Raw genomic sequence first — 55,549 nt, forward strand, 5'->3', positions numbered from 1 at the left:
TTGGGCGAGCTTCATCTCCGGAATGACCGTGCTTTCCCCCTCCTTCTGGAGGTCCACGCCATCGGAGATGAAGACCAGCCCCGCCTGCGGCTCGGCGGCCACGTGGCGGGCGGCGAGGGCGAAGGCGTCCTTGCGGTCCGTCAGGTACGGCACCGGCGCCAGGGAACGCAGCTTCTCGCGCGCCTGGGCGGGGAGGAGGAGGGAGATGTCCTTGGGCACCTCGGCGGTGGGAATGAGCGCAACGCCCCGCCCTTCAGCCTCGGCCTGGTCGATGAGGCCGGACGCGGCGGCCATGCGCTGCTCCCAGCTGGGGGCGGAGGGCCACCCCTGGTCGAGCACGAGGATCATGGGGCCCGAGGCGCGCGGGGTGGCGGCGGGCGGATTCCAGACGGGACCTGCCGCCGCGAGGATGACGAGAGCCGCCAGCAGCAGGCGCAAGGCGGTGAGCCACCACGGCGTGCGGGCCGGTGTCTCTTCCTTGGGCTTGATCTCCAGCAAGAGGCGGGTGGGCGGAAAGACGAGATCGCGCGGTTTCGGCGGCACCACGCGCAAGAGGAACCACAGCAAGGGCAGGGCCACGAAGGCCGCCAGGACGAGGGGCGCCGAGAAGGCGAGCGGCAATCCCATCATGCGGGCGCATCCTCCTGCGGCCTCTCGTGACCGTCAGGCCCGGCGGCGCCCGGCCCATTTGAGCCTGCGCCCATCCGGGCGTGCAGGGCGAGCAGCAGTTCGCTGGCGGGCCGATCCGTGCGGTGAACCACAAAGCCCCAGCCAAGCCGCAGGCAGGTGTCGCGCAGCGCCGCCCGATGGGCCGCGAGGCGCGCCTCATAGTCCGGTCGCCAGGCTTCAGCCCGGCCCACCGTGAGGCTCTCCCCGCCTTCGGACGCATGAAAGGCGATGCGGCCGGAAAAGGGGAAGGTCTCTTCCGACGGATCGACGATCTGCACCACATGGCCGTGGGCGCCGGAGGCGGCCAGTTGCTCGATCCGGGCGCAAACGCGGTCGGTCGGGCTCCAGAAGTCACCCAGTATCACCAGTTCCGCCAAAGGCGAGGGGCCGAAGGAGGGGGGCAATGCAGGGCTCGTGCCGGCATGCAGCACCGCCTCGGCCATGCGCTCGACGATGCGGCGGCTGGCGGAGGGGCGCAGGAGCTCCGGCACGCCCACCCGCTCGCCCCCCTTCACCAGGAGGTCGGCGAGGGCGAAGGCAATCACCAGCGCGCGGTCGCGCTTGGGGGCGAGGCGGGCCGAGGCATAGACCATGGAGGGGGACAGGCTGGGCCAGATCCACACCGTGTGGGCCGCCTCCCATTCCCGCTCGCGCACATACAGATGGTCGTCCCGCGCCGATCGCCGCCAGTCCACCCGCGCGGCGGGTTCGCCATCCAGAAAACGGCGATATTGCCAGAAATTCTCGCCCGTGCCCGGCCGCCGCCGGCCATGCAGGCCATGCTGCACGGAGGAAGCGATGCGGCGGGCTTCCAGCACGAGGCGTGGCATGGAAGCCGAGAGGGCCGAGGAGGCTTCCTTGGCCTGGTCGACGGACGTCTGGATCTCGGCCGCCACGGAGCGATCCCTCACCCGAGGCGCTCGGTCAGCCGGCGGACGATGCCGGTGACGCTCTGCCCATCGGCGCGGGCGGCGAAGGTCAAGGCCATGCGGTGCTTCAGGACAGGCTCGGCGAGGGCCGCCACGTCATCCACGGACGGCGCGAAGCGCCCGTCGAGGAGGGCGCGGGCGCGCACCGCGAGCATGAGGGCCTGGCTGGCGCGCGGGCCCGGACCCCAGGCGATGTACTTGGCCTCCGCACCCTCGGCACCGGGACGGGCAGAGCGCACCAGCGTCAGGATGGCTTCCACCACCGATTCGCCCACTGGCAGGCGGCGCACCAGACGCTGCGCCGCCAGAAGATCTTCCACTGCCATGGCGGCGCGCGGCTTGGTGTCCTCCGCGCCGGTGGTATCGAACAGGATGCGCCGCTCGGCATCGCGGTCGGGATAGTCGACGTCGATTTCCATAAGGAAGCGGTCGAGCTGGGCTTCGGGCAGGGGATAGGTGCCCTCCTGCTCCAGGGGGTTCTGGGTGGCCAGCACGTGGAAGGGCTTGGGCAGGTCATGGCGCTCACCGGCCACGGTGACATGATATTCCTGCATGGCCTGCAGCAGCGCGGACTGGGTGCGCGGGCTGGCGCGGTTGATCTCGTCCGCCATCAGCAACTGGGCGAAGATGGGACCCCGAATGAAACGAAAGGCGCGCTTGCCGCCCATGCCTTCTTCCAGCACCTCGGCACCGAGAATGTCGGAGGGCATGAGGTCGGGCGTGAACTGCACACGCCGGGCATCGAGCCCGAGCACCGTGCCCATGGTTTCCACCAGCTTGGTCTTGGCAAGGCCAGGCACGCCCACCAGCAAGGCATGGCCGCCGGCCAGGATGGTGATGAGCGCCCGGTCAATGACCGCTTCCTGGCCGAAGATCACCGAGGCGATGGCAGCGCGGGCGGCGCGCACGCTGGCCGCGGCGGTCTCCGCATTGCGGACGATCATCTGGTCCAGGTCGAAGCTCTCGCTCGGTGCCGACATGCCATCACTCCCATTCGACGGCCATCCTCTCGCCGAAAGGCGGCGAGAGAAAGCCCGATCCACTCCCGGCGAAATGATCGGATCGCGGGAGGGCAGAAGGGGGAGCTTACGATAAGTTGGAGCCACGTCGACACGCTGCATCGCACGATCCTCGGATGCAGCCCTCAACTCCTTGAGAGGTGTCCCATGGGAGAACCTGCCGGCGGCCCGCCGCCGCCTGCCTCCGCAAGCTCGCGCCTCGATGGCCTGATCGCCGCCGCCTCCGCCGCGGGCGGTCGCGGGCCGGCGCCGGTCGAGCTGTGGAACCCGCCCGATTGCGGCGACATGGACATGCGAATCGCCGCCGACGGCACTTGGTTCTATGCCGGCACGCCCATCGGCCGGCCCGCTCTGGTGCGCCTGTTCGCCTCCGTGCTGACGCGGGAGGGAGAGCGCTTCGTCCTGAAGACGCCAGCCGAGAAGATCGGCATCCGGGTGGAGGATGCCCCTTTCCTGGCTGTGGACGTGGCACGCGAGGAGAGCGCGGAGGGGCCGGTGCTGGTCTTCCGCACCAATCTCGACGATATCGTGCGCTGCGGGGCGGGACATGATCTGCGCTTCGTGCCCGGCACGGAGGATGGGGAGGTTCGCCCTTACGTGCATGTGAGGCGGGGACTGGAGGCGCGCCTGACGCGGGCAGTCTTCATTGAGTTGGTGGACATGGGAGAGGTGCGCGAAGTGGAAGGTGTGGCCATGTTCGGCGTCGCTTCGGGCGGGCGCTTCTATCCCATGATGGCGGCGGCCGATCTGGACCGGGCGTCGGCATGACCGAGGCCACGCTCGATCCGCTGGCGGATTTTCTCGCCCGCGCCCGCCATCGGCTGCTGCCCGCCCCGCCTCCGCCCATGGTCGAGGGGGCGCTGGTGAACGGCGACCATTCGCTCTCCGAGGACCCCTCCCTCCATCTGCCGCAACGGGCGCCCCGCCATGCGGCGGTGCTGGTGCCGGTAGTGGCGCGACCGGAGCCCACCGTGCTCCTGACCTTGCGGTCGGAAAAGCTCTCCCATCATCCCGGCCAGATTGCCTTTCCCGGCGGTCGCATCGATCCCGGCGACCGGGACGAGGTGGCGGCGGCGCTGCGGGAGGCGTGGGAGGAGGTGGGCCTGGAGGCCGGCTTCATCACCCCGCTCGGCTTTCTGGACGGCTATCTCTCCAGCACCGGTTTCTGGATCGTGCCGGTGGTGGCGCGGGTGGCGCCGGACTATCATCTGAAGATCAACCCCGCAGAGGTGCAGGACGCCTTCGAGGTGCCGCTCGCCTTTCTCATGGCGCCCTCCAACCACCAGCGCCAGTCTGGGCTGCGGAACGGCGTGCTGCGTCATTTCTATGCCATGCCCTACCAAGATCATTTCATCTGGGGTGCCACGGCCGGGATGCTCAGAAACCTCTATGAACGGGTCTATGCCTGATGTTGCGCGCGCTGCTGATTGAAGGAAGCCTGTTCCTCCTGCCCTTCGCCGCCTATGCGGTCTTCATGTACGTCTCCCATCGGACCGTGCTCCTGGCACACTGGACGCCGAAGGCGATCATGCTCCTGTCCCTGGCCGCACTGGTGCTGGTGGCGGCGGGGCTCTTCATCTTCGAGCAGGAGCGCGGAGCCCGGCCCGGGGCCCACTACACGCCGGCAGAGGTGGACAACGGCGTCTTCAAGCCGGGCCAGTTGAAGTGACCAAGCCCTCTCTGGCCGGCTCTCCCTGGCTGGACAGCACGCCGCTTCGCCAAGTGCTGGCGGCGCTGGACGGGAAAGGCGAGGAGGTGCGGCTGGTGGGCGGGGCCGTGCGCGATGCGCTGCTGGGTCGTCCGCAGGGCGAGGTGGACCTTGCCACGACGGCCGTGCCACCGGAGGTGATCCGGCGTGCGGAGGAGGCGGGGCTGAAAGCCGTGCCCACCGGGATCGACCACGGCACGGTGACGGTGGTGGCGGACGGAACCGGCTTCGAGGTCACCACCCTGAGGGAGGACGTGGAGACGGACGGGCGACATGCGGTGGTCCGGTTCGGCCGCGACTGGCAGGCGGACGCATTGCGGCGCGACTTCACCATGAACGCCCTTTATGCCCGCCCGGACGGGCAGGTGATCGACCTCGTGGGTGGTCTTGAGGACCTGATGGCGGGGCGGGTGCGCTTCATCGGCGACGCCGAGGCCCGCATCCGCGAGGATCACCTGCGCATCCTCCGGCTGTTCCGCTTCCATGCCGGATATGGCCGGGGGCCCCTCGACCCCTCCGCGCTGCGGGCCGCATTGCACCAAAGGGAGGGCATCGCCCGCCTCTCCCGCGAGCGGATCGGGCGAGAGGTCTTGAAGCTGCTGAAAACAGCGGGCGCGCCTGAGACGATCATCGTGATGAGCGACACCGGCTTCTTGGCTCGGGTGCTGGGCGGCGTGGGTCATCTCGGTGCGCTGGAGCGGATGGCGCGGCTCGAAGGGCTGCTCGACCTGCCGCCCTGCGCCCTGCGCCGGCTCGGTGCCCTCGGGATGCGCATTTGCGAGGATGGGGATCGCCTGCGGGAGCGATTGCGCCTCTCCAACGCCGAATATCGCCGCCTCCTGGCCATGGCTGACGCAGGGCCGGTGCCATCAACGCCCGCCGAGGCGCGTCGCCTGACCTATGATCGGGGGAGGAGCGGCGCCGAGGACTGCATCTTGCATGCGGCGGCGCGGGACGCGGCGGAGATTGGGGAGGCGGAGATTGGGCCGGTGGACGCGGCACTCACCGTGGCGCGCACCTGGGTCATTCCGCCGTTACCCATCAAGGCTGCCGACCTTCAAGCCCGCGGACTGGGGCCTGGACCACGACTCGGCGCGGCGCTCCGAAAGGCCGAGCATCTCTGGCGCGAGGCGGACTTTCCAAACCAAGGAGAAACGGTGGAGGACATTCTCTCCACCGCTGTCGCGCACGTGGGGGACTGACCTTGCGAGATGGGCGGGCGAGGGCCCGGCCCCCCTCAGTCGTTGTCAGAATCCTCGTCTTCGTCCTCTTCTTCCTCGTCGAGCTCGAACTCCTCGACTTCCAGCTCGTCCAGGGCGACGAGGGGGAGCGTCTGGGACCGGAACTCGCCGGTCTCTTCCGCGAACCACACCACTTCGACCTTATCCCCGTCGACCGCAACGACGGTCAGGGCCGGGCTGCCGGACTTCAACTGGACGATTTCACCGGGGGCGATGGCCATGGAAGCAACTCCGCTAAGATAACGATGGGATAGCGGTGTTCCATGACAGTGCGATCACATGCGCCGCGCGTCGCATCGGGCCGCAGGCCGGCGCCTTCCAAGGCCCGGAGCCGGTGTTATGGCCATTTCACCACCGGAGGCATGGACGAGAGGATGGAGGCGATGTTGCCGCCCGTCTTGAGGCCGAAGATGGTGCCCCGATCGTACAGCAGGTTGAATTCCACATAGCGCCCGCGCCGCACCAGCTGCTCCTCCCGGTCCGCCGGCGTCCAGGGGGTGGCAAAGTTGGCGCGCACCAAGGCAGGATAAATGTGCAGAAAGGCGCGGCCCACGTCCTGCGTGAAGGCGAAGTCGGCATCGAACGAGCCGCTGTCGAGCCAGTCATAGAAGATGCCGCCAATGCCACGCGGCTCGTTGCGGTGCTTCAGGAAGAAATACTCGTCGCACCATGCCTTCAGGCGCGCGTAATCGGCCACCTCATGGCCAGCGCACGCGCCCTCCATGGCCGCATGGAAGGCGCGCGTGTCGGGGTCGTCCTGGGTGCGGCGCCGGTCGAGCACGGGTGTCAGGTCAGCGCCGCCGCCGAACCAGCATTTCGTGGTCGCCACGAATCGCGTGTTCATGTGCACGGCCGGCACATGAGGATTGGTCATGTGGGCGATCAGCGAAATGCCCGAGGCCCAGAAGCGGGGATCTTCGGCGGCGCCGGGAATCTGGGACCGGAACTCCGGCGCGAACTCCCCGTACACCGTGGAAGTGTGCACGCCCACCTTCTCGAACAGGCGTCCGTGCATCATGGCCATGGTCCCGCCGCCACCCGGGGCGCCGGTGTGATCGGTGCGCGTCCAGGGGGTCCGCGCAAAGGTGCTGGGCGCCTCGGGATAGAGCGCTGCGGGGGCCTCGTGCTCCAACGTCTCGAAGGCGGCGATGATCTCGCCCTGCAAGGCCTCGAACCAGGCGCGGGCGCGGGCTTTGCGGTCTTCGATATCGGGCGGCAGCATGGGCATCCTGTGGTTGAGACGGGCGGGCCGGCGGAGGGCCGGCTCAACTGCCCGTCATGTGTGGCGGCATTCGGCCGCCCCGGCAATGACCTTTCGGGACCGGCCTTGGCTTCACGGACGGTCCGCGAGAACCGGCAATCCGTCCGTCTGGCGCAGCGCTTCCGCGAGGGCGATGCCGGCGGACACAGCCACGTTCAGGGAGCGGAGGCCCGGGAGAAGGGGAATCACCAGGCGCGCATCGGCGCAGGCGTGAACATCATCCGGCACGCCGGCCGATTCGCGACCGAACAGCAGCACGTCGTCGGGCCGGAAGGCGAAGCGCGCATAAGAAGAGGCGCCACGGGTCGTGAAAAGGATGAGCCGCCGCCCTTCGCTTCGCCGCCACTCCTCGAAGGAGGCAAAGGAGGCGTGCCGCACCCAGTCCACCGCGTCGACATAATCCATGCCGGCGCGCCGGAAGGCGGCATTGCCCACTGGGAAGCCTGCCGGCTCGATGATGTGGACGGGCACCCCCAGGCAGGCCCCGGTGCGCAGGCACGTGCCGGCATTCTGCGCAATATCGGGGCAATAAAGGGCGAGGATCACGGCCGGGTCTCCGCCGGCAAGGCCGGCGCACGGGACGTGCGTCCAAAGCTCAGGGGTTTGATCGAGACGATATAAAAACGCGCCATGGCGGATCACACGCCAGCACGCGGGGAAAAATCAAGCCGACCGGTGCTGCTGGAGGCCGGCGGGGCGGGCCTGGCCCGCCCCAGGGCTTTCAGTCGAACGCGTTCTTGACCGCCTGGGCGATGCCGCCAATGGCTGCTCCGCCCGCGCCACCGGCCACGCCACCGGCGACGCTCCCCAGGATCGCCGTGCCCACCACCTCAAAGGCCGCCCCGGCGAGCGCAAGGCCCACACCGCCGGTGACGGCCCCCAGCACCAGACCGGCGCCGAGGCCTACCAGCGCCCAGCTGACGCCTCCGTCCACCGTCTCCAGCTCGGCATCGTTCAAGGTCCGGTCGCCGCCGCCCGCCTGGCGCGCCAGGGTTTCGGCCTCGCGCAAGGCGCCGAACAGGGTGGTGGCCTGGTCCTGGGTCAACGGCAGACCCTTCTCCCCACAATAGACAGCCAGATCTTCCGGCGTCTTCACAGAGCCGGCGAACCGCTGGGCTTCGGTTGGGTCGTTGGCAAGGCTCGCCAGGATGCCTTGGAACATGAGGAGCTTGGGGTTTGCTTTAGAGTCAACCTGTGTGGACATGGGTCACCTCTTGGCTTCGATCCCATTTAACTGACGCCGTGAGGTAGGCCTGCGATAAAGTGACGTCAATTTCTATAATATTGCGAAAGACTTCTCGTCTTTCGGTGCGCATTTGCAGGGCCGGCAACTCGTTGGGCCCGGCGGTCGGGAAATGCCGTGCAGCCCGCACTCCCCCCGGGGTCTGGCCTGCCGAAATGGGAAGCGCTGAACCCGTGAGGGGAGAGGACCCTTCAGGCTCTCCCTCCGACGGCGGCGAACGGAGCGGGAGGGCTGCGACGATCGCGCACAGGCGGCGGGTCGGTTGGAGGTAAAAAAGGCCTCCGCGCCGAGGCCGCGAACCGGGAGGATTGCGTCACGGAATGCCCCTGCGGGGATGTGTGCGCCGCACCATTGTCGCCCCTGCGTCAAAGCCGCGCATTTGCTGGCGTCGGACGGGACGGCGTGCCGCACAGTCCTGATCTGGACAAGGAAAAAAGAGGGTGCAATTAGAGACTCTCGAAGGTGGCGCTGGGCGTCATGCGGAGCTGTTGCATTCGGCCTCGCGCCGCGCGCTGACCTGGGACAATCGGCGCAAGCCGGCCCCCACAATTCGCTGCGCGGCAGAGTCCGAGGGTCGGACAGGGAGGACAAGCACCGTGGCACATACGGAGACGACGGGAACCAACCGCCGGGACTTCCTCTACATCGCGACCGGCGCCGTGGGCGCCGTCGGTGTAGCGGGAATGGCCTGGCCCTTCATCGCCCAGCTCCAGCCCGACCGGTCGGTCCTCGCGCTCTCCACCACGGAAGTCGACCTCTCCCCCATTTCCGAAGGCCAGATCGTGACCGTGCAATGGCGCGGCAAGCCGATCTTCATCTTCAATCGCGCCCCCAAGGACGTGGAGCTGGCGCGCTCGGTGCCGCTGAGCCAGCTCATCGATCCCCAGACCGACCAGGACCGGGTGAAGTCGGGCCACGACAATTGGCTCGTGGTGATCGGCATCTGCACGCACCTGGGCTGCGTGCCGCTCGGCCATCAGGGCAATTACGACGGCTGGTTCTGCCCCTGCCATGGCTCCCAGTACGACTCGTCCGGTCGCGTGCGCGTCGGGCCGGCGCCGCTCAACCTTGCGGTCCCGCCCTATCAGTTCCTCTCCGACACCAAGATCGTGATCGGCTGACGCCGCGTCGCCCCCAACAGAGGTTGGCTCCCCATGGAAGGACATTCCACCTACCAGCCCAAGGGCAAGGTGGCGCGCTGGTTTGAAAGCCGCCTGCCGCTCATCGGGCTCGCCCACTCGTCCGCCGTCTCCTATCCGACCCCGAAGAATCTGAACTACATGTGGACGTTCGGAGCGATCCTGACGTTCATGCTGATCTGCCAGATCGTGTCCGGCGTGGTGCTTGCCATGCACTACACGGCCTATGCGCCGATCTCGTTCGCCCGGGTCGAGCACATCATGCGCGACGTGGATTTCGGATGGCTCATCCGCTACATCCACGCCAACGGCGCCTCCATGTTCTTCGTGGCGGTCTATATCCACATCTTCCGCGGCCTCTATTACGGCTCCTACAAGGCGCCCCGCGAAGTGCTGTGGATCCTCGGCGTCATCATCTACCTTCTGATGATGGCCACCGCCTTCATGGGCTACGTGCTGCCCTGGGGCCAGATGTCCTACTGGGGCGCCACCGTCATCACCAACCTGTTCTCGGCCATTCCCTGGATCGGCGAGACCATCGTGCAGTGGCTGTGGGGCGGCTATTCGGTCGGCGATCCCACCCTCAACCGCTTCTTCGCGCTGCACTATTTGCTGCCCTTCATGATCGCCGGCGTGGTCGGCCTGCACATCTGGGCGCTGCACCATGTGGGTCAGAACAACCCGGCGGGTGTGGATGTGAAGAGCGTTGCCAAGGATACGGTGCCCTTCACCCCCTACGCGACGGTCAAGGACATCTTCGCCATGGTGGTGTTCCTGATCTTCTTCTCCTGGTTCATCTTCTACATCCCGAACTATCTCGGCCACTCCGACAACTACATCCCGGCCAACCCGCTTTCGACGCCTGCGCACATCGTGCCCGAATGGTACTTCCTGCCGTTCTACGCGATCCTGCGCTCGGTGCCGGACAAGCTCGGCGGCGTGCTGGCCATGTTCGGCGCCATCGCGGTGCTGGCCTTCCTGCCCTGGCTTGACACCTCCAAGGTGCGCTCCGCCCGTTATCGTCCGCTCTACCGCCAGTTCTTCTGGATCTTCGCGGTGGTGGCGGTGGGCCTGGGCTACCTGGGCTCACAGCCGGCCGAAGGCGGTTACGTGATCGCCTCGCGCATCCTCACCGTCTACTACTTCGTCCACTTCCTCGTGATCCTGCCGCTGCTCGGCCTGTTCGAGAAGCCGAAGCCGCTGCCGGCGTCCATCGCCGACGCGGTTCTCGCCAAGGGTGGGGCGACCGTCGTGGCTGGGGCCTCCGCCCCCCACACCAAGGGCTGATCGGGAGCGCACAGAGCAATGATCAAGCGCAGCATTCTCTTCGGCGCGGTCGCGGCGGCCCTCGTGTTCGGCGCGCCCGCCCGGGCCGCCGAAGGGGGCCATGATGATCGCCCCCATCGCGAATCCTGGTCGTTCGCCGGGCCCTTCGGGCTCTACGACACCGCCCAGCTCCAGCGTGGCTTCAAGGTCTTCCGCGAAGTGTGCGCGGCCTGCCATGCGGCGAATTTTCTCTATTTCCGCAACCTCGCCCAGCCCGGCGGCCCCGCTTTCTCGGAAGCGCAGGCCAAGGCCGTGGCGGCGGAATACCAGATCACGGATGGTCCCAACGACCAGGGCGACATGTTCCAGCGCCCCGGCCGCCTGTCCGACCACTGGCCGTCGCCCTTCCCCAATGACCAGGCCGCTCGTGCCGCCAATGGCGGTGCCCTGCCGCCAGATTTCTCGGTGCTTGCCAAGGCCCGCTCCTACCATGTGGGCTTCCCCGGCTTCGTGACCGACGCCTTCATCCAGTATCAGGAGCATGGCGTGGACTATATCCACGCACTGCTGAACGGTTATGTGGACCCGCCGGAAGGCACGACCGTGCAGCCCGGCCTCCATTACAACAAATATTTCCCCGGCCATCAGATCGCCATGCCCAAGCCCTTGAGCGACGGCCAGGTGGAATATACGGACGGCACGCCGCAGACCGTGGATCAGTATTCCCGCGACGTGTCCGCCTTCATGATGTGGATGGCCGAGCCGCATCTCGATGCGCGCAAGCGCATGGGTTTCCAGGTCATGATCTTCCTGGTGGTACTGGCCGGGCTGCTCTATTTCACAAAGAAGAAGATTTGGAAGGACGCGGCGCACTGATCGCACGTATCGACCCGCCATAATGAACAGGCCCCGCTCGGGGCCTGTTTTCGTTTGGAGCGGTCACACCCGGGTGGCAAGCGTGACGAACCAATCCGGCAGCATTTGCACCACCGCGCCTTCAATCACCTTGTCGCCACCCGTGAGGATGAGTACGGCGACGAGGGAGAGGGCGCCCCCAAACAGGCGGCGGGAAGTTGAAGTCACCCCGGCCATGCGCGATCTGCCGGCGCCAGTCAGGCGCCGCATGCCATAGCCGGCCGCCAGAAGGGACAGACCGGCTCCCACGCCGAAGACCCCCATGGAGACCGCCGCCGCGAGCCGCGTCCCCTCCGCCGCTGCGAGCACGAAGGCGGCACCGAGGGTCGGGCCGATGCAAGGCGCCCAGGCGAGGCCGAGCAGGGCGCCGGTGCAGAACTGCCCGATCAGGCCCGGCGGCAGCCGGCCGGATAGGTGTCCCGCCAGCCCCGCCGCCGGCTCAGCGAAGGCTGTCAGGCGGGCGCCGAGGGCGGGAATGAGGAGGGCGAGGCCCGCTGCCAGCAGCAGCAGCGCCGCGGCGGCGCGCAACGGCCACCATTCCCCGAACTCGATGCCGACGCTGGCGAGCGCCGTCCCGCTCACGCCGAAGCTGAGCGCCAACCCCAGCGCCAAGGCGGCCGGCCCGAGCCGGCTTGAGGCCGCCGCGCCCGCGACGATCACGGGCACCAGGGGCAGGACGCAGGGATTAAGGATGGTGAGCAGCCCCGCCAGGAAGCTTAGCGCGATGAACATTGGCCGGCCTCAGGCGGCGCTGTCCAGGACCTTGACCACCGCATCCTGCGTCACGCCCCAGGACATGCGGCCGGTCTCACGCCCGCCTTTATAGGCAATGAGCGTCGAGCGGGGCACGTCGAGCTTCGCCACCACATCCTTCTGCTGGTCGTAGGAGACGCGGAAGAAGGTTGCCGATGCATAGCGGGGCTCTGCCATCAGGCGATCGAGAATGCCCTCCTGCGCCCGGCATTGCAGGCACCAGGGTGCATAGACGTGAACGAACACCGGACCGCCGGCCTTAGTGGCGGCGGCGAAGGCCGCGGCCGTATAGGGTTGGAAAGCAGCGGCGGCCCGGGCGGGTGCGGCCAATGCCGCGGGCGCGGCGAGGGCGGCGAGGGCGAAGGCGCGGCGGGTGAGGGGCATGGCAGTCTCCGGTCTTGCGGGGCAGGCGGGTCGAGGCGCGCTCCGACCCCTCCAATACGCCCGGCGGCGAATCGCGGATCAGGCGGCCGCCCGTCTGGTCCCGGAGCCCGGGCCTGCCCAGGGGGAGAGAGGGGGAGAGGGCGCTTCCGTCACGAATGCGCGCCCCGCATTGAACGGGACGGGAGAGGCCGCGCATATTGGGCCGCTCCCGCGATTCCCAAACCGCGCGGAACCGGCGCTCGGCCCGATGGGGAGCATCCTGCGCCAAGACCATGAGACGGGGCCCATGAGCGATTTCAAGACCTACGATCTTTCCGCCGCCATCCGCACCATCCCGGACTATCCCAAGCCCGGCATCCTGTTCCGGGACATCACCACTCTGCTGGGCGATGCCCGTGCCTTCCGGCGGGCCATCGACGAACTGGTCCAGCCCTGGGCGGGCGCCAAGATCGACAAGGTGGCGGGCATCGAGGCGCGCGGCTTCATCATCGGCGGGGCGGTGGCCCATCAATTGTCCGCGGGCTTTGTCCCCATCCGCAAGAAAGGCAAGCTCCCCCACGAGACCGTGCGCATGGCCTATGCCCTGGAATATGGCCAGGACGAGATGGAGATGCATGTGGACGCGGTGGCGCCCGGCGAGCGGGTGATCCTGGTGGACGATCTCATCGCCACCGGGGGCACGGCTGAAGGGGCGGTGAAACTGCTGCGCTCCATCGGCGCGAAGGTGGAGGCCGCCTGCTTCATGGTGGACCTGCCCGATCTCGGCGGGGCGGACCGGCTGCGCGCCATGGGGGTGCCGGTGCGCGCGCTGCTGGCATTTCCGGGGCACTGAGCGGTCGGTCCAAAAGAAAATGGCCGGGGAAAACCCGGCCACTCACACGCGTCAGGGGTGAGGCGCGACCTCACATATTGGGATAGTTCGGCCCGCCGCCGCCTTCGGGCGCGGTCCAGACGATGTTCTGGTTGGGGTCCTTGATGTCGCACGTCTTGCAGTGCACGCAATTCTGCGCGTTGATCTGGAAGCGGGGGCCGGAGGGCTCCTCCACCCATTCATAGACGCCTGCGGGGCAGTAGCGGTTGGACGGGCCGGCGAACACGTCGTGCTCGGAAGCCTTCTGCAGCGCCATGTCCTTCACCTTGAGATGGACCGGCTGGTCCTCCTCATGATTGGTGTTGGAGATGAAGACCGACGACAGCTTGTCGAATGTGAGCACGCCGTCGGGCTTGGGATAGGCGATGGGCTTGCATTCCGAGGCCGGCTTCAACGAGGCCGCATCCGTCTTGCCGTGGCCGAGCGTGCCGAACAGCGAGAAGCCCAGGGTATTGGTCCACATGTCCACCGCACCAAGGCCGATGCCGATGAAGGTGCCGTACTTAGACCAGAGCGGCTTCACATTGCGCACCTTGCGCAGGTCCTCGCCGATGGCCGAATGGCGCCAGGCGCCTTCATAGCTTGCCACCTCATCATGGCCGCGCCCTTCGGCGAGCGCGGTGACCAGGTGCTCGGCGGCGAGCGCGCCGGAGAGCACCGCATTGTGGCTGCCCTTGATGCGCGGCACGTTGACGAAGCCGGCGGCGCAGCCCACCAGCACGCCGCCGGGGAAGGAGAGCTTCGGCACGCTCTGGTAGCCGCCCTCGGTGATGGCGCGGGCGCCATAGGAGATGCGCTTGGCACCCTCGAAGGTGTCGGCGAAGAAGGGGTGGGTCTTGAAGCGCTGGAACTCGTCGAAGGGCGAGAGGTAAGGGTTCTGGTAGTTCAGGTGGACCACGAAGCCCACCATCACTTGCTCATCCTCCATGTGGTAGAGGAAGGCGCCGCCGCCGGTCTTGTGGTCCAGCGGCCAGCCGAAAGCGTGCTGCACCAGGCCGGGATGGTGCTTTTCCTTCTTCACCTTCCACAGCTCTTTCAGGCCGATGCCGAACTTGCCCGGCTCGCGACCGGCATCCAGGCTGTACTTGGCAATGAGCTGTTTGGTGAGATGGCCGCGCGCACCTTCGGCGAACACCGTGTAGCGACCGCGCAATTCCATGCCGCGGGTGAACTCGGGCTTGGGCTGGCCTTCGCGGCCGACGCCCATGTCGCCGGTGGCGATGCCGGCGACCGCCCCCTTGTCGTCATAGAGGATCTCGGAGGCGGCAAAGCCGGGATAGATCTCCACCCCCAGCGCCTCGGCCTTCTGGGCGAGCCAGCGGCACACATTGCCCAGCGAGCCGATGAAGTTGCCGTGGTTGTTCATCAGCGGCGGCATGAGGAAATTGGGCAGGCGAACGCCGCCGCCGGCGCCCAGCAGGTAGAATCGGTCGTCCTCCACCTGCGTGACGAGGGGCGCATCGCTCTGGCTGCGCCAGTCGGGGAACAGCAGGTTGAGCCCTGAGGGGTCGATCACGGCGCCGGACAGGATGTGGGCGCCCACCTCAGAGCCCTTCTCCACCACCACCACCGAGACATCCTCGCCCCGTTCGCCCGCGAGCTGCTTCAGGCGGATGGCTGTGGCAAGGCCAGCGGGACCCGCGCCAACCACCACCACGTCATAATCCATGCCTTCGCGTTCTGGCAGCTCAGCTTCGCTCATCACCGCTTCCCTGGACCCGTGTTCTTGATCCTTGGAGTTTTTCCACGCTTGGCTCAGGATGACAATTCGATTGACGCACTGCGATCGAATTTGCCGCCGCGCAACGCGGTCGCGGGGGCGCGCCGGATGGGCTATCCTGGCGCTCCATCTCGCAGCGGCGCCATGACAGACTTCTCCCCCGACGAGCTTGCCGACCTTCTCGCCTTCCATCTGGAAGCCGGCGTGGACGTGGCCATTGGGGACGAGCCGGTGGATCGCTTTGCCGAGAGCGCGGCGGCAGCGCGGGCGCGGGCCGCCGCCTTCGTCGCTGGCGGCGAGCGCAATAGCACCGCCCCCGCAGGCGCACGCCCGGCGCCGGCGCCGGCCCCGCGCCCGGCACCCCGCGCCGCACCATCGATGGCGCCCGGCGGCATGATGGCCGCGCAGCCGCCCGACGTGGCGGAGATGGCCGCGCGCGAGGCGGCGCGCTCCGCTGAGAGCCTGGATGCCCTCCGGGCCATACTGGAAGGCTTCGACGGCTGCCCCTTGAAGCGCACGGCCACCCGGCTCGTCTTCGCCGATGGCAATCCTGAAGCGCGCATCATGTTCGTGGGCGAGGCGCCGGGCCGTGACGAGGATGTGCAGGGCCTGCCCTTCGTGGGCCGGTCCGGGCGGCTCTTGGACCTGATGATGGCGGCCATCGGCCTCGATCGGACCAGCGCCTATATCGCCAATGTCATTCCCTGGCGCCCGCCGGGCAACCGCACGCCCACCCCGCAGGAAACCGCCATCTGCCTCCCCTTCATCCGCCGTCAGATCGAGTTGGCGGACCCGGACATCCTGGTGTGCCTGGGCGGCCCCTCCGCACAGACGCTGCTGGGCACCAAGGAGGGCATCACCAAGATGCGCGGGCAGGTGGTGACCTATGATACCGGCCAGCGCACCATTGAGGCCCTGGCCACCTTCCATCCCGCCTATCTGCTGCGCACCCCCCTGGGCAAGCGGCTGGTGTGGCGGGATCTTCTGGCCATCGAGGCGATGCTCGCCAAAGGCGGGGCGCGCAGGTGAATGAGGCTGGAGCGCGTCCGTGCCTCAGCGCCGCACGGGTGGCCTTCCTAGTCTGGGTGTCAGACTGCCGTTCGCGTGTCTGCGGCGTGTCCTGTCGCGGGGCCGCGATCTAGTCCGACGGCTTGCAGCCACAGCCGCCGGTTTTCGCCGGGCCTTCGTCGCCGCTCATGGGCGCGCTGACGAGGGAGGAATTGCGGTAGCGGGGATCGTCGGTGACCTCTTCGCCCACCCACGGCGGCAGGGGCACCTGTTCTTCCGCATGGTCCAGCTCCACCTCGGCGACGACCAGCCCCTGATTGGCGGCAGCGAACACGTCCACCGTCCAGGTCTTGCCCTCGAAGTCGAGGGTGAACCGCTCCTTCTCGATCAAAGGCTTGGCGCAATGATCGCGCAGCATGGCCTCGGCGTCGGGGGCGGGGATTTCATACTCAAACTCGGCCCGGGACATGCCCTCGGTGGACCCCTTCACCGTGATGTAGCCGACCCGCCCCGCAAGGCGGATGCGCACCGTGGCGTCCGCGGAGATGCACAGATAGCCCTGGCTGTAGCGCTCACCAGTCGCGCGCTCTCGCCAACGATCATCGGTGACCAGGAACTTGCGCTCGATCTCGACGGCCATGGTGCCTTCCCGATGGATGCACCGCATCATCTTACAAACCGGCGGTGGGCGCCACCTCCCCAGGGAGGTGGGATGGCGCCCGCGCCACCACGGGATGGGCATCTCCCCGCGGCGGCATGTCGCGGGGAGGGGCGCGCCGCCCGCCTCAGGCGTCGTGCTTGCTGGGCGGGTCCGTGTCGCCGATGGTGGTGACACGCAGAATATTGGTGGTGCCTGGCTGGGCGAAAGGCACGCCGGCCGTGATGGTGAGCCGGTCGCCCGGCTTGCCCAGCGTCTCGCGGACGGCGATGCGTACCGCCGTGTCCACCATCTCGCCGAAGGAGTGGATGTCGCCTGGTGCATGTACGGCGTGCACGGCATAGGACAAGGCAAGGCGGCGGGCGGTGTCGATCCGGCTGGTGATGCCCAGGATAGGCTGGGCCGGACGCTCGCGCGCGGCACGCAGGCCCGTGGTGCCGGAAAGGGTGTAGGCGACGATGGCCTTGGCACCTACGGCCGTGGCGGTCTGGGTGGCGGCGCGGATCACCGCATCGCCGATGCCGTCGCCGCCGGGGGCAGGCATGGCATCCAGCACGCGGCGATAGCCGGGATCACCCTCCACATGACGGATGATGTCATCCATGAAGGCCACTGCCTCGCGGGGATATTGCCCCGCCGCGCTCTCGGCGGAGAGCATCACCGCGTCCGCGCCCTCATAGACGGCGGTCGCCACGTCCGAGACCTCCGCGCGGGTGGGCACGGGGGCGGTAATCATGCTTTCCAGCATCTGGGTGGCAACGATCACCGGGCGGCCGAAGCGGCGGGATTCGGCGATCATGCGCTTCTGGATGGCCGGCACTTCCGGCAGCGACAGCTCGACGCCCAGATCCCCGCGCGCCACCATGATGGCATCCGACAGCCGCACCAACTCGGTGAGGTGCTCCACCGCCGAGGGCTTTTCCATCTTCAGCATGATGGCGGCCTTGTCGCCCACCAGGGCGCGGGCCTCGTGAATGTCCTCGGGCCGCTGCACGAAGGACAGGGCGATCCATTCCACGCCCTTGGACAGGGCAAAGGCGAGGTCGGAGCGGTCCTTTTCCGTGAGCGGCGAAAGCGGCAGCACCACGTCGGGGATGTTGAAGCCCTTGTTGTTGGACAGGCGGGTGCCGCTGATGACCTGCGCATCCAGCCAGCCGGGGCCCTTGCCCACCACTTTCAGGCGCACTTTGCCGTCGTCGCACAACACGGTGGCGCCGACGGTGAGGGCTTCGATGATGTCGGGATGTGGGATCGGGACGCGGTTCTCGTCGCCCAGCGTCTCCACGTCCGCATCGAAGCGCAGGATCTTGCCGGGGGCGAAGGTGATGGCATTGTCCGTGAAGCGGCCGAGGCGGAGCTTGGGGCCCTGCAAGTCGGCGATCACGCCGATGGGGCGCCCGGCGTCGGCCTCGAGGGCGCGAATGCGGGCGAGGACCGCGCCATGGTCTTCCTGCGTGCCATGGCTGAAGTTCAGCCGGAACACGTCCACGCCCGCATCGAACAGGGCTTTCAGCATCTCCGGGCTGTTGGAGGCGGGTCCCACCGTCGCGACGATCTTGGTGGAGCGGGTGCGTCTCGTGGCCATGGCGTCTTCCCCCTGATGTCATTGGCCCAGCTGGTGCGGGCGGGTGTGTCCTGCGTTCCAAGCGGCGCTCAGGCCCGATCCGGCCGTTGGCGCGGGCCGGATCGGGCTTCATGCATAGAGCATGAGATGGGATGTCACGCCACGTCGTGGCCGGCCATCAGTTCCAGCGCCTTCACCAGGGCGGAATGGTCCAGCTTGGCGCCGCCGTGGGCGGAGACCGCATTGAAGAGCTCCTGCGCCGTGGCGGTGTTGGGCAGGGACACGCCCAGCGCGCGGGCCGAGGAGAGGGCCAGGTTCAGGTCCTTCTGGTGCAGCTCGATGCGGAAGCCCGGATCGAAGGTGCGCTTGATCATACGCTCGCCATGCACTTCGAGGATACGCGAGGTGGCAAGGCCGCCCATGAGCGCCTGGCGCACCTTGGCCGGGTCGGCGCCCGCCTTGGCGGCGAAGACGAGGCCTTCTGCCACCGCTTCGATGGTGAGCGCGACGATGATCTGGTTGGCCACCTTCGCGGTCTGCCCGGCGCCGACGCCACCCACCAAAGTGATGTTCTTGCCCATCTTCTCGAACAGCGGCTTCACCGTCTCGAAGGCGGCATCGCTGCCGCCCACCATGATGGTCAGCGATGCCGCCTTGGCGCCCACCTCGCCGCCCGAGACCGGCGCATCCAGATAATCGGCGCCCAGCGCCGCCACCTTGGCGGCGAACTCCTTGGTGGCGACGGGCGAGATGGAGCTCATGTCCACCACGATCTTGCCGGCGGACAGACCCTCGGCCACGCCGTCCTTGCCAAACAGCACCTTCTCCACATCCGGGGTGTCCGGCACCATGGTGATGATGACGTCCGCCTTGCGGGCGACCTCGGCCGGGGAGCCGGCCTCCACCGCCCCCTTGTCCAGCAGGTCCTGGGCGGGCTTGGAGCGGTTATGGACGAAGAGGGTGTGGCCGGCATCGATGAGATGTCCCGCCATGGGCCGGCCCATGATGCCGAGGCCGATGAAACCGACGTTCATGTGAAATCACTCCCTGAAATCTATGGGCGCGCCGCGCCCTGCGCGTCGCGGCTTTGATTGGCGATGCAGAAACGGGGGCCATCGCCCCCGTCGGTCTCAATAGGCCTTGAGCCAGCCGAGCCCTTCGTCGGTGGTGGTCTTGGGCTTGTATTCGCAGCCCACCCAGCCGGTATAGCCGGCCTCGTCCAACGCCTTCAGCACGAAGGGATAATTGATCTCGCCCGTGCCCGGCTCGTGGCGGCCGGGATTATCCGCCAGCTGCACATGCTTGATGCGCGGAAGCTGGGCGCGGATGGTGGTGACCAGATCCCCTTCCATGATCTGCATGTGATAGATGTCGTACTGGAAGAAGATGTCGTCCGCGCCCACCTCGTCGAACAGGGCCATGGCCTGCTTGGTATTGGTGAGGTGGAAGCCGGGCATGTCGCGGGTGTTGATGGCCTCAGCGACGAAGGGAATGCCGGCCTTCTTCAGTTCCGCCGCGGCGAACTTCAGGTTGGCCACCAGCGTCTCGTGGACCTTCTCCGGCGCCACATCCTTGGGGGTGAGGCCGCAGAGCACGTTGAGCGTCTTGGTGCCCAGCACCTTGGCATAGGCGATGGCGGTGCCCACGCTGTCCTGGAACTCGCCCACGCGGTCCGGCAGCACGGCGATGCCCCGCTCGCCCTTGGCCCAGTCGCCGGCCGGCAGATTGTGCAGGGCCTGGGTGAGGCCGAACTTGTGGAGGCGCTCGGCCACCTGCTCCGCCGGATAGGCATAGGGGAAGAGATATTCCACGCCCTTGAAGCCGGCTTGCGCGGCCTTCTCGAAACGGTCGAGGAAGTCGATCTCGTTCCAGAGCATGGTCAGATTGGCTGCGAACTGGGGCATTCACCTCTCCGCTGGCTGAGCCTTTGATATTGCTTGGTTTCGGCCCGCCCCGACGGCGCGGCCGCAAAGAGCCCTCCGGCGCAACGCGCGCCGGAGGGTCAAGTCTACCCAAAGTCCGGAGGGGAGGTCACTCCGCCGGTTCGGGCTGACGGACCTTCTCGACAGGAAGATCGAGAATGTCCTCGAACTCCGTCACCTTGTCGATCTCGACGCCCATGGCGATGTTGGTCACCCGCTCCAGGATGAATTCCACCACCACCGGCACCTGGTGCTCCTGCATCAGGGCCTCGGCGCGGGCGAAGGCGTCCTTGAACTCGTTGGGCGTGCGCACCCGGATGGCCTTGCAGCCGAGGCCCTCGGCCACCGCCACATGATCCACGCCGTATGCGCCGGCCTCCTCCGAATTGATGTTGTCGAAGGACAGTGACACCTCGAAGTCCATCTCGAAGCCGCGCTGCGCCTGGCGGATCAGGCCGAGATAGGAATTGTTCACCACCACATGGAGATAAGGCAGCTTGTGCTGGGCACCCACCGCCAGTTCCTCGATCAGGAACTGGAAGTCATAGTCGCCCGAAAGCGCCACGATCTTGGCATCGGGACGCGCCGCCCGCACGCCGAGCGCCGCCGGCAAGGTCCAGCCCAAGGGGCCGGCTTGGCCGCAATTGATCCAGTGGCGCGGCTCATAGACGTGCAGGAACTGGGCACCGGCGATCTGGGAGAGGCCGATGGTGGTGACATAGGTCACGTCGCGGCCGAACGCCTCCACCATCTCCTCGTAGACCCGCTGGGGCTTCAGCGGCACGTTGTCGAAGTGCGACTTGCGCAGCATGGTCCGCTTGCGGCCAAGGCAGTCCTGCGCCCAGGCGGAATAGTCCGGCAGAAGGCCCTTCGCCTTCCATTCGCGCGCCACCTCAAGGAACAGGTCGAGGGCCGCGCCCGCATCGGAGACGATGCCAAAGTCCGGTCCGAAGACGCGGCCGATCTGGGTCGGCTCGATGTCCACATGCACGAACTTGCGGCCCTTGGTGTAGACCTCCACCGAGCCGGTGTGCCGGTTCGCCCAGCGATTGCCGATGCCGAGCACGAAGTCGGACGCCAGCATGTTGGCATTGCCGTAGCGGTGCGAGGTCTGGAGCCCGCACATGCCGGCCATCAGCGGATGGTCGTCGGGAATGGTGCCCCAGCCCATGAGGGTCGGGATGACCGGCACGCCCGTCAGCTCGGCGAACTCCACCAATTGGGCGGAGGCATCCGCATTGATGATGCCGCCGCCGGCGACGATCAGCGGGCGCTCGCTGTTGAGCAGGAAAGACAGGGCCTTCTCCGCCTGGGCGCGGGTGGCCTTGGGCTTGTAGACGGGCAGCGGAGCGTAGGTTTCCTCGTCGAACTCGATCTCGGCGAGCTGCACGTCCAGGGGCAGGTCGATGAGCACCGGGCCCGGGCGGCCGGAGCGCATGACGTGGAAGGCCTGCTGGAACACCATCGGCACGAGCGCCGGCTCGCGCACGGTGACCGCCCATTTGGTGACCGGCTTGGCGATGGATTCAATGTCCACCGCCTGGAAGTCTTCCTTATAGAGGCGGGCGCGCGGCGCCTGGCCGGTGATGCATAGGATCGGAATGGAATCCGCCGAGGCCGAGTAGAGCCCGGTAATCATGTCGGTGCCCGCGGGGCCGGACGTGCCGATGCACAGGCCGATATTGCCGGCCACCGCGCGGGTATAGCCCTCGGCCATATGGGAGGCGCCCTCCACATGGCGCGCCAGCACATGGCGGATGGAGCCGCGGGCCTTCAGGGCGGAATAGAACGGATTGATCGCCGCGCCCGGAACGCCGAAGGCGCAGGAAATGCCTTCCTTTTCCAGAACACGGACAGCGGCGTCGACGGCACGCATGCGAGCCATGGCGTTTCCCCTTCTTTGACTTTCGTCGAGGATGCCGTGCCCGGTGCTTCGCTTCTATGGGAAGAAAAGGCATCACATTGATGCCCTGGCGGCAATAATCTTGCCGCGCCTCTGCCGCCCCTGACGCCGCTTATCGCCTTTGGAGAAAGCTCAGGACACCTCGACCCGGTTCCGGCCGAGATCCTTGGCCCGGTAGAGCGCCGCGTCCGCCTTGGAGATGGACTGGTCGCCGAAGGCGGCCTCATGCACCGGGTCGAAAATGTGGATGCCTGCGCTGATGGTCAGGTGAGCGAGAAGCCCCGTAGCGGCCTCGGTGCGGGCGCGGATGCGTTCGGCAATGGCGCGGGCCACGGTCTCTCCCGTGGCGGGCAGCAGCACCAGGAATTCCTCGCCGCCGAAGCGCCCGATGGTGTCCGAGGCGCGGGTGCCGTCCCGTAGGATGTCGGCGATGGCCTTGAGGGCGTGATCGCCTTCCAGGTGGCCGAAGCGGTCATTATAGGCCTTGAAGTGGTCCACATCGAACATGATGAAGGCGAGCGGCGCCTTGGAGGCGACGGCCGTGGCCAGCTCCTGGTCGATGTGCTGGCGTAGGGCGCGGCGGTTCAGGATGCCGGTGAGCGGGTCGACGGTGGCGAGCTCGGTGAGCTTGCGATTGGCTTCCTGCAATTCCTGCCCGCGCTGATGGAGCTGCTCAAGCAGGTCGGTCTGCGGGCCGATGTCCTGGATCTGGGCCACGCAGCAGCGGGGCGTGCCGTCCTCGTTGCGCACCAACGTGACGTCCAGCTGCGCCAGCAGCACGCCTCCATTCCCGCGCATGTAATGCTTCGTCAGCCGGTAGCCCTTGATTTCGCCGGCCACGAGGCGCCTGAGGTCATGGAGGTCCGCCTCCAGGTCTTCGGGGGCCGTGATGGCCTGGAAGGTGAGGCCGCGCAGCTCTTCTTCTGTATAGCCAAAGAGGGTGCAGGCGGCTTCGTTCACATCCAGGAAGCGCCCTTTCAGGTCCACCAGGGCCATGCCGATGGGCGCATTGTCGAAGGCCGCGGTGAACAGCCGCATGGCGTCCTGGCGCTCCACCTCCGCCGCCCGCCGGCGCACGTCCAGATGGTGACGCTCGATGGCGCGGCCGAGCATGTTGGCCAAAAGCTCAAGGAAGGCCTGTTCCTCAAGGGTGAAGGGCACGGTGCGGGGCGTGCTGCCGAGGAGGCTGAAGGTGCCGATGATGGTATCGCCGATTCGGATGGGGGCACCCACATAGGTCTCGAAGCCGGAGTCCTGGTGCAGCGGGTGGCGCTTCAGCTGCTCGTCCGTGGACAATTGCCAGATCAACCGGGTCTGACCGGTGTGCACCACCTCAGATGCGAAGGTGGCGTCCAGCGGCCAGCGATCCCCCGCCCGGAAGGAGACCGGCCGTTCCGACTGCACGCACAGGAAGGCAAAGATCCCGTCCTTGACGCTGCTGATGACGCCCGCATCCATGTTGAACAGGCTGCGTGCCTTGCTCAGATAGGCCTCGTAGAGGACGGCCAGATCATCGTCCCCCATATTCTGCAACAGCTGAAGGGCCCGGAGGGCTGCGACGGAACGGCGGGGCTTGCGCGACGGCTTGTCCACGCCCGAGGGGCCTGCACCCTGGGCCTGGCCTTCGGTCGCGGGGGCGTGACACGGCGGTATGGGATCGGGAAACATCAAGCGGCGCCTCGTCGCCGGGCAGGGGGCGTCCTCGGGAATCTTACGTATCTTTACGTAGGCCGAAGCGCCACCGAATTTCAAAAGGTTGACGTCGCAGCATCACCGGTTGTGGAGGGGTCGAAGGGAGCAACCAGGTCGTGGCCGTCGTGTGGAATTTCACCAATTGCATAATCGAACCATGGGGCTTGGCCCAGCCTGACCCGCCGGTGCTATAAGTCCAAAGACCAATCACAAGCGCGCTGGCCGCGGGGGGAAGCCATGACGGACATAGCGACGCGCGTCTATAACCACACCTGGAAGATCGATCCCATCGTTCGCTCGGTGCTGGATACGGACTTCTACAAGCTCCTGATGGGGCAGACCATCTTCCGCCGGCACCCGGCGGTGCGCGTCACCTTCGGCATCCACAACCGCTCCACCCATGTGCGGCTCGCGGACATCATCGACATTGGCGAACTGCGCGAGCAGCTGGACCATGTGCGCTCGCTTTCGCTCACGCGCGGCGAATCCACCTGGCTGCGCGGCAATATGTTCTACGGCAAGCGGCAGATGTTCTCGCCGGACTATGTGGCCTGGCTGGAACGCTTCCGCTTTCCCGCCTACCACCTGGAAAAGCGGGACGGGCAGTATGAGCTGACCTTCGAGGGGCCGTGGGTCGAGACCACCATGTGGGAGATCCCGGCGCTCGCCATCATCAACGAGTTGCGCTCCCGGGCGGTGCTGCGCAGCCTCGGCAAGTTCGAGCTGCAGATCCTCTATGCCCGCGCCATGACGCGGGTGTGGGAGAAGATCGAGTTCCTGAAATCGCTCGGCCGGGTCAACCTCGCCGATTTCGGCACGCGCCGTCGGCATGGCTTCCTGTGGCAGGACTGGTGCGTGCAGGCGCTCATCGAGGGCATGGGGGACACCTTCCTCGGGACCTCCAACTGCCTCATTGCCATGCGGCGCGAGGTGGAAGCGGCGGGCACCAATGCCCACGAACTGCCCATGGTCTATGGCGCGCTCGCCCGCAACGATGCGGAACTGGCCTGGGCGCCCTATCAGGTGCTGGCGGACTGGCAGGAGGATTACGAGGGCAATCTGCGGATCATGCTGCCGGACACCTATGGCACCTCCGGCTTCCTCACCCATGCCCCCGACTGGCTGGCAGGCTGGACCGGCATCCGCATCGACAGCAAGGAGCCCATCGCCGGCGGCGAGGAGGCCATCGCCTGGTGGCGCGCCCGCGGGCAGGACCCAACGGAGAAGCTGGCCATCTTCTCGGATGGCCTCGACATCGGCGAGATCGAGCGCATCTACAAGGTGTTCAACGGGCGCATGCGGCTCGGCTTCGGCTGGGGCACGCTGCTCACCAACGACTTCCGCGGGCTGGCGCCCGGCGGGGTGCTCGATCCCATCTCCATCGTGTGCAAGGTCATCTCGGCCAATGGCCATGGGGCGGTGAAGCTCTCCGACAACCCCACCAAGGCCATGGGATCGTCGGAAGAGATCGAACGCTACAAGCGCGTCTTCAACGTGGGCCCCCAGCAGGCGCGGCGCACCGTGGTCTGAAGGTGCCACCTTCAAGAATGGAAAGGGCCGGGACGCCTGCGCGCCCCGGCCCTTTTTATGTCTCGCCCGCTGCCGGCGATGGATCAGCCGAACAGCTTGGCGGCGGTCTTGGCGATCAGCTCGCCCTGGTGGCGGGCGCCGGCCAGTTCGATCTCGGAGGGCTGGCGCGAGCCGTCGCCGGCGGCGATGGTGGTGGCGCCATAGGGCGCGCCGCCGACCACTTCGGAGACCGTCATCTGGCCCTGGTGGCTGTAGGGCAGGCCCACGATCACCATGCCGAAGTGCAGCAGGTTGGTGATGATGGAGAAGAGGGTGGTCTCCTGGCCGCCATGCTGCGTGGCGGTGGACACGAAGGCGCCGCCAACCTTGCCGTTCAGCGCGCCGCGCGCCCACAGACCGCCGGCCTGGTCGAGAAAGGCGGCAAGCTGGGACGACATGCGGCCGAAGCGCGTGCCGGTGCCGACGATGATGGCGTCATAATGCTCAAGGTCGGCCACGGTGGCGACGGGCGCCTTCTGGTCGAGCTTGAAATGGGCACCCTTGGCGATCTCCTCGGGCACGGTCTCGGGGATGCGCTTGATGTCCACCTGGGCGCCGGTGCTGCGGGCGCCTTCCGCCACGGCTTCCGCCATGGTCTCCACGTGGCCGTAGGACGAATAATAAAGCACCAGGACCTTCGCCATTTTCATCTCCTATCCAGGACGTTCAGAAGCGCTCAGCGCTTGCACACGGATATGCCCCGAGCTCCTGTTGCGGCGCAAGATGTGCATCATTGCAATGGCAGCGAAGTCCGTTTGGGACTTTGCAAGGAGGCGGGGCTGGCGCACACTCACCCTACGTGCAGGGCGCTTCAGCCTTGCGCGGGAGGCCTGCGGGCCGTGCGTGCGGCGCTGCCTGGATCGGTGGGGGCCGACGGGCGGGCAATTCCTGATCGATGCTTGCCTGAGCGGACCGCGCGGCGCGATGTCGGCGGCCGTCCGCGCCTGGAGGACGCCATGACCTACCTTTCGGTGATCACTGCGGTACATACCTTCATCAGCCTCGCGGCCATCGTGGCCGGCGTCTTCGCGGTGGCCGACCTGTTCCGGCCGACCGCGGGCGGCGCGGCCATGCGGCTGTTCCTCTGGACGGCCTTCCTGACCAGCGCCACCGGCTTCCTGTTCCCCGGCCTCACCCTGACGCCGGCTGTGATTGTCGGCATCCTCGCCCTGCTGGTGCTGGCGGCTGTGGCCTGGGCGGGCCGGCGTCTCCATCGGGTGGGGCCGTATCGGGCCGTGTTCGGGGCAGGGGTGGTGGCGAGCCTCTATCTGCTCGTCTTCGTCGGCATTGCGCAGGCCTTCCAGAAGGTGCCGGTCCTGCATGCTTTTGCGCCCACGGGCGCGGAACCGCCGTTTGCGGTGACACAGGGGATCACGCTGCTGGGCTTTATCGTCCTGGGTGTCGCAGCCGCGCGCCGGGGGCGTGTGTCCAATGTTCGCCCCGCCTGAAGGATGATCGCTCAGGAGGCGGGGTGGCGGGCCCGGCTCACCAGGGGTTGTGCCGCCACGGAGAGCAGCGAGCGGTAGCGGCGGCGGGCGTCGGTGGAGGTGCCGCTGTCGCTGATGGCCGCTTCCTGGAGTTCTGCCAGGGCATAGGGGCTGGGTTCGGAGGGCAGGGCCACCACTTCAGGGACGGCGTCCAGCAGGTCCAGCACGTCCCGGGCGGTGAGCGCGGCCAGGGCATGGGCGATAAGGCGGCACTGATAGGCGCGCCGCTCCGGCGTCAGGCGATCCCACGGCTCCAGCAGCGGATAGCGCTCGCGGGCGGCCGCGTGGGCTTCCTTGGCCATCCGTTCCAGCAGGTCAACCGATACCATCACGTCCTCTGAACCGTGCGCCCCGATGGAGCCATGGGCGGATGCGCGAACCCGCGTCGGCCGGGAACCCCCCTCGACGCGCCCCCGCGCACTTGCCAGCATGGCGGCAGCCTGTTTCCGAAGCCTTTCCACTGCGGCCAGAGGTCAAGAACGTGCCATCTTGGTTAACACCGAATTACCGTTTCCCCCTCCAGGCCCCGATTGGCGGTGTTTTCCTCATCGCCTTGGCGGGGCTGGCTCAGGGCGGCCCGGCGGCGGCCCAGCAGGCGCCGCGTCCCCTGCCGGTGCTGCGCCAGGAGATCGACCGCATCGACGGTGAAATTCTCAAGCTTCTGGGCGAGCGCACGGCGGTCGTGGCGGAAGTGGGGGCGACCAAGACCGTGGCGGGAGGGCCGGTGTTCCGGCCCGGACGGCAGGCCTCGCTCATTCGCGTGCTCATCGGTCGCAGCGGGGGCGCCCCCCCGCCCCAGGCCATTGCCGCCATCTGGACCAACATCATCGCCGCCTCGATTCGCACCCAGAAGCCGGATTTCACCGTTCTGGTCGCGGACGGGGCGGGTGTCGCGGGCTATGGGGTCGCCAAGGACTTCTTCGGCGCCCAGATCCCGGTCCAGCCCGCGCCCGACCCGGAGGCCGCCGTCGCGGCCTTGGTGCAGGGCCGGGCGGATGCGGTGGCCTTGCCGGTGACGGGGGCGTGGTGGCGGCACTTGCCGGAGGGAGTGAACGTGGTGGCCAGCGCGCCCCTGGTGCGGGCATCGCTCCCGCCGGACCTCCTTGTTCTCGCCCGCCAGGCGCCCGATCCCTCCGATGCCGATCTCACCCTGGCAGTCCTGCCCGAGGGCGACACCGCCGGCCTGGTGCTGGCACGGGAGGGCGGCGAGATTCTCGTGGCCTTCGGTCCCGACCTTTCGCCGCCCGCCGGGGCGCGGCTGGTCGGGCGGGCCGCGCGGCCGGTTCCGCCGGCAGGCTAGCGCCGCAAAAACACTGGAAAGGAAAGCGATCCGGCGTCATATGGGCGTCGAAGGTACGCCCGTTTCATTCGCGCGCCGCAATCGCGCGGCACATAAGAGAGGCGGCGCCGGCCGCGGCAAGGGAAGGACGAAGACATGTCCGTGACGCTCGATGCGTTGAAGGTGAAGCTGTTCACCGATGGGGCCGACAAGGCCCAGATCGTCGACATGGCGCGTCACGCGCACATTGCGGGCTTCACCACCAATCCGTCCTTGCTGCGCAAGGCGGGCGTCTCGGACTATGAGGCCTATGCCCGCGATCTCGTGGCGGCGGTGCCGGACCGGCACATTTCCTTCGAGGTCTTCTCCGACGACATCCCGGAAATGCGCGCCCAGGCCCGGGTCATCGCCACCTGGGGCGAGAATGTGCACGTGAAGCTGCCCGTCTCCACCACCGGTGGCGAGACGCTCTACGAGCTGGTGCGCGACCTCACCCAGGACGGCGTGAAGGTGAACCTCACCGCCATCTTCGCCACCGAGCAGGTGGAAGCGGGCGTCGCGGCGCTGGCCGGTGGCGCGCCCTCCTGCATCTCCGTGTTCGCCGGGCGCCTGGCCGATCTGGGCATCGACTATGTGCCGGCGGTGGCTAAGGCGGTGGAACTCTCCCGCCAGACCGCCAACGTGGAAGTCATTTGGGCGTCCACCCGCGAGGTGTGGAATGTGATCGAGGCGGACCGCATGGGCTGCCACATCATCACCGCGCCGGCCGACGTGCTGAAGAAGCTGCCGGCCCTGGGCTCCAAGACCGCCATGGAGCTGTCCCTCGACGCGGTGAAGGCGTTCCGGGTGGACGCCCTTGCAGCAGGGCTCACGCTGGACCTTTCGGGACGCGCCGCCGCCGAATAGGCCCGGCGCTCCCCGCCCGTCCGCTCCCATCCCGCATTTTCGGCCGAACCGGCGTCTGTCTGGCGCCGGTTCGATTGCGCTTGGCATCCGCGCTGCTTACATTTCTTTCAACGTGATGGCTAAGCAGCCGGGGAAGCCTGCCTCAGAGTGGGCATCCGAACGGCGCAAGGGGACGAAAATGAGGGACGAGACGCACGGGCCCGCAGAGGGTTCGGCGCTGTCTGTCCAGGAACGCAATGGCGCTCCCTGGGACGCACGCGGCGTGGCTGGCTACGGGCCGGGCGCGCGGGGAGAGCGCGTCTATGCCGCCCTTGATCTGGGAACCAACAATTGCCGGCTTCTGATTGCGCGGCCGACGCCGCGCAACTTTCGCGTGGTGGATGCCTTCTCGCGCATCGTGCGCCTGGGGGAGGGGGTCGCGAGCACCGGGCGCCTGTGCGATGCGGCCATGGACCGGGCGGTCGCCGCCCTTGAAGTGTGCGCCGCCAAGATCGAGGCGCGGGGCGTCACGCGGGCGCGGATCATCGCCACCGAAGCCTGCCGCGCCGCCGCCAACGGCCCCGATTTCTGCGCCCGGGTGACCGAGCGCACCGGGCTCATTCTCGATGTGGTGGACCGCCGCACGGAAGCAGGGCTTGCCGCCGCCGGCTGCGCGCCGCTGGTGGACCCCACCTGCGAGGGGGCGATTCTGTTCGACATTGGCGGCGGCTCCACCGAGGTGGTGTGGCTCGGGCGCCGCGCCTCGGGCGATGATGGCCCGCCGCGGGCGCGAATCCGCTCCTGGGTGTCGCTGCCGGTGGGCGTCGTTTCGCTGGCCGAGCGCCATGGCGGCGTGAAAGTCTCCCGTGAATTGTTCGAGGCCATGGTGGGCGAGGTGGCCGCCATGCTGGACGGTGTGCGCCAGAGCTGGGGCGTGCGCCCGCCGGGCCGCATGCACCTGCTGGGCACCTCCGGAACTGTCACCACAGTGGCAGGCATTCACCTGGGACTGGCCCGCTATGACCGCACACGGGTTGACGGCGCCTGGCTCCATGCGCAGGACATCAACTGCGTGGTGGATCGGCTCATGGGCATGTCGTTCGAGGAGCGCGTCTCCAATCCCTGCATCGGCGCCCAGCGCGCCGATCTGGTGCTGGCGGGATGCGCGATCATGGAAGCGATACGCGAGACCTTCCCCACCGATCGGCTGCGCGTGGCCGATCGCGGTCTCAGGGAGGGTATGCTGGTGCAATTGATGCGGGCGGATGGCGCGTGGCGCCGTCACAGGGCCGACTGCGCGCGGGAGCCCCAGGCGTGACATCTTCTCCCAAGGGGCCGGACGGGCGCCCGTTGAAGGTGCGCGTGAAAACCGCGCGCGGCCGCACCACCTCCTCCCAGAAATGGCTGCAGCGCCAGCTGAACGATCCCTATGTGGCCCGTGCCAAGCGGGAGGGATGGCGCTCGCGCGCCGCCTATAAGCTCATTGAGATGGACGAGAAGGTCCATTTCCTGAAGCGCGGCATGCGGGTGGTGGATCTCGGCGCGGCACCGGGCGGCTGGAGTCAGGTGGCGGCGCGCAAGATCGGACTTGCCGAGGGGCAGGGCAAGGTGGTGGCCATCGACCTGCTGGAGATGGAATCCATCCCCGGCGTTCAGTTCGCCCAGCTCGACTTCCTCACCCCCGAGGCGCCGGAGCGCCTGCTGGAGATGCTGGGCGGTCCGGCGGATCTCGTCATGTCCGACATGGCGGCCAATGCCACCGGGCACAAGCAGACCGACCATCTGAAGATTGTCGGCCTTGTGGAGTTGGCAGCGGACTTCGCCCGCCAGGTGCTGGCGCCCGGCGGGGTGTTCGTGGCCAAGGTTCTGCAAGGGGGCACGGAAGGCGCGCTGCTATCGGACCTGAAGCGCGACTTCACCCAGGTGCGCCACATCAAGCCGCCGGCCAGCCGCGCCGATTCGGCCGAGCTTTATGTTCTGGCCACCGGCTATCGCGGCAAGGGGATGTCTGCGGGCGACACCGACGAGGGCAACACGGACCAGGGCGACGCCTGAAGGTCACGCCCTGTTCACGGGGCGCCCGTCCCCCCGGCGGCAGGGCCGGGCCGCGATCAGCGGGTGAGGACGATCTGCTGATTGTTGTCGAGAATGGTGCCCACATAGCGGTTGGGCCCATCCGGCTGCAGGCGGGCGGTCACCTTGCCCACGTGATTCTGCAGGACAAGGTCCGCCCCCATCACGTCCCAGCCCTTGGTCATGAAAATCTCGCTCGGGCAGGAAATGTCCGCCTGGGCCGCCAGGCCGCTGGCCCCACGGGACGTGGACAAGGTCAGCGGGCAAGTGCGCCGCCCCTCGTCCCAGGCGAAGGTCCAGGCGCCGGACAATTGCTCCTGGGTGTTGCTGGCCGCATAGGCCACTCCGCCCTGGGTGGTGGGCGGGGGCGTCAGGGGCACGTTGGAGGCGGTGGTGGCAGGCGTGACGGCCGCACCCGCCGTGGCAGCGGCCGCGCCGGTGGAAGGACGGGCAATGGAGGCCGTGGCATTGGGGGCGGGCATGGGCGCCGTTTCCACCGAGGCGGTGGGCGCAGAAAGCACCTGAGGCGAATCCATCGCAGTGGGTTTGGTGCCGAAGCCGCCCAACTCCGTGCTGCATCCGGCAAGCGCCAGTGCCGATACCATCACCGCTGCCGCGGGAACTGCCTTCATCCAACTGTCTCCGGACGTGCCGCTTAGTGCGCGGCACCCATTTCCAAGCCTAACCCGATCCGCCGAACGGCTCACCCCGCAACACGCAAAAGCCTTAACGGCGCATTCAGATGTCCTGGCCCGATCGCCCCCCTAGGAGACCGTGAGCCGGAACACTTTCCTGGAGAACATGGCAGGAGAATGACCCACGCGTCGGCTGCGACACAATATCCTGCGCGCGCCCGACTTGAAGCTTCGGCATGAGCCGTATGACAATCACACAAGCTGAGGCGCAAAATTCGTCCGGCGGGCGTTAAAAGTGAAGCTTGTGCGTGTTCAAAGGGGCGCCGTCTTCCTCTATTCCTGCCGGCGAAGAAATCCTGTGGAGGGCAGCCATGTATCAGATGCTGGATCCGACGACCCTGACCGTGCTCATCACCGGAGCGACTTCCGGTATCGGTGCCGCCGCGGCCCGCCGCTATGCGGGCGCCGGCGCCCGCGTCATCCTGGCCGGCCGTCGGGCCGAGCGGCTGGCTGCCCTCGCCGCCGAGCTGGGCGACAAGGTGCATTGCCTGGAACTGGACGTGCGCGACTATGACGCCACCACCGCCGCCCTCGCCGGGCTGCCGGAGGCCTTTGCCGGCATCAATGTGGTGTGCGCCAATGCCGGCCTCGCCTTGGGCCTGGAGCCCGCCCAGGAAGCGCACCTGTCCGACTGGGAAGAGATGGTGGACACCAATGTGAAGGGCCTGCTCTACACCGTGCGGGCCGCGCTGCCGGGCATGGTGGCCCGAAAGGAAGGCCATGTGGTGCTCACCGGCTCGGTGGCTGGCGACTATCCCTATCCGGGTGGCAACACCTATGGCGCCACCAAGGCCTTCGTGAAGCAGTTCGCGCTGAACCTGTGGGCGGACGTGGTGGGCACCGGCGTGCGCGTCACCAATGTGGAGCCTGGCCTCACCGAGACCGAGTTCTCCGTGGTGCGCTTCAAGGGCGACGAGGGCCGCGCCGGCAAGGTCTATGAGGGCGTCGCCCCCATGACCGGCGAGGACATCGCCGAGCAGATCTTCTTCTGCACCACCTTGCCGCGCCACGTGAACATCACCCGCATCCAGGCCATGGCCAGCCACCAGAGCTTCGGCCCCTTCGCCATCAAGCGGTCCTGAGGGCCGGGGGGCGCCCCATGAGCCTGCCGAACCTCATCACGCTGGGCCGCATCCTGCTGGTGCCGGTGGTGGTGTGGGCCATTGCCTCCGGGGAGGTACAGCTGGCGTTCTGGCTGTTCCTCCTCGCCGGGGTGTCGGACGCGATCGACGGCTTCCTGGCCCGGCATTTCGGCATGCAGACGGAGCTTGGTGCCTATCTCGACCCGCTGGCAGACAAGGCGCTGCTGGTGTCCATCTACGTGAGCCTCGCCATCGTCGGCCTCATCCCACGCTGGGTGGCCATTGCCGTGGTGGCGCGGGACGTGATGATTATCGGCGCCATCATGCTGTCCACCTTGATGGCGCGGCCCGTGACCATCCGCCCGTTGGTGGTCTCCAAGGTCAATACCACCGTCCAGATCGCCTTCGCCGCCCTGGTGCTGGCGTCCGACGGATTCGGGGTATCGCTGGGCTACGCCTTTCAATTGGGCCTTGTGGCGGTGGGCCTCTTGACGGCCCTTTCCGCGGCGGCCTATCTCGCCGCATGGATGCGCCACGTGGCCGGCTGAGTGCGGCGGGCGCGCCGGCCTCGCAGGCCTCCGTCCTGCCCTGCATGCTCGAAGGGAGACGCGATGGCGCTTCAGCTGCAATTGCGGTTCTGGATCGGGGCCCTGGTGGCGCTGATCTGCGCCCTTTGGCTGCTGCGCGGCATCCTGCTGCCCTTCGTGGTGGGCATCGCCATCGCCTATTTCCTCAATCCGCTGGTGGAGCGGATGGCGCGGCTGGGCCTGGCACGCACGCCGGCGGCGCTGGCCATTGTGGGCCTCCTGGTCCTGGTGGTGGTGATCCTGCTGCTGGTGGTGCTGCCGCTCCTGTCCAGCCAGCTGTTCGAATTCATCCAGAACATGCCCGGCTATGTGACGCGCCTGCAGCGCCTCGTCACGCAGGAAAACCGGGAATGGATCGACCATTTCTTCGGTGACCGGCTGCCAGACATCCAGCGCTCCCTGTCCGACCTCATGTCGCAAGGGGTCACCTATATGCTCGGCTTCCTCACCTCGCTCTGGTCGGGGGGGCAAGCGCTCATCTCGGTGTTTGCGCTCATGGTGGTGACGCCGGTGGTGGTGTTCTACGTGCTGTGCGACTGGCCCTCCATGCTGCATGCGGTGGACAGCTGGATTCCCGTGCACCAGCGCCCCGTGGTGCGGCGCCTGGGCCGCGAGATGGACATGGCGGTGGCCGGCTTCATTCGCGGGCAGGCGCTGGTGTGTCTCCTGCTCGGCACCTTCTATGCGGTGGCCCTGACCATGGCAGGCCTTAATTTCGGCCTGCTCATCGGTATTGTATCGGGGCTCATCACCTTCATTCCCTATGTGGGCTCCATGACCGGCCTGATGCTCGCCATGGGCATCGCCATCGTGCAGTTCTTTCCCGACTGGGCCATGATCGGAACCATTCTTGCCATCTTCCTGGTCGGCCAGACCGTGGAGGGCTACATCCTCTCCCCCAAGCTGGTGGGCGACAGCATCGGCGTGCATCCGGTGTGGCTGATGTTTGCCCTGTTTGCCTTCGGCTACCTGTTCGGTTTCGTCGGCCTGCTGCTGGCAGTGCCGCTGACCGCCGCCGTCGGCGTGCTCGTGCGCTTCGCCTTTCGCCAGTATTTCCAAAGCCAGCTTTATACCGGCGGCGATGACGCCGCTCCGGGCGTGCGCTGATCCATGGCCAGCCGAGGACAGATGAACCGCCAGTTGCCGCTGGACCTGCCGCCCGCGGCCGCCTTGCTGCGCGAGGATTTCCTGGCCGCGCCGGGCAATGCGGCGGCGCTGGCGCTGATCGATTCCTATCCCGACTGGCCAGGGCCGGTGGTGGGGCTGGTGGGACCGGCGGGTGCGGGCAAAAGCCACCTGGCCGCCATTTTCGCCCGCGAATCTGGTGCCCGCTCCGTCCAGGCCGATGCGCTGGACAAGCAGAGCGTGCCCGCCGCCCTGGAGACCGGCGCTCTCGTGGTGGAGGACCTCACCTCCGGCCGCCTGGATGAGCCCGCCCTGTTCCACCTGCTCAATCTGGCCCGCGAGCAAGGGGCCCATGTTCTGATGACCGCTCGCGCGCCGCTGGCCGGCCTGCCCCTCGTCACGCCCGATCTGGTCTCCCGCCTGCGCGCCATTCCCGTGGTGGAAATCGCCCCCGCCGATGACAGCCTGCTGGCCGCGGTGCTGGTGAAGCTGTTCGCCGACCGCCAGATCCAGGTGGACGAGGCAACCGTCCAATATCTGTTGCGGCGCATGCCCCGCTCGGTGGACGGCGCCCAGGCCCTGGTGGCCGCCATCGACCGCGCCGCCCTGGCGGCCCGCCGCCCGGTGACCCGCGCGCTGGCGGCCGAGGTCTTGCGTGCGGAGATGGATGCGCCCGAAGATGATGACGCGCCCTGACATGGGGCTGTCATAGAGCGGTCATGCAACACCGCCATGGTCCGGCCGAAATTGGGGGAATGCACATGAGCGCGAACGAGACCGCAGCGATTTCCATGGTGGAGGACGCGTCCCCCGCGGCCCAGGACAGCGCGGTGAGCGACCTGCGCCATTCGCCGGACCGCTTCATCAATCGCGAGATTTCCTGGCTGCACTTCAATCGCCGGGTGCTGGAAGAGGCGTCCAACACCAACCATCCGCTGCTGGAGCAGCTGCGCTTCCTGTCCATCTCGGCCAACAATCTGGACGAGTTCTTCATGGTCCGCGTGGCCGGCCTGAAGGAGCAGATCAGCGAAGGCGTGACGACGCCGAGCCCGGACGGCCTCAGCCCCTCCGATCAGCTGGCCAAGATCATGAACGAGGCCGGCAAGCTGATCTTCGACCAGCAGGACCGCTGGCGCGAGCTGCGCGTGGAGCTGGCCGCCACCGGCATCCGCCTGGTGGATGGATCGGAGGTCACCGCCAGCGATCTTGCCGCCCTGGAAAAGCACTTCCTGCACCACGTCTTTCCGGTGCTGACCCCGCTGGCCATCGACCCGGCCCATCCCTTCCCCTTCATCCCCAACCTGGGCTTCTCTCTGGCCCTGCAGCTGGTGCGCCAGACCGATGGGCGGGGCATGAATGCCCTCATCCGCGTGCCGGCCAAGGTGGAGCGCTTCATCCGACTGCCCGAGCATAATGGCCAGGGCATGCGCTTCATCGCCCTCGAGCAGATGATCGGCCTGTTCATCGCCCGCCTGTTCCCCGGCTATGCGGTGAAGGGACAGGGCGTGTTCCGGGTCATCCGCGACAGCGACCTGGAAATCGAGGAAGAGGCGGAGGATCTCGTCCGCCTGTTCGAGACCGCGCTGAAGCAGCGCCGCTACGGCTCGGTGATCCGCATGGAAGCGGACGCCGGCATGCCCGACGAGTTGCGCAACTTCGTCGCCCGCGAGCTGAACGTCCAGGACGAGGAAATCTTCGTCGTCAACGGCGTGCTGGCGCTGAACGAGTTTTCGCAGCTGGTGTCGGTGGATCGGCCCGACCTCAAGTTCCAGCCCTACAATGCGCGATTTCCCGAGCGCATCCGCGACCATGGCGGCGACTGCTTTCTGGCCATTCGCGAGAAGGACATCCTGGTCCACCACCCTTATGAATCCTTCGATGTGGTGGTTCAGTTTCTCCGTCAGGCTGCTCGTGACCCTAATGTCGTCGCCATCAAGCAGACCCTCTACCGCACCTCCTCCGATAGCCCCATCGTGAAGGCGCTGGCCGAGGCGGCCGAAGCCGGCAAGTCGGTGACCGCCCTGGTGGAGCTGAAGGCCCGCTTCGACGAAGAGGCCAACATCCGCTGGGCGCGCGACCTGGAGCGCGCTGGCGTGCAGGTGGTGTTCGGCTTCATCGACCTGAAGACCCACGGCAAGCTGTCCATGGTGGTGCGCCGCGAGGGCGGCGCGCTGTCCACCTATTGCCATGTGGGCACGGGCAATTATCACCCCATCACGGCGCGCATCTATACCGACCTGTCCTTCTTCACCGCCGACCCGGTGATCGCCCAGGACGTGGCGCGGATCTTCAACTTCATCACCGGCTATGCCACCCCCGGCGAGCTGGACGTGATGGCGGTGTCGCCCACCACCTTGAAGCCGCGCATCCTCCAGAACATCCAGGAGGAGATCGAGCACGCCCGCGCCGGCCGGCCGGCAGCCATCTGGCTGAAGTGCAATTCGCTGGTGGACCCCATGGTCATCGACGCGCTCTATGATGCGAGCGCGGCCGGCGTGCAGGTGGAATGCGTGGTGCGCGGCATCTGCTGCCTGCGGCCCGGCATCGCAGGACTTTCGGAGAATATCCGGGTCAAGTCCATCGTCGGCCGCTTCCTGGAGCACAGCCGCATCTATTGCTTCGGCGGCGGCCACGGCCTGCCCAATCCGCAAGCCATTGTCTATATTTCGTCGGCCGACCTGATGACCCGCAACCTGGATCGTCGCGTCGAGACGCTGTGCCCCATTACCAATCCCACCGTGCACGAGCAGGTGCTCGACCAGATCATGGTCGCCAACCTTATCGACAACGAACAGAGCTGGCGGGTGTTGCCGGACGGGTCCTCGGAACGCATATTCCCGGCCCCGGGCCAAGAATCATTCAACGCCCATCGTTATTTCATGACCAATCCGAGTTTGTCCGGCCGTGGAAAGTCTCTCAAAAATTCTGCGCCGCGGAGCCTTCTCGTCCGGCGGTGAAACCCGTGGACAAGGTGAGCGCGCGACGGATCAGATGGCCGTGACGCAACCCATTGCGGTCATCGACATCGGATCGAACTCCGTGCGCCTCGTGGTCTACGAGGCGCTGACCCGGGCCCCGACCCCGATCTTCAACGAAAAGGCCCTGTGCGGGCTCGGCCGGGAGGTGCTTTCCACCGGCCGGCTCGCGCAGGATGCAGTTGAAAAGGCGCTGTCCGCCCTGCGGCGGTTCCGCGCCCTGTGCGATGCCATGCAGGTGGGCACGCTCTATGCGCTCGCCACGGCCGCCTCCCGGGATGCGGACAACGGCCCCGCCTTTATCGCCGAATGCGAGGCGATTTGCCGGGTGCGGGTGGAAATCCTGTCGGGTCGGCGCGAGGCGGAACTGGCGGCCTATGGCATCGTCTCCGGCATGCACGACCCGGACGGCCTTGCCGGTGATCTGGGCGGCGGTTCGCTGGAGCTCGTGGACATCAAGGGCGCGCGGGTGGGGGAGGGGATCACCTTGCCCCTCGGCAGCCTCGCCTTGCAGGATCGGTCCTCCAAGTCCCTGCGCAAGGCCGAGAAGATCGTCCGCGACGCGGTGGAGGATGCTCCCCTTCTGTCGGACCTGGCCGGCCGCACCTTCTATGCGGTGGGCGGCACGTGGCGTGCGCTGGCCCGCCTGCACATGTTCCAGAAGGGCTATCCGCTGCATGTGATGCACGGCTATACCTTGCCGGCCAAGGAAGTGCTGGACTTCACGCGCACCGTCCATCGCGGCGACATTTCCGCCCTGGCCCGCATCGAATCGGTCTCCCCCGCCCGCCGGCCGCTGCTGGCCTATGGCGCGCTGGTTCTGGAGAATGTGGTGCGCCAGGGGCGCCCGGCCTTTGTGGAAATCTCGGCGCTCGGCGTGCGCGAGGGACTGCTCTACTCGCTGCTTGAAGAAGAGCAGCGCGCCCATGATCCCCTGCTCATTTCCGCGCAGGAGTTCAACGTCCTGCGGTCCCGGTCGCCGGTGCACCAGGAAGAATTGGTGCGCTGGACGGACGCCTTCTTCGCTTCCACCTTGGCCTTGGAAGAGGACCCGCAGGAGCGGCGGCTCCGCCAGGCGGCGTGCCTGCTGGCGGATGTGAGCTGGCGGGCCCACCCCGATTATCGCGGCGAGCAGAGCCTCAACATGATCGCCCATGCCGCTTTCGTGGGGCTCGACCATGCCGGCCGCGCCGCCATGGCGCTGGCGGTCTATTACCGGCACATGGGCCTGGGCGAGGATGAGAGCGCCCCGCGCATCCTGGAGCTGGTCTCCACCGGACAGTTGGACCGCGCGCGCATCCTGGGCGCGGCCATGCGGGTGGCCTATCTCCTGTCGGCCGCCATGCCGGGTATTCTGCCGCGCGCGCCCATGCTGGCCCGCGGGGACAGCGTGGTCCTCACCGTCCCCCGCGCTCTGGCTGATCTGGTGAACGAACGCGTCCATTCCCGCCTGCGCCAACTCTGCCGGCAGATCGGGCGCGATCCGGTGGTGGAATTTACCGCCTGAGTGGATCGGAGCGAAGCTGAGCCTCGCCCCTGGGGCCCCGCCCGCGTCACCCTGGCAAGTGCCAGGGGCGGGAGAGAGCCCCACGAACGCACGACGCGCGCCCCGAAGGGCGCCCGACTGCCGCCAAGGGCGGCTGGGGTGCTTCTCAGCGCCGTGGACGGCTGAAGCGCTTCATCGTCTCCGCGCCGCCCGCGCGCCATTCCTGGGCGCGAAAAGGCCTAGGCGGCGCGGCGCTGGTGGCGCCCTTCGCGGACTTCCTCGATGATTTTGGCGCAGAAGGCCTCCAGGTCGCCGGGGTTGCGGGAGGTGATGAGGCCATTGTCGGTAACCACCTGGGAATCCTCCCACTGGGCCCCCGCATTGATGACGTCCGTCTTGATGGACTTGTACGAGGTCATGCGCTTGCCCTTGGCGATGCCGGCTTCCACCAGCAGCCACGGTCCATGGCAGACCGCTGCCACCGTCTTGCCCGCATCATAGAAGGCCTTCACCAGCTTCACGGCCTGCTCGTCGGCGCGCAGGATGTCGGGATTCATCTGACCGCCCGGCAGAACCAAGCCGTCATAATCAGCCTCGCGGACCTCGGCGAGGGCCTTATCCACCGGCACCGGCCGGCCCCAGTCCTTCTGGTCCCAGCCCTTGATCTGCCCGCTCTCGGGCGAGGCCACATGGACCTGCGCGCCCGCTTCCTTCAGGCGATCGCGCGGCACTTCAAGCTCGGACTGCTCAAAGCCGTTGGTGGCGAGAATGAGAATGCGCTTGCCGTCCAAAGAACCCGGCATGATGTCCTCCTGAGTTTGGGGGTCTCTAAGGACAATGACAGGGCGCGCGCATCGTTCCCGGCTGCATCCGGGAGAGGCAAAAAGAAACGGCGGGCTTGCGCCCGCCGTCTTTGGAAGAGCCAAGCTCTGGTCGTCCGGGATCAGTTATCCAGGAACGACCGCAGCTTGCGCGAGCGGCTGGGATGCTTGAGCTTGCGCAGGGCCTTGGCTTCGATCTGGCGGATACGCTCGCGCGTCACCGAGAATTGCTGGCCCACTTCCTCCAGCGTGTGATCGGTGTTCATGCCGATGCCGAAGCGCATGCGCAGCACGCGCTCCTCGCGGGGGGTGAGGGAGGCGAGCACGCGGGTCGTGGTCTCCCGCAGGTTGGACTGGATGGCAGCGTCGATGGGGAGCACCGCATTCTTGTCCTCGATGAAGTCGCCGAGGTGCGAGTCTTCCTCGTCGCCGATGGGCGTTTCGAGGGAGATGGGCTCCTTGGCGATCTTCAGGACCTTGCGGACCTTCTCCAGCGGCATGCCCAGCTTCTCGGCCAGTTCTTCCGGGGTCGGCTCGCGGCCGATCTCATGGAGCATCTGGCGGGAGGTGCGCACGATCTTGTTGATGGTCTCGATCATGTGCACGGGGATGCGGATGGTGCGGGCCTGGTCCGCGATGGACCGGGTGATCGCCTGCCTGATCCACCAGGTGGCATAGGTGGAGAATTTGTAGCCGCGCCGGTACTCGAACTTATCGACCGCCTTCATGAGGCCGATATTGCCCTCCTGGATCAGGTCCAGGAATTGCAAGCCGCGGTTCGTGTACTTCTTGGCGATGGAGATGACGAGGCGCAGGTTGGCCTCCACCATTTCCTTCTTGGCCTGGCGGGCTTCCTTCTCGCCCTTCTGCACCATCTGGACGATCTTGCGGAATTCAAGGATCTCCAGGCCGGTCTCGGTGGCGAGGTTATGGATGTCGCCGCGCAGGTCCTTGATCATGTCCTTCTCGGACGCGACAAAGCCCTTCCAGCCCTTTGAGCCGAGCTTGGAGACGCGCAGCACCCACTTGGGGTCCAGCTCATAGCCCTGATACTGGCGCAGGAAGTCGTCGCGGGTCACGCCATAGCTCTCGGCGAGGCGCAGCAGGCGGCCCTCCAGGCCCACGAGACGCTTGTTGATCTCGTAGAGCTGCTCCACCAGGGCATCGATGCGTGCCTGGTTGAGGGACAGCGACTTCATATCGAGGACCAGGTCCTCTTTCAGCTTCTTGGCCTTGCGCTCCTGGGCCGGGGAGAGCGTCTCGTTCTTGAGCTTGGACTCGACGTTCTGGTCCTGCAGGCGGCGCAGCTTCTTGTAATTGTCGGCGATGCGCTCGAAGGTCTCGAGGACCTTGGGCTTGATCTCCGTCTCCATGGCGGCGAGCGACAAGGAATTTTCCATGTCGTCCTCGTCCCCCTCGGGAGAGGCGCCGTCGCCGAGCAGGCCATCCTCGCCCGCTTCGGGAGCAAGAGCGGCTTCCCCTTCCAGGGCCGGGGGCGGGTTCTTGCCCTCGGGGCCGGCATAGGTGGCCTCAAGGTCGATGATGTCGCGCAGGAGCACGCGCCCCTCGGCCAGTTCATCACGCCAGATGATGATGGCCTGGAAGGTGAGGGGGCTCTCGCACAGGCCCGCAATCATGGCCTCGCGGCCGGCCTCGATGCGCTTGGCGATGGCGATTTCGCCCTCGCGAGAGAGCAACTCCACCGAGCCCATCTCGCGCAGATACATACGCACGGGATCGTCCGTGCGCTCCGCCGGCTCTGACTTGGTCTCGGCGCGGGTGATGGCGCGGGGGGCGGCCTCGGCGACTTCGCCGCCCTCTGCCTCTTCCGGCTCGTCGGCGGTCTCGCCTTCCTCGCCGTGCTCCTCGTCGGCGGCTTCTTCCGCCTCGATCACGTTGATGCCCATGTCGTTGAGCATGGCGAGGGTGTCCTCGATCTGCTCGGAGGTCACCTCCTCGGACGGCATCACTTCATTGAGCTGCTCATAGGTGACGTAGCCGCGGCGCTTGGCATTCTTGATCATCTTCCGGACGGCCGCGTCCGAGAGGTCGAGCAACGGCCCATCGGGGGCGTCGTTCTCCTTCTCCGGAGCTTCGGTCGTCTCGGTGGCCTGCTTCGCCATGGACATCTCCTGCCTGATCGCCGTCTGCCAACGGCGAAACGGCGGCGCAACCACAAGGTCCGCCGCCTCACTCAACCGCCTGGGAGCCTCCGTGATAGAGGCCCTCCGTTAAATCAGCCTGAACCGCCGCGCGCGACGCGGCCAGTTCCCCTGGTACCTCGGGTCGGCCCTATGGATCACGCCGCCGCGCCCCTAGCGCGCTGGCGTTCGACCCGAAGAGGCACCAAACCCTTCCACCAGGGCCTCGGTTCCATCCATGGCGGAAAGACGTTCGCGCACGTCCCTCAACCAGGCAAAGTTCGCCTCGCTCGGGTCGTCACCCAAGTGGCGTTCCGCTTCTCTCAATTCTCTAGATAGCGCGTAAGCCTTGCGATGCAAGGCCGTCCGCTGCTGCCACCAGAGCCTTACATCCTCTTGAGCGGTATCAGGATAGGCTGGCCAGTCCATTTTCGCATTGGCGAGGGCCCTGACGCGCCGGCAGACCGCCTCCAGCTCGGCCGCTCCCTCGGCCGGATGGGCCGCCAAATGGGCGGCAAGGTCGAGCCCGTGCATATGCGCTTCCAGCAGCACGCGGCGCAAGCGGTCCGCCTCTGCATGGGCGAATGGCAGCTCCGCGATTTCCTCGCCCATCTCGTCCATGAGCCAGGGGTGGTTCAGCAGGCACAGAAGCAGCAGCGCCTCATTGCGGGGCAGGCTGGCGCCGGGCCCGCGCACCACGGCGGACCGGGAGAGTTCCCCGCCACCGCGCGGGCTCATCATCTCGCCCGGGGACGCCGGCCGGCCCTTCTGGCCTCCCGGACCCGGGCGGCGCGCGGCCGCCCATTGGGTGCGCACCGCGCCGGCGGGCGCCAGCAGGCGGCGCATGCGCTCGGTCAGGTCCGCCTTGTAGTGGCGGCGCACGGTCTCGTCGGCGATGGCGTTCACCACCTCGCCGATGCGCGTTTCCAGCGCTGCCCGGCGCTCGGGCGTGTCGAGGTTCACCGCCTCGGTCTCCCGCTGCCAGAGCATGGCGGCCAAGGGCTCGGTGCGACCGAGCACCCCTTCCATGGCCTCGCGGCCGCCCCGCCGCACCAGATCGTCCGGGTCCTGGCCGTCGGGGAGGGCGCCGAAGGCGAGGCTCTTGCCGGGCTTGATGTGGGGCAAGGCGAGGTCAATGGCGCGATAGGCCGCCCTGCGGCCGGCCTTGTCGCCGTCAAACAGGAGGGTCGGCTCGTCCGCCATGCGCCAGAGCAATTGCAATTGCTCGTCGGTGAGCGCGGTGCCGAGCGGCGCCACCGCCGCCTCGAAGCCCGCTTCCACCATGGCGATCACGTCCACATAGCCTTCCACCGCCACCACCCGGGCGCCCTTGTGCGCGGCGGCGCGGGCGGCAAAGCCGTTGTAGAGCAGGGAACCCTTGTGAAAGAGCGGGGTCTCCGGCGAGTTGAGATACTTGGCCGACACGTCCTTTTCGAGCGCCCGGCCGCCAAAGCCCACGGTGCGGCCCTTCAAGTCCGTGATGGGAAAAATCACCCGGTCGCGGAAGCGATCATAGGGGACGGGAATGTCGTCGGCCGCCACCAGCAGGCCGGCCTCCACCATGTCGGAGACGGACACGCCGACCTTGCCCAAGGCCTCCTTAAGCCCGTAGCGCTCACCCGGCGCATAGCCGAGGCCGAAGCGCTTCTGCGTGGCGGGGCCGAGCAAACGGTCGGAAAGATAGCCGCGGGCCTTGGCCCCCGCCCGGGCCTGAAGCGATTCGCGGAAATAAGCTTCGGCGAGGGAGAGCACGTCATACAGCGTGCGGCGACGCTCCTCCCGGGCGGCCGCCTCGGGCGTCACCTGGGGCAGGGACAGGCCGGCCATGGAGGCCAGGCGCTCCACCGCCTCGCCAAAGGGAACGCCCTCCGTCTCCATCAGGAAGTCGAACACGTCGCCGTGCTTGCCGGAGGAGAAGCAGTGGTAGAAGCCCTTCTGGTCATTGACGAAGAAGGATGGGGTCTTCTCGGCATTGAAGGGGGACAAGCCGGCGAACTCGCGGCCCTGTTTCTTCAGCCGGACTTTGCGGCCCACCACTTCGGAGACCGGCAGCCGGGCGCGGATCTCATCCAGGAAGGAGGGGGGGAAGCGCATTCAGCCCATTCTCATGCGGCAACGTCTCGCCGCTGGCCGGATCATAACAGTTCGGCCGGTCACGGGCGACCGGCCGGGCAGAGGGCAGGGGACCTCGGGAGAGGCGGGCGGCCGCGTTTGGGCCGCCTTGCCCGCTGTCCCCGCAATTCACAGCCTCAGGAGGCGGTGAGGGCGTCCTTCACCCAGGGCGAGGCCTTGCCGAAGTCGATGGCGCCGGCGTGACGCTCCTTCAGCACCGCCATGGTGCGGCCCATGTCCTTGATGCCCTTGGCCTCGATCTCGGCCACCACGGCGGCGATCACCGCGCGGGTCTCCGCCTCGTCCAGCTGGCGGGGCAGGAAGCTCTGGATGACCGTGATTTCCGCGCGCTCCTGCTCGGCGAGCTCGGGGCGGCCATTCTCCTCATAGATGCGGGCGCTTTCCTCGCGCTGCTTGGCCATCTTGGAGAGCAGGGAGCGGATCTCGTCGTCCCCCAGCGGGTCCTTGCCCTGGCCGCGGGCCTCAATGTCCCGGTCCTTCAGCGCGGCATTGACGAGGCGCAGGGTGGACAGGCGCACCTTGTCGCCGGCCTTCATGCTCTCTTTCAAAGCGGTGTTGATGTCGTCGCGCAGCACGTTGTCCTCGTCTCGTCTGATCTGTTTCTTGCCGTCCGCCCGCCGCCCCGCGCGGCCTCGGATGCGGCCTTTGCCGGTGCCCGGAGGCACCTGCTTTCGCTCCATGTCCCCAGATGCGGCCGCCGATCCGCGTCCTCGCCTCACGCGCAGCACCGGGGCGATCCTTTCATAAGATCGAACCCGCGGCCCATTCCGGCTTTGGCTTGAGGAAACGCGTTCGTACGCCGGCGCCTTCTTCCGCGCCGCCGGGTCACGGCTCCTGAAAAATCACGGCCACCCGTCGGCTCGACCGCCCTGCGCGAATGGCAGCGTTGCAAAATCCGCGCAAAGGCGCTCGCCCCACTGGATCAGCGACGCGTGAACCCTTATCTAGGCGATCCATGAGCCAGGAACAAGATCACGCCCATGCCCCCGCCGGCAGCGCCGACGGCTGGGTCGAACACAAGCCGACCGCGCTGCTGGTGCTCGCGGACGGCACCGTCCTTGAAGGCTATGGCCTCGGCGCCATCGGCGAGGGGGTGGGGGAGGTGTGTTTCAACACCGCCATCACCGGCTATGAGGAGATCCTGACGGACCCCTCCTATAGCGGCCAGATCATCACCTTCACCTTCCCCCATATCGGCAATGTGGGCACCAACGAGGAGGACATCGAGACGGTGTCCATGGCCTCGGCCTCCGGCGTGCGCGGCGTGGTGCTGCGCGCCCCCGTCACCGATCCGTCCAATTACCGCGCCACCCGCCATTTCGACCAATGGCTGAAGGCGCGCGGCATTTCCGGCATCTCGGGCATCGACACCCGCGCGCTGACCGCTCTCATCCGCGAGAGCGGCATGCCCAATGCCGTCATCGCCCATGCCCCCGACGGCGTGTTCGACGTGGAGGCGCTGAAGGCCAAGGCCAAGGCCTGGCCGGGGCTGGAGGGCATGGACCTCGTGCCCTCCGTCACCTCTGCCCAGCGCTTCGACTGGGACGAGACCCCCTGGGTCTGGCCGGAGGGCTATGGCCACCAGGACAATGCTAGGTATCACGTGGTCGCCATCGACTACGGCGTGAAGCGCAACATCCTGCGCCTGCTGGCGCGCGCTGGCTGCAAGGTCACGGTGCTGCCCGCCACCGCCACTGCGGACGAGGTTCTGGCGCTGAAGCCGGACGGCGTCTTCCTGTCCAACGGCCCTGGCGATCCCGCCGCGACCGGCACTTATGCAGTGCCGGTGATTCGGGCGCTGATCGACGAGGCGATCCCCACCTTCGGCATCTGCCTGGGTCATCAGATGATCGGCCTTGCCGTGGGCGGGCGCACTCTGAAGATGCACCAGGGCCACCACGGGGCGAACCATCCCGTGAAGGACCTGACCACCGGCAAGGTGGAGATCACCTCCATGAACCATGGCTTTGCCGTGGATCGGGACAGCCTGCCGGCCAATGCGGTGGAGACCCACGTCTCCCTGTTCGACGGCTCCAATGCGGGCCTCGCGCTTGCCGACAAGCCGGTCTTCTCGGTGCAGTACCATCCCGAGGCGAGCCCGGGACCGCAGGACAGCCACTATCTGTTCGATCGCTTCGTGGACATGATCGCCCGCCATAAGGCGGCTTGATCGCCGGCGGCGGGGAGGGCTGGAGCCCGGCCCGCCTCTGAGCCCCAGGCGACCGGCAATAAAAAACCCCGCCACGGCGGGGTTTTTTCGTCTTACAGGTGTGCGGTCGGCGTCAGGCCGGACATTCAGTCCAGAAATTCGCCATGGGCTTCCACATGCTTGGCAAGGCCCAGCGTGTGCTCGCGCACCAGACGTTCGGCGAGGTCGGCGTCCCGTTTCTCGATGGCCTCCACGATCCGGGCATGGTCGACCACGGAGCGCTGGGCGCGGTGGTCCTGGCCGATGGTGACCTTGCGCACGCCGCGCATGTGGGGGAACAGGCTCTCGGTGGTCTCGGCGATCAGCTCGCAGCCGGACATGCGGATGATGGCCTTGTGGAAGGCGAGGTTGGCTTCCGAATATTCGGTGACGAACTCTTCCGGGTTGCGATTGGCGAAGGCGTCCACATTGCGCCGCAGCTCGCGGATCTCGGCGTCGGAGGCGCTCTTGCAGGCGAGCCGCGCGGCCATGCTTTCCAGCGCCGCCCACACCGTGATCATTTCCAGGATCTCGCGCTTGGACTTGCGCACCACGAAGATGCCCCGGCGTGGCACGGACCGCACGAAGCCTTCCTGCTCCAGCAGGGTCATGGCTTCGCGGATGGGGGTGCGGGAAACGCCGAGCTTTTCGGACAGCTGCCGCTCTTCGAGGCGGATCTCTTCCTTGTGGCTGTAGATGTCCATCTCCATGATGGCGGACTTGAGGGCCTTGTAGGCCTTCATCCGGAAGCTCGAGTCGGTCTCGATCGGCTTCACATTGATATCCTGGTAGGTCATCACCACCCTTGCCCGGCGACGCTGCGCGCCCCCTGATCACCTGCCTCCTTCAGAGGCAAAAATACAAGATACCTAGATGGCATCGATCCTTGCTTTGAGCAAGTAAGGGGCGCCGTGGCAGCGTTGCCAATCTTGATCGCCATCTTGGATCAGGACAGTTCCAAACTCTATTGACAGTCCGTATTCTGAATACCAGCATGTCTCTCCGGGCTCATAAGGCAGGAAAACCGCCGCAGCCCGCGGAGAGGAAACGCGCCAATGATTACCGTTGCGGACATTCTGCGCGAGAAGCGCGATACGCGCATCATCACCATGCGCATGCACGAAACCGTCGCCACCGCCGCCCGGATCATGCAGAGGGAGAACATCTCCTCTGTGGTGGTGCAGGACGTGGTGGACACTGAAGGCGCCACGGTCATCGGCGTCTTTTCCGAACGGGATGTGGCCCGCGCCCTGGTGGAGCACGGGCCTGCCACGCCGGGCCTGCCCGTCGCCACCTTCATGAAGCGGGCGCTTGTCTCCTGCGCACTGGAGGACACGCTCCTGGCGGTCCTGCGCCGCATGACGGACCATCAGATCCGCCATCTGCCGGTGATGGAAGAGCACGCCCTTGTGGGCGTCATCAGTGCCACCGACCTGATGCGCCACTATCTGAATGAAGGTGAGGCGCAGCGCTTCCCCGCTCTGGCCGCCGGCGAACTGGCCGCCGGACTTCTCGCATTGCGATGATCGCGGCGACCGGCGGGTGCCATGTGCACGCGCCGGTCGAAAGGCCATTGCCGGCCGGTTGAAGCGGTGATATGTCTTTGTATCTGGCATACCAAATCCAATAGACGAAATATCAACAAGGGCTTTCGGGCCCGACAGCCGGCGCAGATCGGCAGGCATGCTGTAGGGCAGGTTCCAGGGGTAGAGGCATGGGCAAGGCACTCGAAGGTGTGCGCGTGCTCGACATGACGCACGTGCAATCCGGTCCGTCCGCGACGCAATTGCTCGCCTGGATGGGCGCAGACGTCATCAAGGTCGAGATGCCGCGCCGCGGCGACATCACGCGCACGCAACTGCGCGACAAGTCCAATGTGGACTCGCTTTACTTCACGATGCTGAACGCCAACAAGCGCAGCATCACCCTCAACATCAAGTCGCAGCAAGGGCAGGATGCCCTGGCCCGGCTGGTGGTGGGCTGCGACGTCCTGGTGGAGAATTTCGGCCCCGGCGTCCTCGATCGCCAGGGCTTTGGCTGGGATCGGGTGCAGGCCCTCAATCCGCGGATGATCTACGCCTCCATCAAGGGCTTTTCCGAGGACGGCGACGTCGACGCCAAGGCCTATGAGACCATCGCCCAGGCCATGGGCGGGGCCATGAGCACCACGGGCTGGCGCTCCGGCCCGCCGACCGCCTCCAGTGCCCAGATCGGCGACACCGGCACCGGCATCCATTGCGTGGCCGGCATTCTCGCCGCCCTCTACCAGCGCACGCTTACCGGGCGTGGGCAGAAGGTGGAGGTGGCCATGCAGGATTGCGTGGTCAACATGCTCCGCGTGAAGCTGCGCGACCAGCAGCGCCTGTCCTCCGGTCCGCTGACCGAATATCCCGGCGTGCCCGGCGGCGATTGCGTGCCGCGGGCGGGCAATGCCTCCGGCGGCGGCCAGCCGGGCGCGGCCCTGCGCTGTGCGCCGGGCGGCGAGAATGACTATTGCTACGTCATCATCCAGCCCCAGGGCTGGGCGCCGCTGATGCGCCTCATCGGCCGGCGGGACCTCATCGAGGACCAGCGCTTCGCCACCCACGAGGCGCGTGCCCAGCGGCTCGATGCCTGCTTCGCGGTCATCGAGGGCTGGACGCGCCACCGCAGCAAGTTCGACGTCATGAAGGCGCTCAAGGCCATCGACGTGCCCTGCGGCCCCATTCTGTCCACCAAGGACATCCTGGACGACCGCGCGCTCTATGAGCGCGGCTTCCTGGTGGAGGTGCCCCATCCCGAGCGGGGCACCTATGTCACGGTGGCCTCCCCCATCCGCCTGTCGGACAGCGACGTTCCGGTGGAACGCGCGCCCCTCCTTGGCGAGCACACGGACGAGGTGCTCGCGGCCATCGGCTATGGCCCGGATGACATTGCCAACATGCGCGCCACCGGCGCGGTGTAACGCCAAAACCGCCCTCCAGAGGGACGAGGGAGAGGGCGGATCAAATCTCAAAGATAAGAACAAGACTAATGAATATATGGGGAAGGAAAAAATGGGTTCACATGGTCCTACGGGCACCGCAACCGTGACGGCGAACCGCTGGCTTCAGCTGATTGCCGGCATTGTTTGCATGGTCGCAGCCGCAAACATCCAATATTCCTGGACGCTCTTCGTCCCGGAAATCCAGAACGCCCACGGCTGGAGCCGCGCCTCCATCCAGGTGGCGTTCACCGTCTTCGTGGTGGTGCAGACCTGGCTCACCCCCATCGAGGGCTATTTCATCGATAAATACGGCCCCCGGGCCGTGGTTTTGGTGGGCGGTGTCTTCACCGGCCTGTCCTGGATCATGAACTCCTATGCCACCTCGCTGACCGGCTTCTATGTGGGCGCGGCCATCGGCGGCATCGGCGTCGGCTGCGTCTATGCCACCTGCGTGAACAGCGCGCTGAAGTGGTTCCCGGACAAGCGCGGTCTTGCGGTCGGCCTCACTGCCGCCGGCTATGGCTCGGGCACGGTGCTCACTATCATCCCCATCGCCAACATGCTGAAGACATCGGGCTACCAGGAGACCTTCTTCCTGTTCGGCCTGATCCAGGGCGCCATCATCCTGCTGGCCGCCGGCTTCCTGCGCGCGCCGCAAAAGGGTGAGGTCACCTTCTCCAGCACCGTGGCGCAGAGCCGCCGCGACTATACGCTCGGCGAGGCCCTGCGCACCCCGGTCTTCTACGTCATGCTGACCATGTTCATCCTGACCGTCACCGGCGGCCTGATGGCGGTGGCCCAGCTGGGCGTGATCGCCGAGGACCTGGGCGTCAAGAAGGTGGAAGTGAACCTCTACTTCTTCGCCATGGCCGCCTTGCCGTTTGCGCTGATGCTGGACCGCATCCTCAACGGCATCTCCCGCCCGCTGTTCGGCTGGATCTCCGACCATATCGGCCGCGAGAAGACCATGTTCTTCGCCTTCGCCATGGAAGGCATCGGCATCGTCGCGCTCGGGACCTTCGGTCACAATCCCTGGGCGTTCATCATCCTGTCGGGTATCGTCTTCCTGGCATGGGGCGAAGTCTACTCGCTGTTCTCGGCGACTGCCGCGGACACCTTCGGCAGCGCCCATGTGGGCAAGATCTATGGCGTGCTTTATTGCGCCAAGGGTGTGGCGGCGCTTCTGGTTCCCGTCGCCAACCTCATCATGGAAGCGACCGGTTCCTGGGCCACCGTTCTTTACATCGTCGCGGCCATGGATCTCACCGCCGCCTTCTGTGCCCTTTTCGTTCTGCGTCCCCTTCTCGCGCGCCATCACCGGCTCAACGAGGAAGCGGCCGCGCGCGCAACGCGTCAGGCAGCGGTCGGCGCCTGACCAAACAGCCCTCTGCCGCCTTCGGGCGGCCCCTCACGGCCCCGGCTCTGCCGGGGCCTTTTTTTTGTCCCACGCCCGGAATGGCGCCTGGCGATCATCCGGTGCCAGTGAGGTCGGATGAGTATGTTGATGGTCAGGGTCGTAAAGGTGTGTGGATGTAATTCTAATGAAAATTCCATATGATAAATCACGGTATACAGCGTAAAAAATTGAATATACGCTCATGTTTGTGGATTTTGATCCCCCGAAAACATCCCAATTACAGTGTCCGATAGTCGGATTTTCGGTGCATTTAGCCGTTACGTAGCAGCAAGTAGCATATTGTATTTGGTATTTTGAATGCAGTCTGAGGCTCTCGCCCCCCTCCGGGGACTTGATTCCCGCCCGGTTCGCCAAAGCCGGGCCTGCGCCCTCACCGGACGCGAAAGAAGAGCCTGGTCCCCGCGCACGCGCGCGGACCTCACCCCGGCCTCCGCCGGGGCCAAGACAAACAAGAATGGTGACCGTCACGGGCCGTTCATCGATGCGGAAGGCGCTGCGCGCCCGACGCCATGACCCCAGTTGACCATAAGGGAAGGGAAGGAAATGCCGGCAGTCGAAACCGCGCGCAGTGGCCCCGTTGGCGGGCGCTGGCTGCAGCTGCTCATCGGCGTCATCTGCATGTCGATGATCGCCAATCTTCAATACGGCTGGACGCTGTTCGTCGAACCCATCAATGACAAGCACCAGTGGGGCCGCGCCGCCATCCAGGTGGCCTTCACCATCTTCGTGGTCACCGAGACCTGGCTTGTTCCCATCGAAGGCTGGTTCGTCGACAAGTTCGGCCCGCGCATCGTCGTCTTCATCGGCGGCATCCTGTGCGCCGCCTCTTGGGCGCTCAATTCCATCGCCGACACCCTGACCCTGCTTTATGTGGCCGCTGCCATCGGCGGCGTGGGCGCGGGCGCGGTCTATGGCACCTGCGTCGGCGCCGCGCTGAAGTGGTTCCCCGATCGCCGCGGCTTGGCCGCCGGCATCACCGCCGCCGGCTTCGGCGCCGGCTCCGCGCTGACCATCGTGCCCATTGCGGCCATGATCGCCGCGCAGGGCTACCAGCAGACCTTCCTGTTCTTCGGCCTGATCCAGGGCGGCGTGGTGCTGGTGCTCTCCTTCCTGCTCCAGGTGCCCAAGCCCGGCCAGCTGCCGAAGGCGCAGAGCACCGCCATCGTGCAGTCCCGGCGCAATTACGGCCCGGTGGAGATGCTCAAGTCCCCGGTCTTCTGGGTGATGTATCTGATGTTCGTGCTGGTGGCCTCCGGCGGCCTCATGGCCACCGCCCAGCTCGGCTCCATCGCCAAGGACTTCAAGATCGCCAACGTCCCGGTGAGCCTGATCGGCATCACCATGCCGGCGCTGACCTTCGCCCTGTCCATCGACCGGGTGCTGAACGGCCTCACCCGTCCCTTCTTCGGCTGGGTGTCGGACAATATCGGCCGCGAGAACACCATGTTCATTGCCTTCGCCCTGGAAGCGGTGGGCGTGCTGGCGCTGGGTCACTTCGGCGCCAATCCGGTGGCCTTCGTGATCCTGACCGGTCTGGTCTTCTTCGCCTGGGGTGAGATCTACTCGCTCTTCCCCGCCACCTGCGGCGACACGTTCGGCTCTAAGTTCGCCACCACCAATGCGGGCTTCCTCTACACCGCCAAGGGCACGGCGTCCCTCGTGGTGCCGTTCGCCAGCATCATGGTGGCCCAGTATGGCAACTGGGACCTGGTGTTCGCCGTGACCGCGGCCGTGAATGCCATCGCCGCCATCATGGCCATCTTCGTGCTGAAGCCCATGCGGGCCCGCTTCGTGGCCGAGGCCAAGCGCGACGTGGCCTCTTCCGAGGTGATGGAAGCCACCACCCACTGAAAAGGCGGCCGGCCCCGGTGCGGGCCGGCCTGTCCTTTAACCGCAAACCTCCCGCCGGCCACGACGCGTTTCCGGCCGGCTCACTGGGGGCGGGGCAACCCGCCCCTTTTTCGCGCGCCCGCGGGGACGCGCTATCTCAGAAGGCGCGGGGGAAAGAGGCCCAGGCGGGATCTTCTTCCGCCTTGCGGCGGTCACCGCCAAAGCCGGTGGACGCGGTACGGGTGGTGGCCTCTTCCAGGGCCAGAGCGACCGGCAGGCCCGGCTCGCCGGCGGCGGCCATGAAGGCGCGCGGCTGGGCGAAACCCACCAGGGCGCCGGTCAGCGCCATGCCGAAAATGCCGAGGGCGGTCAGGTCAAGGGCAGTCATGTCATCCTCCGGGACCCGCTGCGCGGGATCGAAACGGCGGGGGCGGCATCGGCCGGCCCCGACTACGGATGACATACTGACCTAAATTGGCGCTTTCGTGGTATACAAAATACGCATGCTGCTCTTGCGATGCTGCATAGCAGCAATGTTGCAGATCCTCTCAGGCTTCCCCCCGCCCGAGCGCACGCAGATGCGCGATCACCCCGCCGGCCGAACCGGTGGCGGTGGCCGGCAAGGCGCCGCCGCGCACCGCGCCCAGGAGATCGGTGGCCATTTCCTTGCCCAGTTCCACGCCCCATTGGTCGTAGGCATTGATGCCCCAGACCGCCGCTTCCACGAACACCCGGTGCTCGTAAAGCGCGATCAGCCGGCCGAGCGTAAAGGGGTCCAATTGGCGATAGGCCAGGGTGAGGGAAGGGCGGCTGCCGGGGAAGACGCGATGGGGTGCAACCTCCGCCGCCCTGGATGCGCTGAACCCCCGCTGCGCCAACTGGGCCTGCGCTTCCGCCAAGGTGCGCCCGCGCAACAGAGCTTCGGACTGGGCGATGCAATTGGCCACCAGCAGGTCCTGATGCTCCTGCAGGGCCGGTTCATGGCCCTGCGCGGCGATAAGGAATTCCACCGGCACCACGTCCGTGCCCTGGTGAAGCAGCTGGAAAAAGGCGTGTTGGGCATTGGTGCCCGGCTCGCCCCACACGATGGGGCCGGTGGGCTGGTCGGCCGGCGTGCCGTCCAGCTTCACGCTCTTGCCGTTGCTCTCCATGTCCAATTGCTGGAGATAGGCCGGGAAGCGGGCGAGGCGCTGGTCATAGGGAATGACGGCGCGGCTGGGATAACCGCACACATTGCGATGCCAGAGGCCGACCGCCGCCAGAAGGACCGGCAGATTTTCCTCCAGCGGCGCGTCGCGGAAATGGGCATCCATGGCGGCGCCGCCGGCCAGGAAGTCCGCAAAGGCGTCCGGGCCGATGGCGATCATGAGCGGCAGGCCGATGGCGGACCAGAGGGAATAGCGCCCCCCCACCCAGTCCCAGAAGCCGAAGGCCCGCTCCCGCGAAATGCCGAAGGCCACGACCTTGTCGAGGGCGGTGGAGACGGCGGCGAAATGGTCGCCCACGGCCGCCTCGCCCAGCGCCGCCACGATCCAGGCCCGCGCCGAGCGGGCATTGGTCATGGTCTCCACCGTGGTGAAGGTCTTGGAGGCGACGATGAAGAGCGTGGTGGCCGGGTCGAGGCCGCGCAGCACGTCGGTGAGGTGCGCGCCATCCACGTTGGAGACGAAATGGCAGCGTGGCCCGTCGTGATAGGGGGCGAGCGCCAGCGTCGCCATCACCGGGCCGAGGTCCGAGCCGCCAATGCCGATATTCACCACATCGGTGAATGCCCGCCCGCCCTGGCCCGCCACTGCGCCGGTGCGCACAGCCGTGGCGAAGGCGGCGAGCGCCGAAAGGGTGGCGCGCACGTCGCCCTTCACGTCGGCGCCATCGAGCAGCAGCGGGGTGGCGGTTTCGCGCAGCGCCACATGTAGCACCGCCCGGTCCTCGGTGATGTTGATGTGCTCCCCCGCGAACATCGCCTCCCGCCGGGCCTCGACGCCTGCCGCACGCATCAGCTCCATGAGGAGCGCGAGGCTCTCGCGGGTGAGGGCGGTCTTGGAGATGTCCAGCAGAAGATCGCCGCTCGCCGCCGAGAAAGCGGCGAATCGCGCCTCGTCCGCGAACAGATCCACCAGGGGCTTGCCCGCGCCCGCCGCCCGCACCTCGGCCAGGGCGGCCCACAGGGCGGGAAGGTGGTCACGGGAAAGAGGGGTGGCGGGGGCGGAGAAGGTCATGGCCTGTGTTCCTCACGGACACCAGTAGACATCGAGCGGCCGCGCCACATGGCGCAACACGGCCCGGATGGGAAGATCGCCGTCCGGCCCCGGGGCACGGGCGGCATCCAGCACCGCGCGCTTGCCCGCGCCCTCCACATGGAGGAACAGGGCGTGTGCCGCCAGGAGCGGAGGCAAAGTGAAGGTGATGCGCGGCTCGCCCGCTGCCTCAGCCCGGGCCACGCCCAGCCGGGCGGTTCCCTGGGGATCGATCAGGGCGGGCAAGGTGGCGGCACCGGGAAAGAAGGAAGCGGTGTGCCCGTCGTCCCCCATGCCCAGCACCACCGCCGCAAACGGGGAGGGCAGGGCGGCGGCCTCGGCCTCCAGGGCGTCAAGGCCCGCCTCGGGAGAGGCGGCGCCATTATAGAGCGGCAGGAATCGCGCCGCCGCCGCGGGCCCCTTCAGGAGGTGGCGGCGGACCAAGGCGGCATTGGACCGATCGGAGGTCTCCGGCACCCAGCGCTCGTCCACCAGCGTGACGACCACCTGCGCCCATTGGAGCGGCGCCGCCGAAAGCGCCTCGAAGAAGCGCGTGGGCGTGCGGCCGCCGGACACCGCCAGGGCGGCACGGCCCGTCCGCGCCAGTTCCGTCTCGAGCGCCTGCGCCACACGCGCGGCCAGGCCCCGCGCCAGGGCCGCGGGGTCCTCGAAGGGGGCGAGGGAAACGGGCGTCAGCGCTTGCGTCACG

At 67.1% G+C, this 55,549-nt stretch carries 53 protein-coding genes (1 of these 53 only partly in view); 26 read left to right on the plus strand and 27 right to left on the minus strand.

Annotation, left to right across the window (positions count from 1 at the left end; all coding sequences use genetic code 11):
* The 3 genes in view from ACT54L_RS18970 to ACT54L_RS18980 are tightly spaced (at most 11 nt apart) and all read right to left on the minus strand, a layout consistent with a single transcriptional unit that may run on beyond the window.
* A protein-coding gene (locus tag ACT54L_RS18970; protein ID WP_476087189.1) for a DUF4159 domain-containing protein crosses the window boundary here: on the minus strand, window positions 1-630 show its 5' portion. It extends 2,181 nt beyond the left edge of the window; 630 of the gene's 2,811 nt are visible here — the first part of the coding sequence; the start codon lies at window positions 628-630; the stop codon falls past the left edge of the window.
* Window positions 627-1,565, minus strand: a complete 939-nt coding sequence (locus ACT54L_RS18975; protein ID WP_476087190.1) for a DUF58 domain-containing protein — start codon at window positions 1,563-1,565, stop codon at window positions 627-629. Before ACT54L_RS18975 ends, ACT54L_RS18970 begins: the two co-directional genes overlap by 4 nt.
* A gap of 11 nt (window positions 1,566-1,576) precedes the next feature.
* Window positions 1,577-2,578: an AAA family ATPase gene (locus ACT54L_RS18980; RefSeq protein WP_476087191.1), complete on the minus strand. Its 1,002-nt coding sequence runs from the start codon at window positions 2,576-2,578 to the stop codon at window positions 1,577-1,579.
* A gap of 186 nt (window positions 2,579-2,764) precedes the next feature.
* Between ACT54L_RS18980 and ACT54L_RS18985 the strand changes: the two genes are divergently transcribed.
* From ACT54L_RS18985 to ACT54L_RS19000, 4 genes are read left to right on the plus strand one after another with little or no spacing between them, the layout of a single operon-like run.
* Window positions 2,765-3,385, plus strand: a complete 621-nt coding sequence (locus tag ACT54L_RS18985) for a DUF1285 domain-containing protein (protein WP_476087192.1) — start codon at window positions 2,765-2,767, stop codon at window positions 3,383-3,385.
* Window positions 3,382-4,026: a CoA pyrophosphatase gene (locus ACT54L_RS18990; RefSeq protein WP_476087193.1), complete on the plus strand. Its 645-nt coding sequence runs from the start codon at window positions 3,382-3,384 to the stop codon at window positions 4,024-4,026. The genes ACT54L_RS18985 and ACT54L_RS18990 overlap by 4 nt, the downstream gene beginning before the upstream one ends.
* On the plus strand, window positions 4,026-4,286 hold the full coding sequence (locus ACT54L_RS18995) for a DUF6111 family protein (RefSeq protein WP_476087194.1): 261 nt from the start codon (window positions 4,026-4,028) through the stop codon (window positions 4,284-4,286). The genes ACT54L_RS18990 and ACT54L_RS18995 overlap by 1 nt, the downstream gene beginning before the upstream one ends.
* Window positions 4,283-5,527: a CCA tRNA nucleotidyltransferase gene (locus ACT54L_RS19000; protein ID WP_476087195.1), complete on the plus strand. Its 1,245-nt coding sequence runs from the start codon at window positions 4,283-4,285 to the stop codon at window positions 5,525-5,527. The genes ACT54L_RS18995 and ACT54L_RS19000 overlap by 4 nt, the downstream gene beginning before the upstream one ends.
* 35 nt (window positions 5,528-5,562) lie before the next feature.
* On the opposite strand, the gene ACT54L_RS19005 is transcribed toward ACT54L_RS19000, so the two are convergent.
* The 4 genes from ACT54L_RS19005 to ACT54L_RS19020 form a co-directional block, all read right to left on the minus strand.
* Window positions 5,563-5,787 (minus strand): DUF2158 domain-containing protein, encoded by a 225-nt coding sequence (locus tag ACT54L_RS19005; RefSeq protein WP_476087196.1) that lies wholly within the window; start codon window positions 5,785-5,787, stop codon window positions 5,563-5,565.
* 116 nt (window positions 5,788-5,903) lie between these two features.
* Entirely contained in the window at window positions 5,904-6,788 is an 885-nt protein-coding gene (gene hemF, locus ACT54L_RS19010) for an oxygen-dependent coproporphyrinogen oxidase (protein ID WP_476087197.1), read from the minus strand.
* A 111-nt stretch (window positions 6,789-6,899) separates the two neighbouring features.
* Window positions 6,900-7,373 carry a tRNA (cytidine(34)-2'-O)-methyltransferase gene (locus ACT54L_RS19015; RefSeq protein ID WP_476087198.1) on the minus strand — a complete coding sequence of 158 codons (474 nt, stop codon included), beginning with the start codon at window positions 7,371-7,373 and terminating at the stop codon, window positions 6,900-6,902.
* A 175-nt stretch (window positions 7,374-7,548) separates the two neighbouring features.
* Window positions 7,549-8,031, minus strand: a complete 483-nt coding sequence (locus tag ACT54L_RS19020) for a hypothetical protein (protein WP_476087199.1) — start codon at window positions 8,029-8,031, stop codon at window positions 7,549-7,551.
* 635 nt (window positions 8,032-8,666) lie between these two features.
* Here ACT54L_RS19020 and petA point away from each other — a divergent pair.
* From petA to ACT54L_RS19035, 3 genes are read left to right on the plus strand one after another with little or no spacing between them, the layout of a single operon-like run.
* A complete protein-coding gene (gene petA / locus ACT54L_RS19025; RefSeq protein WP_476087200.1) occupies window positions 8,667-9,191 on the plus strand; it encodes a ubiquinol-cytochrome c reductase iron-sulfur subunit in 525 nt (174 codons plus the stop codon).
* A gap of 33 nt (window positions 9,192-9,224) precedes the next feature.
* Window positions 9,225-10,496 (plus strand): cytochrome b, encoded by a 1,272-nt coding sequence (locus ACT54L_RS19030; RefSeq protein WP_476087201.1) that lies wholly within the window; start codon window positions 9,225-9,227, stop codon window positions 10,494-10,496.
* Window positions 10,497-10,514: 18 nt separating this feature from the next.
* Window positions 10,515-11,351 carry a cytochrome c1 gene (locus tag ACT54L_RS19035; RefSeq protein WP_476087202.1) on the plus strand — a complete coding sequence of 279 codons (837 nt, stop codon included), beginning with the start codon at window positions 10,515-10,517 and terminating at the stop codon, window positions 11,349-11,351.
* Between the two features lie 63 nt (window positions 11,352-11,414).
* Here ACT54L_RS19035 and ACT54L_RS19040 read toward each other — a convergent pair whose 3' ends face one another.
* Together ACT54L_RS19040 and ACT54L_RS19045 are read right to left on the minus strand one after the other, a co-directional pair.
* Complete coding sequence (locus ACT54L_RS19040; protein ID WP_476087203.1) at window positions 11,415-12,122, minus strand: cytochrome c biogenesis CcdA family protein; 708 nt, start codon at window positions 12,120-12,122, stop codon at window positions 11,415-11,417.
* Window positions 12,123-12,131: 9 nt separating this feature from the next.
* On the minus strand, window positions 12,132-12,527 hold the full coding sequence (locus ACT54L_RS19045) for a thioredoxin family protein (RefSeq protein ID WP_476087204.1): 396 nt from the start codon (window positions 12,525-12,527) through the stop codon (window positions 12,132-12,134).
* A 286-nt stretch (window positions 12,528-12,813) separates the two neighbouring features.
* Here ACT54L_RS19045 and ACT54L_RS19050 point away from each other — a divergent pair, with 286 nt between their 5' ends.
* Entirely contained in the window at window positions 12,814-13,359 is a 546-nt protein-coding gene (locus tag ACT54L_RS19050; protein WP_476087205.1) for an adenine phosphoribosyltransferase, read from the plus strand.
* Window positions 13,360-13,429: 70 nt separating this feature from the next.
* On the opposite strand, the gene ACT54L_RS19055 is transcribed toward ACT54L_RS19050, so the two are convergent.
* Window positions 13,430-15,100 (minus strand): electron transfer flavoprotein-ubiquinone oxidoreductase, encoded by a 1,671-nt coding sequence (locus tag ACT54L_RS19055; protein ID WP_476087206.1) that lies wholly within the window; start codon window positions 15,098-15,100, stop codon window positions 13,430-13,432.
* Between the two features lie 162 nt (window positions 15,101-15,262).
* Here ACT54L_RS19055 and ACT54L_RS19060 point away from each other — a divergent pair, with 162 nt between their 5' ends.
* On the plus strand, window positions 15,263-16,147 hold the full coding sequence (locus tag ACT54L_RS19060) for a uracil-DNA glycosylase (protein WP_476087207.1): 885 nt from the start codon (window positions 15,263-15,265) through the stop codon (window positions 16,145-16,147).
* 109 nt (window positions 16,148-16,256) lie between these two features.
* Here the strand turns inward: ACT54L_RS19060 and ACT54L_RS19065 are convergent, their stop codons facing one another.
* From ACT54L_RS19065 to ACT54L_RS19090, 6 genes are all read right to left on the minus strand, one after another.
* On the minus strand, window positions 16,257-16,766 hold the full coding sequence (locus ACT54L_RS19065; RefSeq protein WP_476087208.1) for a CYTH domain-containing protein: 510 nt from the start codon (window positions 16,764-16,766) through the stop codon (window positions 16,257-16,259).
* A 145-nt stretch (window positions 16,767-16,911) separates the two neighbouring features.
* Window positions 16,912-18,369, minus strand: coding sequence for a pyruvate kinase (gene pyk / locus ACT54L_RS19070; RefSeq protein ID WP_476087209.1), 1,458 nt, complete (start codon window positions 18,367-18,369; stop codon window positions 16,912-16,914).
* 134 nt (window positions 18,370-18,503) lie between these two features.
* The gene (locus tag ACT54L_RS19075; RefSeq protein WP_476087210.1) at window positions 18,504-19,382 is read right to left on the minus strand and encodes a 2-hydroxy-3-oxopropionate reductase; all 879 of its coding nucleotides are present in this window, start codon (window positions 19,380-19,382) and stop codon (window positions 18,504-18,506) included.
* Between the two features lie 96 nt (window positions 19,383-19,478).
* The gene (hyi, locus tag ACT54L_RS19080; RefSeq protein WP_476087211.1) at window positions 19,479-20,252 is read right to left on the minus strand and encodes a hydroxypyruvate isomerase; all 774 of its coding nucleotides are present in this window, start codon (window positions 20,250-20,252) and stop codon (window positions 19,479-19,481) included.
* A 127-nt stretch (window positions 20,253-20,379) separates the two neighbouring features.
* The gene (gene gcl / locus ACT54L_RS19085; RefSeq protein WP_476087212.1) at window positions 20,380-22,155 is read right to left on the minus strand and encodes a glyoxylate carboligase; all 1,776 of its coding nucleotides are present in this window, start codon (window positions 22,153-22,155) and stop codon (window positions 20,380-20,382) included.
* Window positions 22,156-22,305: 150 nt separating this feature from the next.
* Window positions 22,306-23,697 carry a diguanylate cyclase gene (locus ACT54L_RS19090; RefSeq protein WP_476087213.1) on the minus strand — a complete coding sequence of 464 codons (1,392 nt, stop codon included), beginning with the start codon at window positions 23,695-23,697 and terminating at the stop codon, window positions 22,306-22,308.
* A 405-nt stretch (window positions 23,698-24,102) separates the two neighbouring features.
* Between ACT54L_RS19090 and pncB the strand changes: the two genes are divergently transcribed.
* Complete coding sequence (pncB, locus tag ACT54L_RS19095) at window positions 24,103-25,395, plus strand: nicotinate phosphoribosyltransferase (protein WP_476087214.1); 1,293 nt, start codon at window positions 24,103-24,105, stop codon at window positions 25,393-25,395.
* Window positions 25,396-25,478: 83 nt separating this feature from the next.
* On the opposite strand, the gene wrbA is transcribed toward pncB, so the two are convergent.
* Window positions 25,479-26,078, minus strand: coding sequence for an NAD(P)H:quinone oxidoreductase (wrbA, locus tag ACT54L_RS19100; RefSeq protein WP_209102110.1), 600 nt, complete (start codon window positions 26,076-26,078; stop codon window positions 25,479-25,481).
* Between the two features lie 312 nt (window positions 26,079-26,390).
* Between wrbA and ACT54L_RS19105 the strand changes: the two genes are divergently transcribed.
* On the plus strand, window positions 26,391-26,882 hold the full coding sequence (locus ACT54L_RS19105) for a hypothetical protein (RefSeq protein ID WP_476087215.1): 492 nt from the start codon (window positions 26,391-26,393) through the stop codon (window positions 26,880-26,882).
* A gap of 11 nt (window positions 26,883-26,893) precedes the next feature.
* On the opposite strand, the gene ACT54L_RS19110 is transcribed toward ACT54L_RS19105, so the two are convergent.
* On the minus strand, window positions 26,894-27,250 hold the full coding sequence (locus ACT54L_RS19110) for a hypothetical protein (RefSeq protein ID WP_476087216.1): 357 nt from the start codon (window positions 27,248-27,250) through the stop codon (window positions 26,894-26,896).
* Between the two features lie 152 nt (window positions 27,251-27,402).
* Here ACT54L_RS19110 and ACT54L_RS19115 point away from each other — a divergent pair, with 152 nt between their 5' ends.
* From ACT54L_RS19115 to ACT54L_RS19130, 4 genes are all read left to right on the plus strand, one after another.
* Window positions 27,403-28,221, plus strand: coding sequence for a chorismate mutase (locus ACT54L_RS19115; RefSeq protein ID WP_476087217.1), 819 nt, complete (start codon window positions 27,403-27,405; stop codon window positions 28,219-28,221).
* A 135-nt stretch (window positions 28,222-28,356) separates the two neighbouring features.
* On the plus strand, window positions 28,357-29,106 hold the full coding sequence (locus ACT54L_RS19120) for a transaldolase family protein (RefSeq protein WP_476087218.1): 750 nt from the start codon (window positions 28,357-28,359) through the stop codon (window positions 29,104-29,106).
* Between the two features lie 178 nt (window positions 29,107-29,284).
* Window positions 29,285-30,403, plus strand: a complete 1,119-nt coding sequence (locus tag ACT54L_RS19125) for a Ppx/GppA phosphatase family protein (protein ID WP_476087219.1) — start codon at window positions 29,285-29,287, stop codon at window positions 30,401-30,403.
* On the plus strand, window positions 30,400-31,140 hold the full coding sequence (locus ACT54L_RS19130) for an RlmE family RNA methyltransferase (protein WP_476087220.1): 741 nt from the start codon (window positions 30,400-30,402) through the stop codon (window positions 31,138-31,140). Before ACT54L_RS19125 ends, ACT54L_RS19130 begins: the two co-directional genes overlap by 4 nt.
* A gap of 56 nt (window positions 31,141-31,196) precedes the next feature.
* On the opposite strand, the gene ACT54L_RS19135 is transcribed toward ACT54L_RS19130, so the two are convergent.
* Window positions 31,197-31,790: a protease inhibitor Inh/omp19 family protein gene (locus tag ACT54L_RS19135; RefSeq protein WP_476087221.1), complete on the minus strand. Its 594-nt coding sequence runs from the start codon at window positions 31,788-31,790 to the stop codon at window positions 31,197-31,199.
* Window positions 31,791-32,164: 374 nt separating this feature from the next.
* On the opposite strand from ACT54L_RS19135, the gene ACT54L_RS19140 reads away from it, so the two are divergent.
* The 6 genes from ACT54L_RS19140 (at window position 32,165) to ppx (ending at window position 39,129) form a co-directional block, all read left to right on the plus strand.
* On the plus strand, window positions 32,165-32,935 hold the full coding sequence (locus tag ACT54L_RS19140; RefSeq protein WP_476087222.1) for an SDR family NAD(P)-dependent oxidoreductase: 771 nt from the start codon (window positions 32,165-32,167) through the stop codon (window positions 32,933-32,935).
* Between the two features lie 17 nt (window positions 32,936-32,952).
* Window positions 32,953-33,483 (plus strand): CDP-alcohol phosphatidyltransferase family protein, encoded by a 531-nt coding sequence (locus ACT54L_RS19145; RefSeq protein ID WP_476087223.1) that lies wholly within the window; start codon window positions 32,953-32,955, stop codon window positions 33,481-33,483.
* A gap of 63 nt (window positions 33,484-33,546) precedes the next feature.
* A complete protein-coding gene (locus tag ACT54L_RS19150) occupies window positions 33,547-34,629 on the plus strand; it encodes an AI-2E family transporter (RefSeq protein WP_476087224.1) in 1,083 nt (360 codons plus the stop codon).
* Window positions 34,630-34,650: 21 nt separating this feature from the next.
* The gene (locus ACT54L_RS19155) at window positions 34,651-35,343 is read left to right on the plus strand and encodes an HdaA/DnaA family protein (protein ID WP_476087225.1); all 693 of its coding nucleotides are present in this window, start codon (window positions 34,651-34,653) and stop codon (window positions 35,341-35,343) included.
* A 95-nt stretch (window positions 35,344-35,438) separates the two neighbouring features.
* Window positions 35,439-37,604, plus strand: coding sequence for an RNA degradosome polyphosphate kinase (locus ACT54L_RS19160; protein WP_476087298.1), 2,166 nt, complete (start codon window positions 35,439-35,441; stop codon window positions 37,602-37,604).
* Between the two features lie 34 nt (window positions 37,605-37,638).
* Complete coding sequence (ppx, locus tag ACT54L_RS19165; protein WP_476087226.1) at window positions 37,639-39,129, plus strand: exopolyphosphatase; 1,491 nt, start codon at window positions 37,639-37,641, stop codon at window positions 39,127-39,129.
* Window positions 39,130-39,347: 218 nt separating this feature from the next.
* On the opposite strand, the gene ACT54L_RS19170 is transcribed toward ppx, so the two are convergent.
* From ACT54L_RS19170 to ACT54L_RS19185, 4 genes are all read right to left on the minus strand, one after another.
* A complete protein-coding gene (locus ACT54L_RS19170; RefSeq protein ID WP_476087227.1) occupies window positions 39,348-39,911 on the minus strand; it encodes a type 1 glutamine amidotransferase domain-containing protein in 564 nt (187 codons plus the stop codon).
* A gap of 140 nt (window positions 39,912-40,051) precedes the next feature.
* Complete coding sequence (gene rpoD / locus ACT54L_RS19175; protein WP_476087228.1) at window positions 40,052-42,052, minus strand: RNA polymerase sigma factor RpoD; 2,001 nt, start codon at window positions 42,050-42,052, stop codon at window positions 40,052-40,054.
* A 192-nt stretch (window positions 42,053-42,244) separates the two neighbouring features.
* Entirely contained in the window at window positions 42,245-44,164 is a 1,920-nt protein-coding gene (gene dnaG, locus ACT54L_RS19180) for a DNA primase (RefSeq protein ID WP_476087229.1), read from the minus strand.
* A gap of 155 nt (window positions 44,165-44,319) precedes the next feature.
* On the minus strand, window positions 44,320-44,778 hold the full coding sequence (locus ACT54L_RS19185) for a GatB/YqeY domain-containing protein (protein ID WP_476087230.1): 459 nt from the start codon (window positions 44,776-44,778) through the stop codon (window positions 44,320-44,322).
* Window positions 44,779-45,158: 380 nt separating this feature from the next.
* Between ACT54L_RS19185 and carA the strand changes: the two genes are divergently transcribed.
* Window positions 45,159-46,373: a glutamine-hydrolyzing carbamoyl-phosphate synthase small subunit gene (gene carA / locus ACT54L_RS19190; protein ID WP_476087231.1), complete on the plus strand. Its 1,215-nt coding sequence runs from the start codon at window positions 45,159-45,161 to the stop codon at window positions 46,371-46,373.
* Window positions 46,374-46,498: 125 nt separating this feature from the next.
* Here carA and ACT54L_RS19195 read toward each other — a convergent pair whose 3' ends face one another.
* On the minus strand, window positions 46,499-47,188 hold the full coding sequence (locus ACT54L_RS19195; protein WP_476087232.1) for a GntR family transcriptional regulator: 690 nt from the start codon (window positions 47,186-47,188) through the stop codon (window positions 46,499-46,501).
* A 258-nt stretch (window positions 47,189-47,446) separates the two neighbouring features.
* On the opposite strand from ACT54L_RS19195, the gene ACT54L_RS19200 reads away from it, so the two are divergent.
* The 4 genes from ACT54L_RS19200 (at window position 47,447) to oxlT (ACT54L_RS19215) (ending at window position 52,624) form a co-directional block, all read left to right on the plus strand.
* Window positions 47,447-47,917: a CBS domain-containing protein gene (locus ACT54L_RS19200; RefSeq protein WP_476087233.1), complete on the plus strand. Its 471-nt coding sequence runs from the start codon at window positions 47,447-47,449 to the stop codon at window positions 47,915-47,917.
* 188 nt (window positions 47,918-48,105) lie between these two features.
* On the plus strand, window positions 48,106-49,335 hold the full coding sequence (gene frc, locus ACT54L_RS19205; RefSeq protein ID WP_476087234.1) for a formyl-CoA transferase: 1,230 nt from the start codon (window positions 48,106-48,108) through the stop codon (window positions 49,333-49,335).
* 91 nt (window positions 49,336-49,426) lie between these two features.
* Window positions 49,427-50,731, plus strand: coding sequence for an oxalate/formate MFS antiporter (gene oxlT / locus ACT54L_RS19210; protein ID WP_476087235.1), 1,305 nt, complete (start codon window positions 49,427-49,429; stop codon window positions 50,729-50,731).
* 585 nt (window positions 50,732-51,316) lie between these two features.
* Window positions 51,317-52,624 carry an oxalate/formate MFS antiporter gene (gene oxlT / locus ACT54L_RS19215; RefSeq protein WP_476087236.1) on the plus strand — a complete coding sequence of 436 codons (1,308 nt, stop codon included), beginning with the start codon at window positions 51,317-51,319 and terminating at the stop codon, window positions 52,622-52,624.
* A 136-nt stretch (window positions 52,625-52,760) separates the two neighbouring features.
* Here oxlT (ACT54L_RS19215) and ACT54L_RS19220 read toward each other — a convergent pair whose 3' ends face one another.
* The 3 genes from ACT54L_RS19220 to pgl form a co-directional block, all read right to left on the minus strand.
* Window positions 52,761-52,991: a hypothetical protein gene (locus tag ACT54L_RS19220; RefSeq protein WP_476087237.1), complete on the minus strand. Its 231-nt coding sequence runs from the start codon at window positions 52,989-52,991 to the stop codon at window positions 52,761-52,763.
* 160 nt (window positions 52,992-53,151) lie between these two features.
* On the minus strand, window positions 53,152-54,822 hold the full coding sequence (gene pgi / locus ACT54L_RS19225; RefSeq protein ID WP_476087238.1) for a glucose-6-phosphate isomerase: 1,671 nt from the start codon (window positions 54,820-54,822) through the stop codon (window positions 53,152-53,154).
* 12 nt (window positions 54,823-54,834) lie between these two features.
* A complete protein-coding gene (gene pgl, locus ACT54L_RS19230) occupies window positions 54,835-55,548 on the minus strand; it encodes a 6-phosphogluconolactonase (protein ID WP_476087239.1) in 714 nt (237 codons plus the stop codon).
* Window position 55,549 lies beyond the last annotated feature (1 nt).

This window comes from Aquabacter sp. DMC10, assembly GCF_056314145.1.

Coding starts and splice junctions, on each gene's coding strand:
- ACT54L_RS19160 (WP_476087298.1), top strand. CDS start 35,439: ATGGTGGAGGACGCGTCCCCCGCGGCCCAGGACAGCGCGGTGAGCGAC.
- gcl (WP_476087212.1), bottom strand. CDS start 22,155: ATGGCTCGCATGCGTGCCGTCGACGCCGCTGTCCGTGTTCTGGAAAAG.
- ACT54L_RS19030 (WP_476087201.1), top strand. CDS start 9,225: ATGGAAGGACATTCCACCTACCAGCCCAAGGGCAAGGTGGCGCGCTGG.
- ACT54L_RS19125 (WP_476087219.1), top strand. CDS start 29,285: ATGAGGGACGAGACGCACGGGCCCGCAGAGGGTTCGGCGCTGTCTGTC.
- ACT54L_RS18995 (WP_476087194.1), top strand. CDS start 4,026: ATGTTGCGCGCGCTGCTGATTGAAGGAAGCCTGTTCCTCCTGCCCTTC.
- dnaG (WP_476087229.1), bottom strand. CDS start 44,164: ATGCGCTTCCCCCCCTCCTTCCTGGATGAGATCCGCGCCCGGCTGCCG.
- ACT54L_RS19200 (WP_476087233.1), top strand. CDS start 47,447: ATGATTACCGTTGCGGACATTCTGCGCGAGAAGCGCGATACGCGCATC.
- frc (WP_476087234.1), top strand. CDS start 48,106: ATGGGCAAGGCACTCGAAGGTGTGCGCGTGCTCGACATGACGCACGTG.
- oxlT (WP_476087235.1), top strand. CDS start 49,427: ATGGGTTCACATGGTCCTACGGGCACCGCAACCGTGACGGCGAACCGC.
- ACT54L_RS18985 (WP_476087192.1), top strand. CDS start 2,765: ATGGGAGAACCTGCCGGCGGCCCGCCGCCGCCTGCCTCCGCAAGCTCG.
- ACT54L_RS19105 (WP_476087215.1), top strand. CDS start 26,391: ATGACCTACCTTTCGGTGATCACTGCGGTACATACCTTCATCAGCCTC.
- ACT54L_RS19150 (WP_476087224.1), top strand. CDS start 33,547: ATGGCGCTTCAGCTGCAATTGCGGTTCTGGATCGGGGCCCTGGTGGCG.
- ACT54L_RS19140 (WP_476087222.1), top strand. CDS start 32,165: ATGTATCAGATGCTGGATCCGACGACCCTGACCGTGCTCATCACCGGA.
- rpoD (WP_476087228.1), bottom strand. CDS start 42,052: ATGGCGAAGCAGGCCACCGAGACGACCGAAGCTCCGGAGAAGGAGAAC.
- pyk (WP_476087209.1), bottom strand. CDS start 18,369: ATGGCCACGAGACGCACCCGCTCCACCAAGATCGTCGCGACGGTGGGA.
- ACT54L_RS19055 (WP_476087206.1), bottom strand. CDS start 15,100: ATGAGCGAAGCTGAGCTGCCAGAACGCGAAGGCATGGATTATGACGTG.
- pncB (WP_476087214.1), top strand. CDS start 24,103: ATGACGGACATAGCGACGCGCGTCTATAACCACACCTGGAAGATCGAT.
- oxlT (WP_476087236.1), top strand. CDS start 51,317: ATGCCGGCAGTCGAAACCGCGCGCAGTGGCCCCGTTGGCGGGCGCTGG.
- ACT54L_RS19035 (WP_476087202.1), top strand. CDS start 10,515: ATGATCAAGCGCAGCATTCTCTTCGGCGCGGTCGCGGCGGCCCTCGTG.
- hyi (WP_476087211.1), bottom strand. CDS start 20,252: ATGCCCCAGTTCGCAGCCAATCTGACCATGCTCTGGAACGAGATCGAC.
- ACT54L_RS19145 (WP_476087223.1), top strand. CDS start 32,953: ATGAGCCTGCCGAACCTCATCACGCTGGGCCGCATCCTGCTGGTGCCG.
- ACT54L_RS19220 (WP_476087237.1), bottom strand. CDS start 52,991: ATGACTGCCCTTGACCTGACCGCCCTCGGCATTTTCGGCATGGCGCTG.
- ACT54L_RS19020 (WP_476087199.1), bottom strand. CDS start 8,031: ATGTCCACACAGGTTGACTCTAAAGCAAACCCCAAGCTCCTCATGTTC.
- ACT54L_RS19050 (WP_476087205.1), top strand. CDS start 12,814: ATGAGCGATTTCAAGACCTACGATCTTTCCGCCGCCATCCGCACCATC.
- ACT54L_RS19120 (WP_476087218.1), top strand. CDS start 28,357: ATGTCCGTGACGCTCGATGCGTTGAAGGTGAAGCTGTTCACCGATGGG.
- hemF (WP_476087197.1), bottom strand. CDS start 6,788: ATGCTGCCGCCCGATATCGAAGACCGCAAAGCCCGCGCCCGCGCCTGG.
- ACT54L_RS18990 (WP_476087193.1), top strand. CDS start 3,382: ATGACCGAGGCCACGCTCGATCCGCTGGCGGATTTTCTCGCCCGCGCC.
- ACT54L_RS18980 (WP_476087191.1), bottom strand. CDS start 2,578: ATGTCGGCACCGAGCGAGAGCTTCGACCTGGACCAGATGATCGTCCGC.
- ACT54L_RS19155 (WP_476087225.1), top strand. CDS start 34,651: ATGAACCGCCAGTTGCCGCTGGACCTGCCGCCCGCGGCCGCCTTGCTG.
- ACT54L_RS19060 (WP_476087207.1), top strand. CDS start 15,263: ATGACAGACTTCTCCCCCGACGAGCTTGCCGACCTTCTCGCCTTCCAT.
- ACT54L_RS19195 (WP_476087232.1), bottom strand. CDS start 47,188: ATGACCTACCAGGATATCAATGTGAAGCCGATCGAGACCGACTCGAGC.
- ACT54L_RS19090 (WP_476087213.1), bottom strand. CDS start 23,697: ATGGGGGACGATGATCTGGCCGTCCTCTACGAGGCCTATCTGAGCAAG.
- pgi (WP_476087238.1), bottom strand. CDS start 54,822: ATGACCTTCTCCGCCCCCGCCACCCCTCTTTCCCGTGACCACCTTCCC.
- ACT54L_RS19005 (WP_476087196.1), bottom strand. CDS start 5,787: ATGGCCATCGCCCCCGGTGAAATCGTCCAGTTGAAGTCCGGCAGCCCG.
- ACT54L_RS19170 (WP_476087227.1), bottom strand. CDS start 39,911: ATGCCGGGTTCTTTGGACGGCAAGCGCATTCTCATTCTCGCCACCAAC.
- ACT54L_RS19075 (WP_476087210.1), bottom strand. CDS start 19,382: ATGAACGTCGGTTTCATCGGCCTCGGCATCATGGGCCGGCCCATGGCG.
- ACT54L_RS19065 (WP_476087208.1), bottom strand. CDS start 16,766: ATGGCCGTCGAGATCGAGCGCAAGTTCCTGGTCACCGATGATCGTTGG.
- ACT54L_RS19110 (WP_476087216.1), bottom strand. CDS start 27,250: ATGGTATCGGTTGACCTGCTGGAACGGATGGCCAAGGAAGCCCACGCG.
- wrbA (WP_209102110.1), bottom strand. CDS start 26,078: ATGGCGAAGGTCCTGGTGCTTTATTATTCGTCCTACGGCCACGTGGAG.
- ACT54L_RS19040 (WP_476087203.1), bottom strand. CDS start 12,122: ATGTTCATCGCGCTAAGCTTCCTGGCGGGGCTGCTCACCATCCTTAAT.
- ACT54L_RS19045 (WP_476087204.1), bottom strand. CDS start 12,527: ATGCCCCTCACCCGCCGCGCCTTCGCCCTCGCCGCCCTCGCCGCGCCC.
- ACT54L_RS19135 (WP_476087221.1), bottom strand. CDS start 31,790: ATGAAGGCAGTTCCCGCGGCAGCGGTGATGGTATCGGCACTGGCGCTT.
- carA (WP_476087231.1), top strand. CDS start 45,159: ATGAGCCAGGAACAAGATCACGCCCATGCCCCCGCCGGCAGCGCCGAC.
- ppx (WP_476087226.1), top strand. CDS start 37,639: ATGGCCGTGACGCAACCCATTGCGGTCATCGACATCGGATCGAACTCC.